We start from the raw sequence: 57,671 nt of genomic DNA on the forward strand, positions 1-57,671 counted from the left end.
TTATTTTCATATATTTTTAAGAACCCATGCCAGTGATCTTCTAGTATTATTTTTATTTTACCTTTTTTCATATGTAAAAACCTCTAATTTATAATTAATAAATTTAACATATTTAAAGGCTGAATGCTAGATAACATATAACTTTCAGCCATCGAAAATTTTATACTTTCCTGTACTTTAAAAAAAGACTGCCATATGGCAGTCTCTTATATATTTTCACTAAGATTATTACTTAATTCATTTTTACTTACATTTCTCCAGAATACAACAGCACTTAATAATATTCCTAAGCATATTACTGCATATATCCAGAATAAACTATTGCCTATACTTCCCAATAGTATTATTGCTGATCCGCATAAAGCAAGAATTGGATTTATAATACCTCTAATTATACTTTTAATTTCTTTTTTAATACCAAGCTGTAATACCTTAACATATAGTAAAGCATATAATACATAGCTCATGGTAATTGAAATTTCTGATATATCAGAATTAGGAAGTAATCCTGTTTTTGTAGTAAAATAATGTACTGCAAGCCAACTTACACTTATTATAAAACTTACTACTGTAGAATTAATTGGCATTTTAGTCTTTTCGTCAACATTAGCAAATATTTCTGATTTAGGAAACATATTTCTTATGGCTAATGAATATGGTAATCTTATTATTCCCATTATTAAGCCATTAACTGTTCCTATTATAGATATTATTACAAATACTAAAACAATTTTTGAACCCCACATACCAAATAAATTATTAGCTGCTAAATCAACATGTGCATCGCCAAGACTCATTATTGTTTCAGGTCCTACATAAATACTTATACCTACAAAATATAATAAATAAACAATAAGTATAGAAATTGGTGCAATAATTAAAGCTTTTGGTAAATTCCTTTTAGAATCTCTTACTTCATGTCCAATTGTAGTAGAAACAATCCAACCATCAAATGAAAATGCTATTGGTGCAATAGCTGCAATCCATCCTGTAGATTTTACTGCACTACTTAATTCAACTGATGTTATTGATGATGGCTCACCTAAAATAATACCTGCAATTGCAATTAAAATTAAAGGTATTAATTTTATTATTGTAGATGCATTTTGGAAAAGCCCACCTAACTTTGATGAAAGCCCATTTAATATATAAATCATTACTATTACTATTAATCCAATTAGTATCTGAAGTTCTAATGAACCATTAATTCCAAATAATAAACATATGTAAATCCCAGCAACATAAGCTACTACAGCTATTAATGTTGGAAAATATAAAAATGTTTGGAACCATCCAAAAGCACAAGCAATTGATTTATTATATGATTGCTCTGCATATGCTATTAATCCTCCTGCTTCTGAGTTTCTTGCTGCTAATTCTGAAATAGTTAAACTTCCAAATATTATTGCTATTGCTGCTATACAAAAAACTAATACCCCTAATGCTATACTTCCATTGGTAGCTACAAGGATATTATCACTTTTAAAGAATATTCCTGAACCTATTACAACCCCAATAATCATTGCAATGGTCGTAAATAGGCCATAACCTGTTTTTTTCATATTGTTCCCCCTTTAATTTTCATTTGTTAATATTTTAGAATAATTTTTTATAATATAACATATTTATACCTACTTAGTAAATATAAATTATAAAAAATTATTCTACTTAAACATTTTATTTCCTGATTTTGCAAATTCCTGTAAATATATATAGCATTTTATATCAAATTTTACATCTTTTATTAGAAGTTCTTGTGCTTCTTTTTGTGATAATAAAATTGGTTCAATATCTTCGTCTTCTTCCATATATGCTTTACTTATGGTACCTCCACAAGTACAAAAAACTGAAGTAACAGATTCGTCAGTCATACCAGGTGATAAAAATAATTGTCCTTTAACTGTATTTTTTAGGATTTCTATAACATCTAGCCCTGTTTCTTCTTTTAACTCTCTTGTTATTGCTGTTTGAGGACTTTCTCCTTTATCTATAAGCCCTGCTGGCATTTCATATATGTAAGAGTTTATTGGCACTCTAAATTGTCTAATAACTACTATTTTTTCTTCTTCTTTATGAAAAGGTACTATTAAAACTGCATCATCTTGTAATTCTTTATTATTCAAATAAACCCCTTCTAGATTTTCCTTTTCTTTTCTTGAAGCTATTATCCAGTTTTTTATATTGCCACCTTTGTTACTATATTCAGCATTATATAGATTTAAAAATTTTGTTTCTGCTAATGTAGTAAGTTTATTAATTTTACTCATATATATTTCTCTCCTTTATATAGCTTACTAAAATAATTTTACCTTATTATACCTTATAAAATCTATATAGAAAGAAAAAAATATAGTATAAAATTACTATATTTTTTTCTTTATCAACTTATAATTTTTTCAAAACATTCTTTTCTTATATCTTTGCATGCTTTAAAACCTGTTTTTGTTGTTTCTTTATCTTCATCATATAATGATAGCTTTCCTAAAGTATCACCTTTATGTATATCCCCAAGAAGAGCAAATACTTCAATTTCAATTTTTTCATTTTCTTTAAATCCATAAGCAAAATCATTTTCCTCTAAGACTGATGCAAGTTTTATCATCCCCATTGATTCAACTAAATTTTTAGTATAATCATTTTTAAAGATATATTTGCTACATACATGATTGTATATTTTTTCAGTTTGATTCCATCTGTCAGCACAATTCAATACTACTATTATTATGTCTTTACCTTCGTGATTTACAGAGGTTACTAAACATTTACCAGCTTGACCTGTATAACCTGTTTTTACTCCATTCGCATTTGGAATCTTCCACAAAATCTTATTGATATTTTGATAATCTCTGGTAAAACCATAAGTTTCTTTTGTGATAGTCTTTGATCCACAAATTTCTCTAAATAATTCATTTTTCATAGCTTTGGATGCTAGTATAGCTAAATCATAAGCAGAAGAATAATGTTTTTGGCTATCAAGCCCATGAGGACTTTCATAGTTAGAACACATTATTCCAAGACTATTGGCAAAATCATTCATTATCTTCGAAAACCCTTCGATAGATCCTCCTATATCTTCAGCAATAGCAATAGCAGCATCATTACCTGATTTAAACATAAGACCAAAGATAAGTTCTTTCATCTTTATATTTTCACCTTCTGAATATCCTACTTTAGATCCTCTTATACTAGCTGCATTCTTACTTATGACAACTTCTCTATCTAAATCACCATAATTAATAGCAATTAAAGCAGTCATTATTTTGGTAGTACTTGCCATAGGAACAATCTCAAAAGCATTTTGTGCAAATAAAATTTGATTTGTTTCACCATCAATGGCAATAGCACATCTTGCATCTACCTTTAGATTGTCTATTAAATATCTGTTACCTTCAAAGTTATTAGCTTTTTCCATATTAACCACATCATCTTCTAAGTCATCTTCTTCAATATTTAACGAATATACAGGACTCATTAATAAATCAAAGGAAAATATAGTAAAAAACAAAATGCAATATATAACTTTGGTTAATTTCATAAAATCACCCTCTAGTAAAATCCATTTATGACAATAGTTTTTTCAAAAAAGATATTTTTACTCATCTTTTTTGAAAAAATATTAAGTATAATTTTTCTTATAAAGGAAATAATATAAAACAATGTTAGGAGTAGGTGCTATGATTGTTTTATTAATTGTATTTTTGCTTTTATTCTTGATTTTTATGCCAATTCCTTTAAAGATATCTATAAAATATTTAGAAGATTTTTATGAAATAAAATTTTATAAAATAAATTTGCTTTCTTCTGATGGCGGAGTAATATATAAATTCATCAAGGATGATAAGGTAAAAAAGTATGATTCTAGTGATAATGCAAAAGAAGAATCAAAAGAAAAGTATCGTGAAAAGTTGAGATATAAAAAATTATCTATAAAACTATTATTTAAGAATCTATCTAATAATAGTTATAAGCCATATCTTAACATTAGTAGCAATATTGATTTTTCTGTTAATGATGCTGCAGGGACAGCTATAGTTTATGGACTTTTAAATTCATTAAACCCAATTATCTTTAAATTATTATCATCCTTTTTTAAAATAAAGAACTTTAATAATAAATTTAACCCAATTTTTAAAGATAAGTACATTATCAATATATCAATTATGTGTATATTAACTATAAATATTGCAAAAATTATATATATGTTATTTTTAATAAAAAAAAGTAATATACCTATTCGAGGAGGTGTCCTATAAAGGGGAAATAATATGGCCAATAAGCATGAATTAGAAAATTTAATGAGAAGTACTATGGAAAATTTACGGGATATGATTGATGTGAATACCGTTGTAGGAGATGTAGTTGAATTACAAGATGGAGGATGTATCATTCCAATATCAAAAGTAACCTTAGGATTTGCTTCTGGTGGAAGTGAATTTGGTGAAAAGGAATTGACTACAGAAGAAAGTGAATATCCATTTGGAGGTGGATCTGGTGCAGGAGTAAGTGTAAAACCAGTGGCATTTTTAGTTATTAAAGATGATTTCGTTAGACTTTTAAATGTAGATCATGATTCCACTATGGATAAATTAGTTGATTATATACCCCAAATTTTTGATTTCATTAAGACCTTTAATAAAGATTCCACAAAAGAAAATAAAAAATAATGAAAGGAAGATTATATATTCTTCCTTTCATTATTCTTCAATTTCTTCTAATGCTGAACTTAATAACTCTAAAGAATTATTTTCATCGCTATCTTCATATAAGTCAAGAGAAGGCAATTCATTCAATGATTGTAAACCAAATTGTCTTAAAAATTCATCTGTCGTTCCATATAATATAGGTCTTCCTGGAACTTCAAGTCTTCCAACATCCTTTATCAAATCACGCTCTAATAATCTTTGTAATGCAGATTCTGATTTTACACCTCTGATTTCATCAATATCAACACGAGTTATAGGTTGCTTATATGCCACAATTGCTAAACTTTCTATAGAAGCTTGTGATAATGATTGTCTCTTATTCTTTTTAAGCATCTTTTGTATGAATTCTGAATTTTCTGGCTTAGTAACAAATTGATATGAATCATCTATATTAATAAGCTTTATCCCCCTACTTTCAGCTTTAAACTCTTCAGTAATCTCATTTAAAATTTCCCTTGTAGTCTTTCTATCCAGCTCAAGGTTGGTATAAATATCTTTTATATTTAGTGGCTCTCCAGCTACAAAAAGCATTGCTTCAATAGCAGATTTTATTTTGTTTTTTCTTGAAGTTTCTGCAAATTCGTATTGATTAATGTCTATATTGCTCATGTTCTACTCTCCTTTTCATTAGTATTTCTTTAAAATTACCTTCTTGATAAGCAATAATAACTCTTAACTTAATTAATTCAAGTAATGCTAAGAATGTTACAACAATCTCTAACTTTGATTCACTTTCTTTAATAATAGTTCTAAACTCAATAATATTTGTATTGTTAAATCTATCTAACAACTCCTTCATTTTATCTTCTACCTTATACTTATCAGTATATATCTTTCTCTGTACCAAATTGATATTGTTTTGTTTATTATGGTATGTTTCTAAAATATTATTATATATATTATATAAATCAATTAGTGTTAAATTCTTAAATATATCATCATTAGACTTAGGTGATTTTTCATCTTCAATAATTTCTGGCTTTTTACTATATATTTCCCCAGAGTTTATATGTCTTTCTTTAAAGAAGTTTGACACTGCCTTTATTTGCTTATATTCAATTAGCCTTAGCTTAAGCTTATTTTCAATATCCTCTTCATTTTCATCTTCAACTTTAACTTTTGGCAATAAACTTTTAGACTTTATTTCAATTAAAGTTGCAGCAATTACGATAAATTCAGAAGTTATTTCTAAATCCATTTCCTTCATTTCATCTAAATAACGTAAATATTGATTAGTAATTTTATATATCTCAATATTATATATATCCATTTTATTTTTCCTTATAAGATGTAATAATAAATCAAATGGACCTTCAAAATCAGCCACTTTAATTTTTGGAAGTTCCATACAAATCCACCCTTCACTTATTTTAGTTCAATTTTAATAATAGCAAGCTAAAGTAAAAATAACAAGCAGACATTAGTGTTCTTTCAAAAATCTATCATTGGGCTCAGAACATTTTTCATAACAAGCTACTTTAAGTTTTAGTCCATCATCATTAATTACTTTTCCATATACTATTATCCAAGTATCTTCATTTATAGTTTCATCCATATTTATAAGAGGAATCTTAATAATCCTTGAATCATATTGACAGCACGTAAGCATTTCTCTAGCTAAATATAGTTGGGCTGGATTTTCTTTATCTTGATATATAAATCCTTTAAAATAAAGCATATCTCCTTCATAATTATCAATATTTTCTGTAATAAATAAAATATCATTGAAACTATCACTTATAACTTCATCTTTATCATCAGCATAAGCAAAATACAAAAGAAAAATTATTACAAAGAATATTAAAGGGAAAAATTTATTAGTAATATAAATCCTACTTGGAATTGTGAAAATTTTAGGAAACTGACAAATAGAAAACAGAACCAAAATTATAACTGAAATTTTAAAAAATATAAGCATATGTCCATTAATAAAATTTTGTATTTCATCACTTTCTATTAAGACAATCATTAATAAATCTAAAATTACTAGCAGCATAAACAAAATTAATTCATCATAATTTATTCTTTTCATAATTCCTCCTATAAACTTATAAAGGAAAGACAGATAGAAAATGCTGTAACTACCAGCAATATTGTAATAATTAATATAGTTGCAAATTTCCTTTTAAATAAGCCTAATGTCAATATGGCATTCTTTAAATCCATCATTGGCCCTAGTATCATAAAGGCACTAACTGCTGGAATTCCAAAATTATTTAGAAATTTACTGCCAACAAAAGCATCCGCTTCTGAGCATAGGGATAATAAAAAAGATATATCTAACATTATTATCACCGCTAGTATATTGTTAAAAGTATAGTCATTTAAAATTTCTTCGTTTATAATACTGCCAAAGATACTTGAAATAAATGCTCCAAGTATTACATATACGCTTATGTTTAAAAATTCATTTGAAGCCTGACATACTATTGTAATGAGCTTATCTAATTTTGATATATAATACTTTTTATTGCTACTGCAGCAGGTACAAGATAAATCAAGATATCCATCAGATATAATACTTTCTATAGTAGAATCTTTAAAAATATATGTTATTAACATTCCAACAATAATGGAGCATAATATGCCTCCTACAACTCTTATTAATACAATGGTAAGGTTAGCTTCAAATGCATAATATGTTGATGTAATAACAAATGGATTTACTATTGGTACTGAAAGCATGAAGGTTATTGTAATTCCAATAGGAACACCTTTCTTTATAAGACTTCTAGCAACTGGTACTATAGCACATTCACACATTGGAAAAACCAATCCTATAAAAGCAGCCACAAGAAAAGCTAATCCTCTTCTTCTAGGAACAATCCTTTTTATAATATCTTCTGAAATATAAAACTGTATAATTGTTGAAATAATAGCTCCTATAACTATAAATGGAAGTGATTCAATAACAACACCTAAAAAGCTCCAGCACCAATGTCTAAATAAAATCATTAATTCACCATCTCTTACTAATTAATTAAACCTTTTACGAAAATTCATCTTAATCTTCCTATACTTATTATTTAAAAACAGATTTGATTTTCTCAATTCATTAAGTATAGCACTATTATCATCACTAAATAATATATGACCACTATAGTTTATGGAAGAAATAATATGGTATATTTCATCTATTTCTTTATTAGTTATTTCTTTACAATTATTTATCAATATTAAATTGCTATTTTCTATATATGGTATAAATAACTCCGATAAGTTCTTAAAATAATATAAAAATGTCCTTCCATTAATAATATAATATACACATTTTAATCTACAATACTTATTAAGAGTCTCTGCATATGTCTTATAAAACTCTTCCATAGTATAAGTTCCATTATACTCAATTATAATTTTGTAAGGTTTATACTGACAAATAGCTACCTTAATCTTTGAGGCTATCAAAGATATATCATCGTTAAAATAAATAACTTTATATTCTTTTGAGTTTTCTTCTATCTTGCTATGTCCATCTTCTGTTAAAATTATAAATGTATCTTCATCCTTTATCTTTGTTAATTCATTTAATGCATTTATAAAGGCTGTTTTACCAGCCTCTATAAAGCCACATACTATTTCTAAATCAGCTCTCATTATCATACCTCATTTAAAGAAATACTCTAATTCTTTCTTATTTATATTCACTCCTATAAAGGAGATTATGTTTTCCTCATTATAATCTATCTTTTCAATATTATATTCATTTAAGGAAAAATCAAACTGTCCATATTGTCCATTTAAAAGTTGTACTATCCCTTTAGCTCTAAGAATAGTTCCAAAATTTTTACTTGAAGCAATAAATTTAAACTTACTGCTCAATTCATCAGGTGATATTTTTCTATTTAGCTTTAATGTGAAGCTTTGAAAAGATTCATTTACTTTTTTAGTAGATACCTTTCCAATACCTGATTTGATATTTTTTAAGGCAATTTTACTCATAGGAAAATTTTGAAGCATATAGGTACTATTGATTTTATCTTTTAAATTAGTCTTATCCCAAATGCAATCTAAAATCTCTGCATTAGAATTAATCTTTATTATTTCATTCTTAACATGATTAACTGTATTTTTATCAGCTAATTGTATCCTACTTAATACAATTAGCTGCGCATATTTAATTTGATCTATATAGAACCTTCTGAAATTATTCATATACATATCAAACTTTAAACAATCAACTATTGTAATAACATTATTAATACTACATAGTGCTTTTAAATCTTCATCCTTAAAGGTTTTAATTATTTCACTCAGCTTAGCTATTCCTGTAGGCTCAATAATTATACACTCAAATTCATAATTTTTATTTAACTCCATAAGAGCTTCTTTAAAATAACCTGTAATTTCACAACAAATGCATCCAGCAGTAATTTCTTTAATAACAGCCTTAGACTTCTTTAATATTGAGCTATCTATATTAACTTCACCAAATTCATTTTCAATAATAACAATTTTATCTTCATAGAAATCATCATTTATTAACTTTTTAATAAAACGAGTTTTTCCTGCTCCTAAAAATCCAGAAATAATATCAACTTTTTTTATCACAGTATTCCATCCATATAAATTAATCAATTCACTCATAAATAATTTTATGAACTACAAATATAAATTATGAATTTTCATTAAATAAAAAAGTCTTAAGGAAGAGGATTCCTAAAGACTTTTTTATTGACTTTATATTATCTTAGCTACTAAATTATTTTCTTGTTCATATACAGTTACGATATAAGAAACAGCAAACCCTGAAATATGACCTCTAATGTATAACTTAACTCCATCATCATCAAAACCTAGAAATTGTGCATACATGAAATTAAAATATAGAGGAGTATCTTCATAAACACCATATTGGTCAACTTTAAGGCTATGTAAATCCTTTTCTATTTGTGCTCTATCATTATCAGTCAGAGGAATTACTTCACCATTTTCATTGCTGGAAACTAGGAAATCATATACATCTTCACTTCCCAGTAAGTGCTGTGATACTAAATCTATTGCAAAATCTATTTCTTTATATTCATTTTTTACATAATTGCTACTATTAACTATTTCATCATTGACATTAAAACCTTCATATCCCTTATTTCCAAAGTAAGTATTACCAAGGGCATTAAATTCAGTATATGCTTCTTCCACCACTCCACTACCATTTTCCTCGGTAGCACCTGTATTTTCATCTATAGTAACATCTATTCTATCTGTGGATTTATCGCTATTTTGATCGTTATTAGATGTATTTTTATAGCATCCTGTAAAAAGCATCGAAGCTAATACTATGTATGATATATACTTTAATCTTCTATTCATCCCATCACCTCCAATTAGATTATATCATAATAAATATTGTATAATATATCTCTTTTGTTAATGATTAAGATAAATTTCATAAAAAGAGTATCTTAAGATACCCTTCATTATGTACTATATTCCTTCCTTAAATAAGTTCTTTAAATTATATTTTATATTTTCAAAGAAGTTTGCTTTTTCAACATCTCTATCGCAATACAGCTCAACTTCCCCTATTTTTTTATCACCTACAAGAACTTCACAAATACCAATAATTTCTCCTTCTTTATAAGAATCTTTTTCAGAATTTTCAGAATTTAATGTAATTTTATTTTCAGGCTCTCCAGTAGTACCCTTTTCAAGTACTATAGTCAAGTCATTCTTTGCTTTTGCTATGAAATATCTATCAGTATTTTTACCTAAAAAGATTTTTTCTACATCTTCATCTTTTGAAAAGATTTTTTTGCCTTCATATTTTGAAAATCCATAGTTCATAAGCATACTAGCATCACGATTTCTCACTTTATATGTTGGAGCACCCATTATTACTGCTAACATTCTTACACCATCTCTTACAGCTGTAGCAGATATACAATACTTAGCTTCTTCTGTATAGCCAGTTTTTAGTCCATCACATCCATCAAAAAATCTTACAAGTTTATTATGATTTACCAGTTCTATGGGACTTTTTCTTCCTTCAGATATGGTTTCCATATATGTACCTGTATATTTTAAAATTGAAGGATGTTTTAATAATTCTAAAGACATTATTGAAATATCTTTAGCCGTTGTGTAATGACCTTCTTCTGGCAACCCATTGCAATTTTTAAAATTCGTATTTACCATACCTAATTCTTTTGCTCTTTTATTCATAATGGAGACAAAATTATCTACGCTTCCACCTAAATATTCAGCCATAGCAACTGCTGCATCGTTTCCAGAAGCAATTGCAATTCCCTTAAGTATTTCTTCTACAGTTCTAACTTCTCCAGTATCTAATAGCATTGTACTTCCACCCATATTTTTAGCGTTTTCACTACAAACTATCTTATCACTTAATGTAATGCTTCCATTATCAACTGCTTCAATAGCTAAAAGCATTGTCATTATTTTAGTAACAGATGCTGGTGCAAATTTTTCTTCAGAATTTTTTTCATAAAGTACAGTACCGCTAACAGGCTCTACTAATAAGGCTGATTTTGCATCAACATTCATTCCCTCCTCATAAGTAATAGAAGATAATATGCTATACTCTTCACCAATATCTACTGACTCACCTATACTTGCATATACAAATGTATTAAATGATAATAAAGTTAAAATAGCAAGAGATATTGTCTTAATTAGCGTGTTTTTCATCTTTCTTCCTCCTCTCAAGCTTAGTGTTACCAAAAGAAAAAAAAATATAATAGAAAGAACTACTTCTCTCTATCATATTTTTTAAATTTAACTTATTACATTATATATTAAAGGAATATTATCATTAAACTCTGCGCTTATCATAATATTTTCTTTTATCTTCATTTCAATTTTATTATTATCTTCTTTATTACTATGGATATAAGCTATAACATCACCTTTATTTACTTTATCTCCACGTTTTTTGTTTAAAACTATCCCTACTGTTAAATCTATAATACTATCCTTAGTAGCTCTTCCAGCTCCTAGCTCCATAGCTATTAGTCCCATTGCTTCAGTATTAATTTTAGTAATATATCCATCATTTTCTGCTGTTACAGGAATTATGTACTTTGCTACAAGGAATAACTCTGGATTATCTATTGGTGATACATCACCACCTTGAGCCTTGATAAACTCTTTAAGCTTCTCAAGCCCTTTTCCGTTTGATATATTTTCCTTTAAAAGTGCTTTACCTTCTTCAAGACTTGAAACTTTTTCTGCACAAAGAAGCATATTTCCACCTAAAGTAAGTGTTAATTCTAGTAGATCTTTAGGTCCATTGCCTTTTAATAGCTCAATAGCTTCTTTCACTTCAAGAATATTACCAATGGCAAAACCAAGAGGCTGATCCATATCTGAAATAACTGCCACAGTTTTTCTTCCAACTTCTTTCCCTATACTAACCATTTCACTTGCTAACTCTTCTGCTGCTTTTGCTGTTTTCATAAAAGCACCATCACCAACTTTAACATCTAGTACGATTGCATCTGCCCCTGAAGCAAGTTTCTTACTCATGATACTTGAAGCAATAAGAGCTGTATTATCAACAGTAGCTGTTACATCTCTAAGAGCATAAAGTTTTTTGTCAGCTGGTACAAGGTTACCACTTTGTCCCATAATTGCAATATTAATATTATTGACATTATTTATAAATTGCTCTTCCGTCAATTCAACAGAAAAACCATTAAAACTTTCTAACTTATCAATAGTTCCACCTGTATGGCCTAGACCTCTTCCAGACATTTTTGCTACAGGTATTCCAAGAGATGCCACTAGCGGAGTTAAGCATATTGATGTCTTGTCTCCTACTCCCCCTGTGGAATGCTTATCAACCTTAATTCCTTTAATCTTAGATAAGTCAATTACATCTCCAGAATTAACCATTGACATTGTCAAATTAGCTGTCTCACTTTTAGACATTTCATTGAAAAAAAGTGTCATTAACAAAGCAGAAACCTGATAATCAGGTATTTCCCCTTTTGTAAACCCATTAACAAAAAAATCTATTTCTTCTTTAGATAATTCATAACCTTTTCTCTTTTTCATTATAATGTCATACATTCTCATATTACTTTTCCTCCTTATATGTTACCCATTCTGCAATAATCTTTATCTAAATTAGCATTTGCTAACCATTTTTTATTATACATGCTTTCACCATGTAATACTACAAATTATACCACTTTAATAGAAGAATATTCACCTTTTTTATAATATCTATGCTCTAGGATGTGAATTCTTATATACCACATTAATTTTATCATTATTAATAATTTCATAATATGTGTCCATATAAGTTAACACTTGATTGCCCAGAAGTTTTTGTACAGCTCTCACATTTGCACCATTTTGTAATAGATGTACAGCAAAAGAATGCCTAAATGTATTTAAATTTACATCTTTTTTTATTCCTGCTTTATGAGAATATTCCTTAACTATTCTCCAAACACCTTGCCTTGTTAATTTGTTTCCATTTAAATTAACAAATAAATTATGAACACCTGCTGCTGCAATCATATCTCTTATGGATAGGTATTCCTTAAGTGCAGCTTCAGCACTTCTGCCAATAGGAATAAGTCTTTCATAATTTTTATTATCATGACATCTGACATATGATAGTTCTAAATTAATATCTTCTACTTGTAAAGAGATTATTTCAGACACCTTCATACCAGTTGCATACATAAGTTCCAGTAAGGCATTATCTCTAATCCCTTTATTACAATCTTTATCTACTATTTTTATTATTTTATCTACTTCTTCCACAGTAAGAATCTCTGGAAGTTTTTTAGTAGTATCTGTGCTTTTATAATATATCTTAGGGATATCACGTATTATCTTATGCTCTTTAAGATAGTTATAGAAGCTTCTTAAGCTTATTACTATCCTGCTAATTGACCGTTCAGACTTTCCTTCTTGTAATAAATATTGTATATACCCAAGTACAGTTAGATTATCTGTTTCATCAAGGTAAATATCCTTTGTATTCAAGTATTTTATATATAAATTTACATCTGTTACATATGCATAAACAGTATTTTCACTTTTGTGACTATTTAATAAATATTCTTTATATTCATTTACTATTTCTTTCATAACTCTCCCCATTTCACCTTTAATTATTATTTGGTCTCATAAATTTCTTGGAATTCAGAAATTTATCAAGTAATTTTACTAACAATAAATTTCATTAAATTTGGACATATATAGCTTTCAATAAACACACCAGTTATAAATATACATACCAAAACCCCTATTTTAAAAATTAATTCCTTCTTTACTATTGTATTTATTGTCCCTTTATTAAAGAACTTATATCGCAGTTTTGTAGCGGAAAATTCAATAGAAATTATACTTAATGCAATAAAACTTGGAATATAAAAAATATTTTGTGGTAAAATTGATACTATTGCCAACCAGATTCCTTTACCATTAAAAGTTGTTAATAAAAAAGTAAATGTATAGCCTAATGTAAATCCCTTTATTAAATCAATTAGCAAGATAAATGGTATACCAAATACGGTAAATCCTAATATAATTATTATTACGACTGTAATTGATATTTTAATCAATATATTCAAGAATAATTTAGTACTTTCTACTTGGCTCACCAGTATGCTTTCTGTAAAAGATGAAAAATAATTAGACAGATCTGTTGAATCATTAATATTCATATATTTAACCATAAAAGCTCCTAATGCTATGCCAACACAAAAGAAAATTAAAACCATAAAATAATATATCCTATTTTCTCTATAGCTATTATTCAACTTATCAATAACATTCATTTTAAACCTCCAGTTTTTTCTTTCCATATATACTATGAGGTAATATATGAAGTTATTCATAATTAAATATATGTAAATACCATTTTATTATTTAATTATTAATTTATATGCTTTTTCAAAAACATCTATATCTACATTATATTTTTTCTTTAGTATCCCTATAATAGTTTTTACATCTGATAGTTCCTTTTCAATATCATCTTTACGTTTTTGACCTCTTCCTAACCTATCACTTATAAACAATAGAATCATATCGTTTAGCTCCACATCTTTAATCATTTCTTCTGTATTTTCATAAGGTAAACTTTTCAATATGTACAAATGATGCATATGATATTTGACTAAATTAACTATTTTTTCTCGTTCTATATTATTAATATCGTATTGAACTAATATATCATTAACTATTTTTTCGCCAATTTTATCATGATTGTATGATGTATAGTTTCCTTTGATATTCTTTTTTGTTGCTACCTTTTTTCCAACATCATGTAAAAGCGAAGCTAACATAAATTCTTTTTTACTATTTGCCAGGCTACGTATCTGTGCAGCTTTATCTACCACAAGCATTACATGATTATATACATTTCCTTCTGGATGATATTTAGGTGATTGTTCTACAGTTTTAAGTTCATTAATTATTTGCAATGCTGTTCCCCATAAATCATCTTCTATTGATTTTACATATGTTGATGGCTTTATATCTGTTAATAAATGGTCAGTTATCTTTTCTAATAATTCTTTTTTCATATAATTATCCTTTCTTTACAAAAAAATATATATTATATAGTCTATACTTTTATATATTAAAATATAAATCACTTCATAGTTAGGATTATTTTAATAATTTAATAAAATATATCCTATTTCCACAGTGACAAAACAGCATTTCATTTAATTTTAATGGTTTTATTTTGATAAATTAATAATTTATGTTCAAACATCAATACTTGTATTTTGTGACATAAATAAAACTTCTCTTTTAGCTTTTAAAATTTTAGCCAAAAAAACACCTCCTAACAGTTTGAAAATTATCCAACTGATAGAAAGTGTCTATCTACTTGATTTAATATTTATTTGTTGGTATCAAATACACTTTGTTGCTATAAACAAAATAGATTTGATTTTTTCATATTATTTGTTCAACAGCCATTTTATTGACTTTCTTATATATTTAAGATACTTTATTTTTAAGTCTTAGCTTATCAGCAATGATAGCTATGAATTCACTATTTGTAGGCTTGCCCTTATCTGTGTGAATAGTGTATCCAAATAGTTTATTTATTGCATCTATTTGTCCTCTTCCCCAAGCTACTTCTATAGCATGTCTAATTGCTCTCTCTACTCTTGAAGCTGTTGTATTGTACTTCTTAGCTATTGATGGATATAATTCTTTTGTTACAGCTGATAACAATTCCATATCATTAACAACCATTGTTATAGCTTCTCTTAAATACATATACCCTTTGATATGTGCTGGCACACCTATCTCATGAATTATGTTTGTAATTTCTGTTTCTAAATCTACAGGTCCTTTTTGAACTGGAGTTTCTACTGCAGTTACCGCCACAGGTCTTCTTACCGGCTCAGAAGGAACATTATCATTGAACATATCTCTAATTCTCTTTGTGAATATATCCATGTCGAATGGTTTTACAACATAGTAATCTGCTCCTAATGTAATTGCTCTTTGAGTAATCATATCTTGACCTACTGCTGATAAAATTACAATTCTAGGAAATTTTTCAAGATTCATTGATTGTAATCTTTCTAGAACCCCTAATCCATCTAAATGAGGCATAATTATATCAAGAATAACTAAATCAGGTTGTTTTTGCTCAATTAATGTTAGAGCCTCTTTTCCATCCTTTGCTATACCTGTAACAACTATATCTCTTTGATTTAGTAAATAATCATTTAATATACTGCAAAACTCTTTATTATCATCTGCAATTAAAACTGAAATTTTATTTCCTTCCATATTTCTCTCCCTTTCTACCTATTTTTAATTTCATTGGTAAAATTATTCATTAGATAATTTTAAACTTTAAAACTGAATATTAATTGTTTTTCTACTTTTTAATTTAATTGAGTATATTATACCATAAAAAAAATAAATATAACAGTTTTTTTACATTTTTTTGAAATATTTTTGTTATTTTATTGAAGAAAGGCTGCTAAAACTAATAGCAGCCTTTTCTACTTATTTAATTACTCCTGCATCTTGTAACATCCATTCAATATATATCCCATATCCTACATCAGGTTTATTTATTAAAACGTGAGTTACAGCTCCTATAATTTTACCATTTTGTATTATAGGACTACCACTCATCCCTTGAACAATACCACCTGTTTTTTCTAATAATACTGGATCCACAATTTTAATAATCATGCTCTTTGATCCTGGTTCATCTTGAGGAAGTAATTTTAATATCTCAATATCATACGCTTTGGCTCCATCATCTTCTACAGTAGTAATTATTTGTGCATGACCTTCCTTTATTTCATCTCGATAAGCTACGGTCATTGCTTTATTAAAATTAGGATTTATTAATTCTGTTAATCCATCACCATATATTCCTGAACTAGTATTTTTTTCTATAGTACCTATAGATTCATTTTCGTTGATAAATAATCCTTTTATTTCCCCAGGATTTCCTCTTTCCCCTTTTTTAATACTTAAAATTGAAGATCTAAGGAGTGTACCACTTTTAATATTAAATGACACATTAGTATCTCCATCAGTAATTGGATGACCTAAAGCTCCAAAAGTTTTGCTATCTTTATCATAAAAAGTCAATGTTCCTATACCAGCTGTAGAATCTCTTACCCATAAACCAATTTTATATTCATTATCTTCCTTTATTAAAGGAACTTTTTTTGTTATTTCAGAGTTTCCTCTTAGTATTTTTACAGTAAGCTCATCATTTCTACAGCTTTTAACCTTACTTATTAAATCAGAACATGTTTCAATATTTTCTCCATTTACCTCTTCTATAATATCTCCAAGCTCTATACCTGCTATTTTCCCAGGACTTTCACTTAATCCATCATAGGTTGATATATCTGAATAACCTACTACTAAAGCACCTTTATTATTTATCTTAACGCCTATACTTATTCCACCAGGATAAACTTCAATATTTTTTCTCTTTTCTTTATGCAAAGTTGTTAATTCTTTAGAATTTATTAAGCTAGTGTAACAATCAATAGAATCTGCATTTTGTACATCATTCATTACATATGAAGTTGTATCTTTCATTCGGTTTTTTATAGATAATTCATCAGCTTGTGAATTATTATAGACTCCAATTAAAACCAGAATGAAGATTGGAGCAGTTATTATGCTAAAATTTTTTATAAGCTTTTTTATCATTTTATCTCCTCCTTTGCTTCTGATTTTAATTTTCCCTGTAGCTATTTTTATATGCTATAGTAACGTTGTTATAAAAGTCAAAAATTATATAAGCTAAAAATTTTATATAAAAAAATAAAACCATGGAGAAATTCCATGATTTTATTTTTTGCAGTAAATTAGTGTATTATGTATTAAATAAATTCATTTTTTATTTCATTTTTCTTAATATTAGCTAATTTAACCATCTCTCTTGAATTATCGATGGCAACATCGCTTAAGTTATCTCCACCAATCATTTTTGCAATTTCGCAAACCTTGTCTTGCTCATTAAGCATTCTAATCTGAGTAAATGTTTTACCATTTTCAACTTTTTTTGAAACAAAATAATGATTATCTGATAATGCTGCAATTTGTGGTAAATGTGTAATACATAGAACTTGATGTTTTACTGATACTTGGTACATTTTTTCACCTACACGCTTTCCAATGGCACCACTTATTCCAGTATCAATTTCATCAAATATTAACGTTGGGATTTTATCTTTATCAACAAAAACACATTTTAAAGCAAGCATTATTCTTGATAATTCACCACCAGATAATACTTTTTCCAACGGTTTTAATGGTTCACCAGGATTTGCCGAAATTAGAAATTGAACATCATCATATCCTCTATTATTGGCAATTTCACTTAAATTTACATCTATTTTTATAATAGCTTTTTCTAGTCCTACGTATGATAATTCTTCTTTAATTCTTACTTCTAAGTCTTTAGCTGACATGCATCTAAATTCATGTAATTTTACTCCTATTTCGCTCATATCTTTCTCAATAACACTTAATTCTTTTTTTAAATTTAGTATTATTTCCTCTGAATTAATAAATTCATCATATTGATTTTTAAGCTTTTCTAAAAATTTAAGTATTTCATCAATTGAATCACCATATTTTTTCTTATATAAACTAATTTCATATATTCTTTCATTTATTGCTGCTAATTCATTTTCATCATAATATATTTCATTAGCTATATCTCTAATATCTCTTGTTGATTCTTCAAGTAAATAATACGCTTCTTCCACTTGAACTCTTTTATCTTTTATCTTTTCTAAATGCATTTCTGAATGTGAAAATTCTGAAATAACTTTAGATAATAATTCTAAAACAGAATTTCCTTGTGGATTATTATTTAAATAATTATATGAATTTATAAGGCTAGAAGATATCTTTTCAGCATTTGCTAAAATATTATATTGTTCTCGCAAATCTTCTTCTTCACCTGGCTTAAGCTTTGCTTTTTCAATATCATCTATTTGGAACTTTATATAATCAAGAATCTTTTCCCTATCGTCATTACCTTTCAATTCATTGATTTTATCTTCTATCTGCGAATGTCTATTTTTAACTATTTCAAATTGCTCTAATAAAGGACTTATATTTTCAGAGTTATACTCATCTAAATATAATATATGTGTTCCTTTACTTAATAAAGATTGATTTTGATGTTGACCATGAATATCTAAAAGCTTTTCTCTTATTCTTTTTAACTGTGATAAGACAATAGTTTTTCCATTTACTTTAATTATACTTTTTCCTGAAATAGTTGTTTCTCTTGATACAACTAATAATTCATCATTTTCTATATTTAAATCATTTAATAACGTATATATTTCATTATTTTCCATATCAAATATAGCTTCTACATAAGTTTTATCTTCGCCATACCTAATAAGCTCTTTAGAAAACTTTCCACCTAATACATAGTCTATAGTATCTATTAAAATCGATTTACCAGCACCAGTTTCTCCAGATAAAATATTGAATCCAGCTCCAAACTCAACAGATAATTCTTGGATTAAAGCAAAATTCTTTATATTTAAAACAACAAGCATTATAACCCACCTTTTAAATTTATAAAATTATTTTTCTAATTTTTGTTATTAACTCTAAAGCTTTTTCTTCAGTTCTTATTAATATAAATATTGTATTATCACCAGCTATTGTTCCAGCAATGTCTGCTGAATATAAGCTATCTATAGCTTCAGCAGCAGCAGAAGCAGCACCAGTTAGTGTTTTTACTACTACAAACTTATCAACCTTTTCCACTGATATAGCTGAATTAGCAAGTATACTATAAAGCTTATCATTTAGGTTTCTTTCTTCCTTAGTTGGAGCCACATATCTATATTTACCTGACATGCTTTGTACTTTTAAGAGCTTTAATATCTTTATATCTCTTGAAATAGTAGCTTGAGTAACTTCAAAACCACTTGCCTTTAACTCTTCCGCTAACTCTTCTTGTGTTTCTATTTCTTTTTCATTAATTATCTCTAAAATTCTATTATGTCTCTTTGATTTCATCTACTCACCTTCTTCTTTCTCTGAGTTATATAGTATTTTTTTTCTTAAAACATTAAAATAATCATAATCATCAAGAAGGATTATTTCTGCATAATGTTCAGATTTCGTAATAGTTATTATTTCATCATCTTCCTTTTTAATGACTTTTTGTCCATCAACAGTAAGATATATCTCTTCGTTGTTATTATCAACCTTGATTTCTATCACAGAGCTGCTATTTAATACTATAGGCTGCATTGCCTTTGTATGTGGACAGATAGGTGTTATTGTTACAACATCAACATCTGGATAGATAAATGGTCCTCCTGCTGAAAAAGAATATGCTGTAGAGCCAGTTGGTGTAGCAATAATAAGTCCATCACCCTTAAACGATATATAAAGTTTTTTATCAATGTATATATCAAATTTAATTATTCTTGATAAAGTTCCTCTTGCTATTACCACATCATTTAAAGCCCTTAATACATTAGATTTTTCTCCATTATTACATTGCAATAGTATCCTCTTCTGTTTACTATATAAGCCTTTTTTTATCTTTTTTAAAGAACTCTCAAGTTCTCCGTATTCTACACTGGACAGGAATCCTAAATTACCAATATTCACTCCTAAAATAGGAATATCTTTATACCCATTTATATCTCGCGCTACACTAAGTATAGTACCATCTCCACCTAAAACAATTACAAGATCAATATCATCATCTATTTCATTAGATGCAAGTTCATAACTATTTAAAACTTTAATTTTAACGCCCTCAAATTCATGTGATACCTTTGATATAACATTATATAATATAAGTCCGTCTTTATCTTTAGAAGGATTTAAAGCTATTAAAACATGCTTCATAACCTCACCCCTAATAATTTATAATACACCTAAAGCCAGCTATATTAAAGCTGGCTATGTGAATCTTCAATAATTTGATCTATAACATCAAATTTAAAATCAGTTTCTCTTTCTTTGTTCTTAGTGAAATAAACTAGGTATTCTCTATTACCTTCTGGCCCCTTAATTGGTGAGAAGCTTAGTCCAAGCACTGTCAGTTCATTATCTATTAAGAAATTAACTATATTTGTAACAACTTCCTTATGAACAGATTTATCTCTTACAACACCCTTCTTACCTACTTTATCTTTTCCTGCTTCGAATTGAGGCTTAATTAATGCAACTACACATCCATCATCCTTTAATAATTCTTTTACAGCTGGCATAATAGTTCTCAGAGATATAAAAGATACATCTATTGATGCAAAGTCAAGTTTTTCACCTATATCTTCTGGTGTTACATATCTTATATTAGTTCTCTCCATACAAACTACTCTTTCATCAGTTCTTAGTTTCCAAGCAAATTGCCCATAACCAACATCCACTGAAAATACTTTTTTTGCATGATTTTGTAGCATACAATCTGTAAACCCACCTGTTGAAGCACCTATATCCATACATACAGCATCAGTTAAATCAATGTTAAATTCCTTCATTGCTTTTTCAAGCTTAAATCCACCACGGCTTACATAAGGCATCTTTTCTCCTCTGTAAACTATGTCAGCTTCAACACTTACCTTTTCTCCAACTTTATCTACTTTCTGTCCATCTACATAAACTAAGCCAGCCATAATACTTGTTTTTGCTCTTTCTCTTGAAGTGCATATACCTTTTTCAACTAAAAGTACATCTAATCTTTCCTTTTTAACTGCCATTGGTTTCTCCTTTTTTATTTAATCATTGTAATAACAGTATTCTTTATTGCGACTGAATCTAATCCATATTCTGAGTAAAGCAAATCAACTTTTCCATGGGGAATAAACTCATCTTTATATGATAGAGATTTAAATTTGCCTTTAAAACCTAAATTATATAATGATTCTATAACATAGCTTCCAAATCCTCCATTGCCAACATTATCTTCAACTGTAATGATATCATAATTATTTTCAACTAATTCTTTCAACATTTCTAAATCTAAAGGCTTTATAAATGAAGCTGAAATAATTGTAGGATTAATTCCTTCTTTAATAAGTCCTTCATTGGCAATCATTGCATATTGTACCATTTTACCTACAGAAATTATAGCTACTTTATCACCATCTATAATCTTTTCCCATTTCCCATATTTTATTTCACTTAGTGGAGTTAATTTATGATAAAAATCCCCTTCTCTTGGATATCTAATTGCTATAGGCCTATTTTCTTTTAGAGCCCACTTCATCATCACTGATAGTTCTTCTACTTGCTTAGGAGCAAGTACCGTCATATTTGGTATTAAAGATAGATATGATAAATCAAAAACTCCCTGATGTGTTTCTCCATCATCACCAACAATCCCTGCTCTATCTACTGCAAAAATTACTGGTAGGTTTTGAATACAAACATCATGTATAATCTGATCAAAAGCTCTTTGCAAGAATGTTGAATATACTGCAAATATTGGTCTTAAACCAGCACTGGCCATACCTGCGGATAAAGTAGTTGCATGTTCTTCAGCTATTCCCACATCAAAAAATCTATTAGGATAAAGTTTAGCAAATTCATTAAGGCCAGTTCCATCTGGCATTGCAGCTGTTAAACATACTAACTTTTCATTTTTTTCTGCTTCTGCAACTACAAAATTCCCAAAAGCTTTTGAGTATTTTATTTCAGGGTTATCATTATTTTTTTCTGTATTATCATTTATACCAGATACTCCATGGTATTTATTAGGATTTTCCTCAGCAAGTTCATATCCCTTACCTTTTTTTGTTATCACATGAATAAGCACTGGTCCATCTATTTGTTTAGCACGTGTTAATACCTCATTCATTAACTCAATATCATGTCCATCAATTGGACCTATATATTTTAGTCCCATTTCTTCAAACATCTTTGATGGAACAACTAGATTTTTAATACTATCTTTAATTTTATGAATTGAGTTGGCAACACTTTTACCAACTACTGAAGTATTAAGCGTTTGATTTATTTCATTCTTTATTTTATTATAATTAGGAGCAACTCTAAGCATATTTAAATGATTAGATAATGCCCCAACATTCTTACTGATTGACATTTGATTATCGTTTAAAATAATAATCATCTTGCTTTTATTAAAGCCTAAATCATTTATGGCTTCTAAGGCCATTCCACCTGTAAGTGCTCCATCTCCAATTACTGCTACAACATTGTAATCTTCCTTTAATATATCTCTTGCTCTTGCTATCCCTAAAGCTGCTGATATAGATGTACTACTATGACCTGTTCCAAAGGCATCGTATTCACTTTCACTTATCTTAGGAAATCCACTAATTCCTTTATATTTTCTTAGTGTACTAAATTGATTTTTTCTACCTGATAACATTTTATGTACATAGCTCTGATGACCAACATCCCATACAATCTTATCTTTCTCTAAATTAAAATTTTTATATAAACTTAATGTTAACTCAACTACTCCAAGGTTTGATGATAAATGTCCTCCAGTTTTAAGAACATTATCTATTAAGAATTCTCTTATTTCATTTGAAAGTATTGTTAATTCTTTATTACTAAACTTATGGACATCAATTGGTGAACTAATCTTGTCTAATAACTTTGACATAAATATCCTTCCTTTGTTAAAAATCTCTTTCCAAAAGCTCTATAGTTAACTTTTTTAAGATATCTGTGTTAACTGAAATCTTCTCTAAAATAGCAATACATTCATCTGTTAAATTTTCACACATTACCTTGCATTCTTCCAATCCATACATAGTAATGAAATTAGATTTATTTCCATCAGCTAAAGTATTCTTGCCTAATTTGTTCACATCACCAGTTACATCAAGTATATCATCTTTAATTTGAAAAGCTAATCCTAAATTCAGCCCAAATTTATTTAATAATTCTATTTCACTTTTGTCTACTTCTGCTAAAATTGCACCTGCTACTATAGAAGCTCTAATAAGCTCTCCAGTTTTCTTTAGATGCATATAATTTAATTCCTCTTTAGAAATTTTTTTTCCTTCGTTTATGATATCTACGACTTGACCACCTATCATTCCATCTGCACCAGCAGCATAGGCAATTTCTCTTGCAGCAACAAGTGCATCTTTTCCATTTTTTATCGAGAAATCCATAAGTAAAATCATCGCTTCGTTTAATAAGGCATCTCCTGCTAACACTGCAATATTTTCTCCATATACCTTATGATTAGTTGGTTTCCCTCTTCTTAAGTCATCATTATCCATACAAGGCAAATCATCATGTATGAGTGAATAAGTATGAATCATTTCAATAGCCGCTGCCATATCAATTATTTCCTTATCTTTACCTTTATACATATTGTATACCAGCATAAATAATATAGGGCGTATCCTTTTTCCACCAACATTTAAGCTATAGTTAGCAGCATCATATATTAATGAATTATATGATCCTTTATTTTTAAAGTAATTACTTAGATAATTATCAACTAATTCTTTCAATTGTTTAATTTTCATGATCATTTACCCTATCTGAAGCTTCTTTTAGTGTTATAAATTTACCCTCTAAATTAGCTAGAGTCTTATATAACTTATTAACTAATTTGCTTCCCTTTTCATATTCTTTCATAGCATCTTCAAGACCTAAATCATTGTTTTCTAAAGTCTCAATAGTGGATTCTAATAAATTTAGCATTTCATTATAATTTTCTTTTTTTGCCAAAGCATTCTCCTCCTCTACAATAATTTTAAATTCCCCTTAATAATTCCATCACTTAAGTTTATTTTAACATTCATATCTTTATTAAAATCTTTTATTTCTTTTAGTATATTTCCATTTTCATCTTCTATTATAGCATAACCCTTAGATAAAATATTTAAAGGACTATGAGCTTGTAATACGTTATTTAGTGAAATTAACTTTTGTTTTTCAAGAGCAATTTTCTTATTAAGCAAACTATCTAGTTTTTCTTTTACTTTTTCTACTTCTAAATAACTATTTACAACCTTATTCATTGGTGAATTTAAACTTAATATTCTAGAAAAATTATTAATCTTAGATTTTTCATCATTAAATCTTTCAATCATATACTTATTTAAGTAGTTTTCATATTCACTAATAGTAAAATAAATCTCACTATCTAAAGGTACAGCTAATTCTCCAGCTTGAGAAGGAGTAGAAGCTCTAAGATCCGCTACAAAATCAGCTATTGTATAATCTACTTCATGACCTACAGCTGAAATAATAGGAATTTCAGAATGAAAAATTTCCTCTGCTAGAGCTTCCTCATTAAAATTCCATAATTCTTCAATAGAACCTCCACCTCTACCAACAATTATTAAATCAACGTTCTTCTTATTATTAAAATACCTAATTCCATCTATAATACTCTTAAAAGCACCTTTTCCTTGGACTTGTGCTGGATATAAGAAGAGATCAACAAATCTATTTCTTCTTCTAATAACGTTTTTTATATCTTCAATTGCTGCACCAGTTGATGATGTGACAATTCCTATGGCTACAGGTTCTTTTGGAATTGGCTTTTTGTTCGCTAAATCAAAATATCCTTGGAGTTCTAACTTTTTCTTTAATTGTTCATATCTTATGTATAAATCTCCAAGACCTTCCTTTTCAATTTCATTGCAATATATTTGAAAAGTTCCATTTGCTTCATAAGCTGATACTTTACCTCTTACAATGACATTCATACCATCTTCTAAATTAAATGCCAATTCATATGCTTTATTCTTAAACATAATACAGTTTATTTTACCACTATCATCTTTTAGAGAAAAATATATATGTCCTGATGAATGATATTTTAAATTAGAAATCTCCCCTTTTACAGAGAGATTATTTAATATAAAGTCATTATCTAATATTTTTTTTATATAACTATTCAATTCTGATACAGATAATGTTTTAATTTTCATAATTATTTCAATGCCTCACAAACATTTTTCATTAAAAGTGTAGTTGTTAATGATCCTACTCCACCTGGCACTTTTGTCATATAAGATACTTTTCCTATAACATCATCAATTAAAACATCACCAGTTATTTTACCATTTAAAGAAGATGTACCAACATCTATAACAATTGCTTCTTCTTTTACATATGAAGAATCGATGTAATTTGGAATGCCAATAGCTAAAATAAGTATATCTGCTCTTTGACATACACTTTGAAGATCCTTAGTCTTAGAATGACAAACAGTAACTGTACAGTTTCTTTCTAGCATTAAAACAGCTACAGGCTTACCTACAATATTGCTACGTCCAACAACAACTACTTCTTTTCCTTGAAGATTAATATTTAAGCTATCTAAGATTGTTACCACAGAATTAGGAGTACATGGTATGAATTTCTTGTGACCTGCATATAATTTACCTTGATTGATATAAGTTAAACAGTCTATATCCTTATCTGGTGATATGTATGAGATTACCTTTTTCTCATCAATATGTTTTGGTAATGGTAATTGAAGTATAATTCCATGAATTTTCTCATTATTATTTAATGATATTATCTCATTAATTAAATTTTCTTCAGTAGTAGATTCTTTTAATAATATTTTTTCAAACAATATGCCTAAAGAATTAGCCACTTTTTCTTGACTATTAATGTAAAAAATAGATCCACCATCTTCACCTACAACAATTGATGCTATCTTAGGTATAATTTCTCCATTATTTGCTCTTTGAGAAACAAATTCAGCAATTTGCCCTTTTATGCTCTTAGCTAAATCTATAACGTTTATTATTTCTCCCATTCTCTATAACTCCCCAACAACTTATATTTATTTTATATTCTTAAATGCTTTATCTAAAGCTCCATTAACAAATGATACACTCTTATCATCTGAATACTTTTTAGTAAGCTCAATTGCTTCGTTTATAGCAACTACCTCTGGAACATCATCAATATAAAGCATTTCTGCAATTGCTAATCTTACGATTATTAAATTAACTTTAGAAACTCTCTCTATAGTCCAGTTAATTAATGAATTTTTTATTATTTCATCAATTTCTTCTTTGTAATCTGTAACAGATTTCATAACTTCTTTTATATATTCTAAATCTATAGTCTTTAAATCCATTTCGTAGTTTTCAATAAAGCTTTCTATAGTTTGTTCATAGGAATTCTTGCTTATTTCCATACTGAATAATAATTCCATTGCTATTTCTCTTGATCTTTTTCTTTTCATATTTCCTCCTAAGTATCCTCTAAACATCATATATTAGTTTTATTATAAACTTTCATCATATTAATTAAACATATGTATATTACAATATTATTAACATTATGTCTATTAAAAGTTATTATCTTTCTCTCCTGCAATGAGAAACCCTCTGAATTTCAGAGGGCTATCAATTAAACTTCTTTTTCTAAGTTTTGTTCCTTTTTAGGAACATATATGTTTTGAACATTTACATTAACTGCTTCAACATTTAACCCTGTCATAGCTTCAACGGTCTTCTTAACATTTTCTTGAACTAAACTTATCACTTCGGGAATATTTATTCCATACTCAACAGCAACAGTTAATTCAATAGTTGCAGCATCTTCACCTAAGGTTACTTTTACGCTCTTTCCTGTTGTAGTCTTCTTACCTTTTAGAATTTGAGATATATTATTGCCAACTCCTGTTGGAATTTCAACTATTCCTTGTATCTCTTCAGCAGCTATACTGGCTATAACACTTACAACTTCATCAGATATTCTAACTACGCCTAAAGTAGATTCGTCCTTAATATTTTCCATACTTCACCCTCCTCAAGGTATACAGTTTAGCACACCTCATTTATCATAGGTACATTATAACAAAATACATTAATTATGACAACGTATTATTTCTTTGCTAGTATTGTAATATCAGTTAATGTAGTTATATCTTCCACAGATTTTTGAATTAAACCTGATTCTTCTTTAGTTAAATCCGCATCAACCTTCACATAAACTTTTACCTTATTATTATCTATCATACATATTGCATCTTCATATCCTTGATTTTTAATATCCTGTTCTACACTGCTTTCTTGAGCTTTTATATTAGTTTTATCTATTAACTTTTGATTTGCTATGTCTTTTTGCTCTTGAGAAGTAGTTTCATCATTTTTAATAGATTCTAGATTTTCAACATAAAGGGAATCCTCTTGATCTTTAGCTGCTCTCATATTATAAAAATAATCTTGTGTGCTCAATGTTTCCTTATCCTCATCTGTTGTTTTATCATCATTTTGCTGCAATACCGCACCCAAATCTCCTGGATCATTAAATCCATCCTTATTAAGCTTAGATGCTAGTACACCTACACAAACAATTAAAGCCATCAGTGTAAAAATAATTGCAAATTGTCTTTTTGTCATATATACTCCTCCCATATACTTTCTAACAAATTATATGCTAATTTGTTGATGGATATACATTAACCTTGTCTAAACCTATATCATATAATTTTGAAACTGCTAGCTGTATTTCGTATTTAACTTTACTACTTGTGGCACCTTCAGCAGTGATGATAACACCTGTTACCGCTGGATTATATGTCTTAGTTATAAATGGATTACTACTGCTACCATTGGAACTCATTACCACTGTATCTCCCTGACTCTCCTGTTCTGTTGTTCTTGTACCACCATTTCCATCATCTTCTACTGTTTTTGAAATCTGATTAGAACTATCTACTGCTGGCACTTTAACTTCACCACTTTCAAAACGAATCATAACAGATACCTTACCTACACCTTCAATCTTGCTTAAAATCTCCTCTAGCTCTTCTTTTTGTGCCTGCTCATAACTTAAACTTACATTACTTTCAGTACTTAAAGCTGCATCTACTTCTGATGCTCCATTAGTATTACTACCATCATTGCCATTATTGTTATTTGAAAAGTTCACCTTATTGAAACTAGTCAAAACTAACCATATAAACAAAACAACTAGCAAAAATATTAATGCATTAATAAAGCCTTTATTTTTGCTTAAAGATTTCAAGTTATCGCTTAATTTTTTATTATCCATCCAATCACCTACCTAATTAACTCACAGTATAAATTTCTATTTTATCCTCTGAAATACCAAGCATATTTGAAACATAACTTAATATTTTTTGTTCATCATCACTGTACGCCTGGCTATTAGTCTTATTGTCATTAGATATTTCAACCTTTTCTATCTTTTCTACCTCCTGAATTTTATTGGTGGAAATACTAATTTTAGCATGACTTATGTCATAACTAAAATTGTTTAAATCTATATTGCAATCTATATCGCATACAAACTTATAATCTGGAAATTTCTCTGCTAACTCAGTGGCAGAATTTTTATTTAAATTTTCTATAAAAACATCTTCCACTTCATTTGATGCTGCAACATCGGAGCTTGTTTCAGTATCTGTGCTTAAAATACCCTCATATTCTTTAATAGTAGATACAATCTTATCTTCGCCTTCCGTAAAAAAATCTATTATGGGGTTTAACATTACTACTATTAAAATCAAACCTAAAACAAATTTAATATACTTTTTCATTGAATTGTTTGGAGATATTAATTCAATTGCAGAAAATAAAATTATTATAGTTACTAATGTTTCAATAAAGCTTTTAATATATTCCATAGCTATCCCCCAATTACAAATTTACCTGCTGAAACCATCATGGCAATTAATACAAAAAACATTAAACTTACACATAGTACGCTGGATAATATTAAAACTAAAGAATCCCCAGCGGAAAAAACTGCTTTTGTAATTCGCTTATCTGCTATAGGTTCTAATAATGATGACGAAATTTTCAAAATTATTGATGATAAAAATATCTTTATGATTGGATATATTATTATAAGTATTAATACAATAAGCCCCACTGATCCTATAGCATTTTTTATTATTAAGGAGTATCCAGCTACAGAAGTAATTGCATCAGAAAAAGTTTTACCTACAATAGGTATGAAATTATCAATTGTGAATTTAGCTGTTTTAAGTGTTACGGCATCAATAGTTGATGCTGTAATTCCTCTCACAGTCAAAAGTCCTATATAAACTGTCAAAATCAATCCTTGAATCCATAATACTGCACTTTTCACCAAGCTGCATAAGTTAGAGATTTTAGGCTCCGTTGAAATGTTATTAGTGAATTGTAAAACAAATGTAATCAATATTAACGGTAAAATTATATTTAAATATATCTTAGGTATAATTATTGTTGTTCCTAAGACTATAGGATCCATTGTTGCTGATTCTGTAAAACCTCCTGCCACACCTAACATAACTACCAATATAGGAAGTAATTTAGACATAAAACCGCTTATTTCCGTTATTATATCTTTAGCCAAGTCTAAGGAAATTATAAAAGTTCTTGTAAGAACAATTATCATTAATGCATAACAGGCATAAAATGCAATTTCCGATATGCTATCCGATGAAAAAGCACTTTGAAGGTTTTTAATAAGAGAGCATATTATTCCAATTACTACAATAGTTATGCACATAGATAATACTGTTTTTACTTCCTTAAATAATAGGCTAATAACAGCATCACAGATTTTACTAAAGCTTAAATTGCCCTTTCCTGTAGTTATATAATTTTTTATATAAGATACTGGGTCCAAATCATTAATTAATTCAAAATCACTCTTCATAGTGCTTATATAATCATATAGTCCCTCCAAATCACCATTTATTTCATCATTAGATATTACATTATAATTATTATCTTCGGCATAAGCTAATTGACTGTTATAAGAAAAAAAGAACAACCCTATCAATAATAAAATAATTGATGAATATTTTAAGCATTTATTCATTTTCATTAAATCACCTATAATATCTGAAGAATTGAATCAAGTACCGCCATCAATATTGGTATAGCTAATACTAAAATCATTATTTTAGCTGAAAACTCAACCTTAGAAGCTAAACTTCCAGCCCCTGCATCTTTACATATTTCACTACAAAATGAAGCAAGATATGCAATTGCTAGTATTTTCAAAATAATTTCTATATAAACGATATCTATATTTGCTTTCGCTGCAATTGAATTTATAAAGGATACAATTTGTCCTAGTTGTGTGATCATATATAGCAAAATTATTATACTGGCTGCTAAAATAATCAATACAGCAATATCTGATTTCTTTTCTTTCACAAATATATATAAAAATAATGCTATTAAAGCTATAGATATTATTCTAATTATCTCCATTTATCTCACCTACATCGTAAACATTGCTCTTACTGTATCAAATAATGTGGATACCATTCCTATTATGGTAATTAAAATAATCACTATACCTGCCAAATTAGCCAGTACAGCAATATCATTTTTACCATTAGCCTTTAATAGCTGCTCAATTACTATAAGCAATATGCCCATTGCACCAATTTTAAATAATACGCCTACATCAAATACCATTTAACTTCCCCCTTTTATATGAAAAATATTACTATTAATGCTCCTGCGCATACCCCTAAAGTCCTATACATCTTTATATTAACTTTGGCTTCCTTTAAAGCTTCTTGATAATTAAGTTTTACTTGTTCTGAAGTCAGTTTAAATATTTTCTCTTGTCCAAATACCCCTGTTTCACCTAGTGTTCTAAAGAAATCTGATACTATCCCATAATCTTCTTTTTTAAAACTTAAATCATTTTCATACTTACCATAAATATTATTAAAAATATCAAAAACGCTATTTGCTTTTCCTTCCTCTAAAGTAGATGCAATTTCCTTAAACATTGAAGATAATTCACCAGTTATTTTTTTACTTACATCATACAAAGCCTCAATCAGTGGAGTGTTATTATAAATTACGTCGTTATTCATAAGTATTATTGCTTTTTGAAATTCTTTGAGGTTAATACTTCTCTTCTTGTAACTTTCCCCAATAATAAATCCAATATATGAGCATATTAAAAAGATACATATTAAAACTAAATATCTAAACACTTAATTTGCCCTCCTTCTTGTATCTTATAGACTTTTTCTAAGGTTCCAGGCCCATTTTTAGAACTTAAAACAACAATCCTTTCAAGTATATTATCATTAATAAGCTCTTTTAAACTTTTCCTACGACTAACATCATCCAAATCAATACCATGCACTGTCAATATCATATTTACTCCAGAGTTAAAGGCCATGCTTAAAGCCTCTACCTCATTCATGGTACCTATTTCATCACAGATAATTACTTCTGGTGATAAGCTCCTTATAGCCATTATTATTCCATTTGTTTTTAAGCAATTATCTAAAACATCACTTCTAATACCTACATTCATTTGAGGAATTCCATTATAGCAACCTGCTATCTCACTTCGTTCATCGATAATTGCTACTTTTTTACCTTTGAGATTTATTCGCGAAAATCCATTTGATATATTTTTTGCTATATCTCTTAAAATTGTAGTTTTGCCACATTTGGGCGGCGATACAATAAGTGTATTATATACTTTATTAAAGTTAGATATATAAGGCATTATCTTATTAGATGATCCAATTATCTCCTTACATATTCTAATATTAATAGATGATATATTTCTTAAAATCTTAACTCGTCCGTTTTCCATTACACATTGTCCAGCTAAACCAATTCTATGTCCACCTCTAAAAGTAATGTATCCTTGCTTCATTTCCTCTTCAAAGGCATATAAGGAGTAACTAGATATCTTAGTTATGATATATTTAAGTTCATCTTTTGAAACTATATAATCAAGTACCAATTCCTCATTGGTGATATTTATGATTACTGGCTTATTAACTTTTATCCTTATTTCTTGAATTTTCTTAGTGTCAACTTTGCCTTCTATTATTTCTATGATTTTTTTCGGTAAAACCTGTAATACCTCGATGCAATTGTCCACTCACTTCACTTCCTTCCATCACTAAACTTAGTCATGTAATTACTATTTCACATATTAAATTAATATTCATTTCAATATATATTTATGTAAATTATTCCGTAAAAAAAGAAGCGATAAATTTTAATTATCACTTCTTCTTGTATATTTTTCTATTTTGCATTTTTATTGCAGAAAGGACACGGAATTGAAGAGTTGTTTTCTATTGCTTTTCTTTCAACAAATAACGGCTTACCACAGTTATGACAGTGTATTTCTTCATATTCATCTTCTAGATTTTCTAAATCATCAAATGAAACTTCCTCAAATAACTCTTCTCTCATATCTGTTAAATCATCACCTATGTATTCCATATTTTCTTCAATAGCTTCCTGCTTTACTATTATTTCCTCAACTTTTAATGCCATATCATTTACGACACCACTTATTGCAGATAAAATATTTTTATATTTTTCATCATCTATGTCATTAATAACTTGTCTTAAATCATTAATTTCATCAAAAATTTTCTTCATTTTTACACATCCTTCTGAAAAATAATTACATTAATAATTATACCCGTATTTCCTAGTTAAAAACAATTTACTAAAAAATTAAAATAATATGAAATATTAAAATAAAAAGCTAAGTTATATAACTTAGCTTTTTATAACTAAACTCTTTCCATATATTCGCCAGTTCTAGTATCTACTCTTATAGTATCTCCTTCATTTACGAACATTGGAACGTTAACTTGTGCTCCAGTTTCTAATGTTGCTGGCTTCATAGCATTTGTAGCTGTATTACCCTTAACACTTGGATCACATTGTGTAATTAATAATTCAACAAAATTTGGTGCTTCAACTGAGAATGCTTCACCTTTGTAGAATTTAATAATTGCAAACATGTTTTCTTTTAAGAATTTTATAGCTTCTTCAACTTTTTCATAGTTTAAAGGAATTTGTTCAAATGTTTCTTGATCCATGAAATAATATAATTCCCCATCAGAATATAAGTATTGCATTTCTTTTCTTTCTATTACTGCTTCTTGAAGTTTAGCTGTTGGGTTGAAAGTTGTATCTGTAACACCTCCAGATATAACATTTCTTAACTTAGTTCTAACAAATGCAGCTCCTTTTCCTGGTTTAACATGTAAGAAATCGATAACTGTGAAAACTTGTCCTTCATGCTCAAAAGTAGTACCTTTTCTTAAATCACCTGCTGATATCATATATTTCCCTCCAAAATAACTTGAATTCATAGTTATTATGACCTTTAAAATAAATTAATAGTCATAACGTTTTTCGTTGTTTTATGATACAACAAAAACATTCTATCAAAATTACTAAAGAAATGCAATTATTTCGGTAATAAGAGTAAAAAAAACTCTATTTTCTCCTATTTAAATACAATTTAACTGCAAAATAGCCTTTATTACCATCAATATTATATTCATTTATTGTATATTTTTCCATATTGTTTAATTTATTTAATGAATTTAAAATTTCTTCTTTATTGCCATCTAATATAATCTTCACTTTCCAGCTATCACCGCTATCATTTATATCACTTATAATACCATTCTCCAAAGCTTTTAATTCATCATTAATAGTTGAAAATTTAACGTCTTCATTTTTTGTTTCAGATATGTTAGTTAATTGAGTCGTTTCCTTATTAGCTGTTAAAGTATTCTGTAGGAAAAATATAAGTTGGATTATAGTAAAAATAACTGTTATCACCATTAAAATTAATTCTTTTATTTCTTTTTTCATTTTTAATCATCCTTAACAATATTGGCTTTATAAATTGAATTTTCTTGCGTAATTTTAATTATTCCGTATCCTTTATTTTCAACCTCACATAATATATCCTTATTAAGTACACTCACTATGCCTTTATTCTCTTTAACCTCTATTGAATCAATACCTAGAGATGCTACCTCAAGCCATTTTGATATATCCTCTATTAATTTTTCATTTTCATTATAATATGTTATATTAACAATCTTCTCATCATTAGTTTCCTTTAAAACATTTCTAAAATTTACCGGTAACATATAAAAGTTTAATATTACTAACATCCAAATAGCTTTCTTATTATTTTTTTTATTCTTACTTATCTTTTCATCTACATAGCGAGGTGGTAAAAAACCTTTATATTTTATAAATTTTTTCACTAATATTCCTCCCTATAGATTTAATACTTATTTTATAACTCTTCTTAATGTCATCCACAAGAAAATCTTCTAATTCTTTATCAAGAATAATTTCTATATCTTTAGCAAATTTCAGTATTTCATTATTCAAAACATTTTTATCATTTGTTAATATATTTGAATAAGTAATGCACCCTTTTTCAGAAATAATTGCGTAAATATTTTTATGTATCTTTGTAATCACCAAAACTTTTGATTTTCTATACAAAGCAATCTTCAAAATATTTCTTATGTAGAATTGTATTGGTATAACCTTAACAATTGTTTTATCATTAGCAATCTTGTTTATATATTTTCCTTCATTTAATGAATATAAATATAAGATCTTTTTTCTTTTATTATAATAATAGTCTGTTAGAATATTTTCATTATTAACTTCATTATTCATCATAATATTATCTAAAAATACTGTTACATTATTATCTTCCAATTTGTACTGAGAAATAAACATTTCATTTTCAGCTATAATTATCTTTAGGTTTTTATAAATTTCATTAATATTATTAAAAAATTCATCTATAGTATACTTTTTACCTTCATATAAAAAATACTGCTTAAATAAAATTAATTTTTTACTAATCATTATTTTGCTCCTAATACATTAAATTATATGCTTTATAATAATCAGGAATAATTATTATCTCCTCTTCTAAGTTAATAGCTTTTAATTTTTTATATAGTTTATTTTTATTTTCACTTTTAATAAGAAATATCTTCCCTTTAGTAATATTAAAGCTAAAATCATCATTAGTATACCTATATTCCAATTCTTTAATTAATTCATCATTTTTTATTTTATCCTTTAATTCTTGATTTTTATTAATTTCTTCTTTTACAACATCAATAAATTCAAGCTCACTTTCATCCATATATAGCAAATCGTTATTTATTGTATAAAGTGAACTTTTTTCTATATCCCATATAGTTCCTTTTATATACATATTTAAAATTAAAATACATACTGCTACTATTATCATTGTTTCAACTAGAATAAATCCTTCTTTTTCTGTTTTCTTTATATACATCTAATCCTACTTTCCCCTAATTCCGTAATTATTTCAAAGTATATTAAAGATTTTTTTGTATACACATTAAATTCTTTAACATTATTTAATATTACATTTTTTCCGCTACTTATCCCCTTAGAATCATGATTAATAGTTGATACCATAAGCTTATTACTACTAAAAAAAATTTTTCTAATTTTATAATAATCTTTTTCAAAATCAAGATCATATTTAATGATAATTTGATTATTTTCAGCTTTTATATCGCTTACTTCATAACCATTTATTATATTATCTAAATTTAACATAGCATTATCAAAATTATCTTCCAAAATGCTTTCTTTAGAATTGCTACAATAATCATTTATAACCTCACTATTAACCTTTATAATTATCAATAATAAACTCATTGAAATTCCTAATGAAATTATTACTTCCAATAAAGTAAAACCTTCATGTCTATTTGTAATACTCATCCATCAACCTATCCTTTACAAAACTTCGTTTACTTTCTACAGTATTTCCATAACAGACTTCTCTTAAACAGATATTAATTTTAATTCTGTCCTTATCAATATTATCAATAAGAATTACAATATCATCTCCTTTCTGAATCATTTCTAATCCTTCTGTTGTTAAGCATTTTAAAATATTATCCTTTGATAAAGAAATTACATTACTATTTGCTAAATTTTTTATTTCTTCAATACTTAAGTTATATTTAAGCTCCTCTTCTACTGCATAGGTAATTCTAGTAAATTCATCTTCCTTATTTTTTATCTCATGCCATTTATCTTTGCTTACAATAACTTGACAAATACCTAAAATCAATATAATAATCATTGCACTAGATAACATATTTTCAATTATAAGGCTTCCTTTTTTTCTTATCATAGTTATTCTCCATAATATACATTTATAGTATCAACACCAACAGATATGGTTATTTTATAAAAATTATTATAGCTATCACATATATAAATACTTCCAGAAGATAAAACTCCTTCATTAGAGCAATTTATACTATAGTTAGTAATAAAATTAAAACCTTTAGGTAATTTTAGTTTTTTAGAGAATTTTTTGCTAGGATCTACAAATTCTGCATAACCCTTATTTCTACAATTAATTATTACCGATGAGTTATTTTTATTACAATAAAATTTACTATAGCTTAAAAAATCACACATATTACTTACAGCTGTATGTGCCTTTATATTATTAATGGTAGCGTCTAAAATCTTCTTACCTCTAAATGACAATGAAAATACAACGATAATTATTGATATACTTATAAGTAATTCTAATAAAGTAAACGCCTTCTTATAATGAAACTTCATATTAATTCTCCAAATACAGGCAGTATAAAAACCACAATAAATATACATACAAATACACCAATAAATACAATAATTAATGGTTGTATCATGGATATCTTTTTATTTAAATCTTCTTGAATATTATTGAATAAAAATTTTTCAATTTGTATAAGTCTTAAATCTAAAGACCCACTTTCTTCTCCAAGTTTTATATGTGCTAAGGTATATTTAGAAAAGATTTTTGTTTGAGCCATAGAATCACTTAATCCATTGCCAGATATAACCTTATTCTTTATCTCTCTGACTACCGTATTATTATTTCCTAATAATTGTATTTCACTACAAAACTCTAATCCTTTAATTAAATTTACTCCACTCTTTATCACCACTGCTAAAAGCATAATGTTTATGTACTCCACAAATCTTTTATATATAGGAATTAAACAAAGAATCTTCAAAAATTTCTCTTTTAAAAACACTTTACAAATTATATATGGACATACCACTCCCCATAAGAAAAAATAAACACAACTTAAAGTTTTATTGTGATAAATAAAAGTTTTTAGATTAATGATAAAATTAAAACTTTTTGGCACATCTTTGCCTAAAGAAATATATACCTCTTTAAAGTTAGGTATAATTGCTATACTTAAAAAAATAATAACTGCTAAGGAGCTTATAAAGATTATTAAAGGATAAGATAACGCATTAATTAAAAATTTCTTAATAAAAGCCATCTTGCCATAAAACATACTTAACCCATTTAGTACTTCTGATATATTTCCTGTCTTTTCACCAACACCTACCATTTCCACAAAGAAATTAGGAAATAACTCTCCTTGACTTTTAAAGGCATCCTCTAAAGAAATACCACTTTTAATTCTTCCTTTTATTTTAAATAATGCTCGTTTATATTTGTCTCCTATATCCAAATCAGCCAATAACTCAAAAATATATACAAAAGGAAGACCATCACCATATAGCTTAGCTATATTATCGGCAATTACTGATAAGCTATTCCAATTAGCCTTCCGTTTTGAAACTTCCTTCATAATCAAACTCTAGCTCCTCTCTATCAATAAATTCCATATAATCAAGCCTAGAAATTTTACCATTTATCAATAAATTATTTAAATTATCTACCATTTGGATATTGGTTAATATGGTATTATCATCATAAATTTTAACCAGTTTTTTCTTTACATCCTTGGTGATTTCATTAATAGATATTATTAACGCTCTCCCTAAATAACCAGTGAAATTACATTTTTCACAACCAATTCCCCTTTTATATATTTTTGCTCTGCTACCTGTATAAGTTATAATTTCTTCCTCTTTACAGGAATCACATAGCATCTTAATAAGTCTTTGAGATATTATTCCCACAAGAGATTCTCTAATTAAATAACTCTTTATACCCATTTCCTCCAATCTTAAGTATACCTCTCTTGGTTCTGTTGAATGAATTGTTGTATATACTTTATGACCAGTAAGAGCTGCTCTTACAGCCATAACAGCAGTTTCTTCATCTCTTACCTCTCCAACCATTATCACATCTGGATCCTGACGCATTATACTTCTAAGCCCATTTGCAAAACTTACTCCTTCCTTGCTATTAACCATCATTTGATTAACTCCATTTATTATTACTTCTACCGGATCTTCAAGTGTTACAACATTAACTTCACTTTTATTAACATAATTTAATATTGTATATAATGTAGTAGATTTACCACTACCAGTTGGTAATAAATTTTAATATAACTAAAAATATCTTTATTAATATTATTTTAATGATATAGTTATATATGAAGTATTTCTCTATAATAATTTTGAAAACACAAAAAAGCAGGTAGTTAAATAATTTAATACCTGCTTTTTTCATATATTAATAGTTCTTTATAATTAACTCGGCATATTCTCCACGTGCTGATAGAGATCTAGAAACTGAATAATTTACTTTTACTTCTTCAATATTAAAATCCTTATACAATTCTCTAATAAAATCATGATCATTTATTGTTAATATAAACTTTCCTTTTAATTGTTTTAATTTATCTCTTAATAAGATATGTTCTTTTTCCCCAAATTCATTACCATATCCTGATGTTTGAAAGTATGGAGGATCTGCAAAAAATAATGTTTCCTCTCTATCATATTTTTCTATTATTTTTTCAAAAGATAAATTTTCAACATATGTATTACTTAATCTTTCTTTTATTTTATATAAGTAATCTGTTAAAAATATTTTTTGATTTGGAACTTTACTAGTTGCATATCCAAAATTATTGCCCTTGGATGCAAAGCTATTATTTATTAAATATAAAAACCTAATAGCTCTATGTATTTCTGTTAAGTGTTCTAATGTATAATTTTTATATTCTTCGAATATATCTCTACCCGTAAATTCATACTCTAATAATCTTTCTATTTCTGGACCATGATATTTTATCATTTTAAATAAATTAATTAATTCTTTATCTATATCATTTATAACTTCTACCTTTGACTTATCTTTACCAAAGTAAACCCAGCCTGCTCCAAAGAACAGTTCAACATAACATTTATGTTCTGGCATTATTTCAATTATATGTTTTCTTAACTGTGACTTGCCGCCCATCCACGATATTGGTGGTTTTAACATAATTATCACCTCAAGTATAATTATACAGAACACATGTTCTGTTATCAAGAATTATTTTTAAAAGATAAAAAATGCAGGTAACAATTAAAAACTTACCTGCATTTATATAAAGTCATTAAAAATTAATATCCGTTAAATCATTTTTATTTGACATATAATCAATTGTATTATCATATTTAATAATATCATACGCTGATTTTTTTAGTATATCTATAATTATATTAAACTTTCTATCATCTACATCCACATCATAAACAAAAATAGTATTATATATATCTGATAACTCTTTAGCTGTATACGCCCATGCTTTTGCAGAACTCACTAATCTATCTAATTTTTTATTTTCAAATTCAAAAAATTTAAATGCAAAATTATCAATAATATAATCATATTGAATAGATTCTTGATGTTCACCCATTATTTTTTTTACGGAATATGGTATTTCATTTGATTTCATAAGAGTTTTCATATATTTAATTTGTTGATCTTTCTTAGGTCTATCTTTTTGATCGTAATCATATCTTAGAAAAATTTTTTTATTAAATTCAACAAAAGAATCAAAGTTATCTGTATGCTCTTCATAAATTTTAGAAAATCTCATTTCATTACGAAACTTTTTTGTATATTCCGAAATGTTAAAATGTAGTGTTTCCTTAAATAATGAATCTTTTACTTCATCCTTAATTCCATTTAATAATATCTTAAATAATATCATATTAATTTCATCATCAAAGTTTTTCAATCTGCTCCATTTAGATATTGTTTCTAATCTTCTTTCATCAGTATCTAAGTTGTGAAATAATATTCCAATATTGATACTTTCATTAGTTACTAATTTATATTTTAATACGGAAAATAACACTTTCACTGTTAAATACCTCCTGAATATTTTGTATAATTTATTATCATATCAACCATATAATCTATATTTCTTAATCTATATAAAATATATTCCTTTAGTTTTAATATATCCTCATCCTTATATCTCCATACTTTTGGAATTTCATTAATTATATCATCTAACAAATTTCCATTAATTATATTTTTAAATCTATCAGCAGCTTTTCTTAATGCCGTTTCATTTAATATATTAAAATGATGAAAATACTTATATACTTCTTTATAATTTAGTTCTAAGATAATTTTATCTTTATAATCCTCATTATCAATTGATTCTTGAAGGTTTTTACTATTCCAATTAAAAACATGAGAATGATCTATTATATACATTTTAAAACTATTAAGATTGTTACTATAATCAATCAGCAAATTTCCTTCATGCCTATCTGCATTATAAATTAAATGATCAAATAAAATAATATCATTAATTTCCTCCTTATTAATTATATTATTAATAATTGGCATAGAATTAATCAAAGCATTAGCATTATGTACTTTTTCACTATAAAATGCTATTCCCTCAATGCTTTCATCATAATCAATGCAATCAATAACATCTTCTATATCTATTGTATTATCTATTAAGCATATTCCACCATTGGGTATAGTTAATCCTAAACTTTGTGCAAGCCTTAAAGAAATATATTCATTTATTAATACTTTATTTGCCCATCTACTCCCAAATGTTTTTACATATACATATTTACTACCAATTTTAGCTTCAAAAGGGTCTGTAGCTGCTTCAATTCTTTCTATAAGTTTATCAACTTTCTCCATTAAATCTCTCCCGTAATATTTGCATTTTATAATTAACTTAGATATAATGGATTTAATTATAAAAATACAATTTCATTAGAAAGCACTACTGATTGGTCGTCAAAGTGCTTTCTTTCATTTTATAGCCTATACATATATGTTGCAACACCTTCGACAATTTCTCTTATCCTTCAATTATATTTAATTAACTTTATTTGATATTTGTTAATTTAATTATATATTATATAAATACACTTTACAATTTTTACATTTAATATTTTAAAGGCTAAGAACTACATCCTTAACTATTCCCTACTTCTACTTACTTAATATTTCTTTTCTATTTCTTAATATCTCTTCAAATTCTTCTATATCTTCAATAGTTACTCTGTTTTTTAAGAAACTTCTAGCTCTAGATCTATCACTAAGATATTTTGCTCTTTCTTTATTTTTTTCTTGCCATTTTTTATTAGCTTCAGTTTGTGCATTTACTTTTTCACTCATATAAACAACTCCTTACTTAGAATACAGTTTTAAATATTATTATTCCTAAGGCAAAGATTAATCCTAATAGCCTTATTATTTGAAAAATTAAACTTATTATTTCTTTTGCTAAACTACCTTTAATTTTCATATTGCATTTAAAAGGATAAAATGATATTTTATTAGTAGGGAGTAAACCTCCCTATTTGTTAAAGTAAGCTTTCTAGTACCATTTTGATGACTGCTACTAGAGTGCCTATTTCTAAGATGAGTTCAGTTAGTGCCGTAATCACTTTCTTGAACTCTTTTATTTTATCCTCCATTCCCTCACCTCCTAAGTATATTATACTACGCATAGTATAAATGGTCAATAGTTTTACATAAAAAAATAAGGCTAAAATAAGATTTTCTCTAACTTTAGCCTTTAATTTTATATAAAAATATATTATAATTTTATTTAGATATTTTTATGTTTAAATGGAAGCAGAAGAATTTTATTTCAAGTTTAAATTCTTTAAAAGACTTATATGGTGTGAACATATAAGTCTTTTTTATATGTAAAAAGCTAGGTACTTTCACATACCTAGCTTTAATTTCTAAATACAATTTAAATATTGTTCTCCTGCTCTGCTTCTACTTGCTACATATCTTCTTACTCCAGAAGTACTTACATAACTTATATAGTAATATTTATTTGTTACATAAACACTATCGTAATTTATTTCTTCTCCTTTATAATATACTGCAACTGGCTCGTTATTTTCTGTACTAGGTACATTTCTTACATTTAATTCATCAACTATAACTGTAGCTACACCTGTTTCTGCATAACTTCTTTCTAATACTTCAGATTCACTATTGGATTTACTATAAATACTATTACCACTATCATCAAATACACTATATCCTTTGTTTTGATCTGCACATTTCTTAGCATTATTTAAATCACTAAATGCCCCCTTTTGACTTGTAGCATCACTCCATGATTTTCTTACTCTATATATTTGCTTTGCTGAAGTAGAATTATTTTGATCTCCTTGTATTGTTCCATTATATGCTTCTTTAACCATATTCATAAATCTATCCCACCCTGAATCTAAAGTTCTATGAGGACAATATTTACCACTATGCTTTTGATGTGTATAAACTCTATCAAATCCCCATCCAAATTCTTTTAATAATTTAGCTACTATTATAGCTGCATTCTTTTCAGATTTAATAAATCTATCTCCACCACTTTTACTATAACAAATTTCTATAGCTATTGTTTTTCTATTTCCAAATCCATTACCTCCATCTCCTGCGTGCCAAGCATTTCTATTAAAATCTATTAATTGAATTGCTTCAACATCATCTACTGCAATATGGAAAGATACTTCATTATTATTTGACTTCATATAACTTGCTTCATTTCTAGCTGATGCATCATTTGCAGTATTATGTACTGTTATACCTTCTGGTACCATACCATATGGGCATTTACACTCATATTTATTTTCATTTACCACTTCTTTTTTTATTTCCACTTTTAATTCCTTCTTTCATTAATTATTTTTTATAAAATTAAAAGGACACACTATTGTGCATCCTTCTTTATATCTTCAATATTAATATTATCTAATTTATCATTGTAAACTTTTAGTCCTTTACTAAGCCACATAGGTACTTTTGCACCACATTCAATTAAATTTTCTATTATACTAGATAGCTCTTTTAATATCATTACTACAAGTATTACATAAACTATAAAATGTGATATTGGAACTAATTTTGCAATAATAATGCATATCAATAAAAACATTAATTCAGCCATGCTCCCAAACATACCATCTCTTAAACTTCTACTTTTAAATTTACCCCTTTTCCAAGACTTAAATGATCCTGTTGCAATGTCAAACGCAACTAATACTGAAAATATAATATATATTGCTTCTAATGTAACTTGCTCTTTTATTTGTAAAATTAAATCTAAATCCATTTTTCATCCCTTCTTTCATTAAATAAAAAGAGACTAGAATTTCCTCTAATCTCTTTATTGGTTGACAAAATCATATTAAATTCCTAAAAAATTAAACTTTTTATTGATTTAACGAACAATATAAATCAATTGCGAATTATTTATTCATCAAGCAATGATAAATAAAAGTTGGTATTACTTCATCAGCTATCATTTTGTAACCAACCCAACTTGGGTGCAGCCATTCTTTAACCACTTTTCTAGTTTCGTCTGAATTATCATATACTTTTTCATAAACATATTCATATGCATATTTACTATCAAATCTTAAACATGAAGGGATATAGTAAGCATTGTTAATTTGTGATAATGCTAACTCTAATTTTGAATTATAATCAAATATATCTTTTCTATAATAGTAAAAATTAGTAAATTCATTATCTTCAGATAATGTTACAAGTCCGTCAACTATTACTTTGCAATTTGGATACGAAGCGTGTATATAATTCACTAATTCAACTATCCTACTGACTATTTCATTATTCCCTTGTTCTCCAACTAAATTATCTGTCAACTTATCATTAACACCTAAATGTATATAAACATAATCTAAACCATTTACATTTACAACATTATCACAGTAGTATTTAAAATCAACTTTTCTAGTTGTAGGATTCCAAAATGGGTTATTTGGAAACTCGGGTCTTAAAAGTGAAGGGTCGTTTATAAAGTCATATGCTCTATAACCACCATGCCCTTCATATCTATTACCACTATTTGTATTTGTGTCAGTATATTGTCCTACATAATTTATATTAGTAACACCTAATTCTTTTAATTTATTTACAATTACATCAACTATCCCACCAGATTGAATGAAACTATCCCCTAAAATCATAAAATTTTTAACACTATTATGGTTTATATCTTTTATATTCGCAACTTTTATATTTAACCTTTTTTCACTTATTACTTTTGTTAAATTATCATTATATAATGAAAAATCTATATAACTATCGCTAGTTATTCCTTTATATTTAAAATAATCTTTAAAGTGATGTTTGTACCAAAAACCACTCGATTTAAGGTATGGATATTCACTTTTTAATTCATCATCTATAAAAGATGAATAAGGAATTTTTAATTCTTCACCATTTAATATATAATAATTAGATGGTAATGATAAAGAAGCTACTATAGTTTCTAAATTTGCTAATCTACTTTCATGTACTTTAATTTTACTAACTTGGTAGCCATCATATAATCTAAAAAAATCTTTAAGTGATGTATCACTAAGCTCAGTTCCCTTCGTTAATAAAATTCTATATTTACTATTTGTGTTATCGAAAGTTGCTTCTTTATCATAATAAACTCCTAGTTTTGTGATTGTGTCATCGTCATTGTATTTTACAAGTGTAAACCCAACATTTGATGATTCTGCTGTATTTACTATAGTTAATATTTTAGAAGATAAAGAGAATTCATTACTTACTAAACTGTATTTGTTATTTAAATTTTCATTACCATTTGCATGTACACTACCTATTTTAAATGTTAAATTTAAATGCGTAGCCATTTCTAACTCATTAATTACATTTGATACATTATTATTAACATTCTTAAACTGTTGTCTAATAGCTTCACCAGAAGAGTCATATTGTATACCATCTGCACCAATCCTTATATCAATAAGTTCAGCGTCACCGGTTGTACTCCCATCTGGTAAAGCAATTATATTATCTATTCTTTTTCTTTCAACTTCTAATTCATTTTTATTCGCCTTAGTATCCAATTGTTCGTCAACGCCATCTAATCTTTTACCTAAAGTTTCAAATCCATTTCTAGCTGCTGCAACTTCTGCATTGCTATTTCCAGCATTAATTATTAGATCATCGAAAGTTCTCTCAAGTTTTTCTTGATTTTTAGAAGTACTTTCAGTTTCTTGATTTATTTTATTTAATCCATCATGTATGGATTGTCTTACATCCTTACCAAATATAGCGTTTTTTATTTTATCTAAGTGTTCTTGTATACTTGCCATTTTATTCCTCCTTACAATTGAATGCCTGATATATGAATATTAATACCAGCACCTTTAGCCTTAAATGAATTAATAATTAAAGGACTATTCAATATCTTTGTTTCTTTAGTTGAAAGCCTAAATAAAAAAGTAACACCATCAATGTTAAGTGTTACCTCTTTTTCTGTAGCATTAGAGTTATGTAATAGAATTGTTTTAACTATAGCTCCAGCTGAATTGGTATATAAACTTTCTTCAGTATCAGTTAATGTTTTAGCTGCTATTCTTTTTTCTTGCATCCTTTTATACCTCCATTGCTATTCTTCTAGTTAATTTATCAAGTTTAGTATTAATTGCCACTAAAGTATTTGCAATAACATTTATAGCATCAACATTGGCTTGCACTACTTCACTTAAGTTTCCTAGATTTTGATTAGCTACATTTAATACTTCTACTGTATTATTAAGTTCTGTAGAAACTGAATTTAATACATTAACAGTTGTTTGTACTGTAGATTTAACATTTTTAACTTCTTTAGCTGTATTAATTGTGTCTAGTTGATAATCTTTTATATCTTCAAATTTATCACCTACTGTAAAGCTTGAGCTTTGAGGAGAGTTAATATCTAAAGTTTTCTCTATAATTCTTAATTCTTCATCTATTCCCATAACTGGATTAACAACTCTATGAGCATTTCCTATGTTAAAAGAATCAATATCTAGCCCAATAATAGATAAATCTAAAGTATCAATTTTATGCTTTTTCTTTATTCTATTATTCTCTTTAAGATATGCTTTCCCTTTAGATAATAAATTTTCTACTATAGTTACATTATCAAATGAAACTGAATCAGCTATTATTCCAAACTCTTCTATAGCTTCAACATCATCAATATAATTTAATCCATTATTTATAGATTATATAGTTAATCTTGCTTCGCTATCCTCTAACTTTTCCCCTAAAGGAATTAACCTTGTAATTATTTCGCTTGGATCTCGTTCTTGCTCTAAAGTAATTAAATTTTTACTTAATACAATTTCAGTTTCTTTTAATTCTCCAATTGCTTGGACATAATCTAAGTATCTTCTGTCATCTTCGTATCTTACTCTTAACTCTCCACCAAGCCTATCAATCAATTTTTCTTTTATAGTATCAAAAGTCTTATCATAACCTAAATATCTGTATAAGCTATCATTATTATCAATTACATCTACAACCCCAACTGTAAACTGTTTATCTTCTGAAACTTGGGAGTTATGATTATTGATTATTAATTCTAGGAATCCTCGAACTGAAATATTATGATACTCTCCATATGTTTGAATAGAATCCATTAAGTAACCTAGTTCACTTTCGCACACAACATTTTTACTGAATAAGCCTGATGAACTCATCTTAGGTGTTGAAAGAAGAACTCTACCTTTGAATTCAATTATGTTTGCTTTAGTGTTTTTAACTTCTACTAATGTCTTTAAATTTTGAATATAGTTAAATCCACTATTATTAGGTAATATAGAGAAATTAAAGCTATCTATAGTATTTATGCCAAATTTACATTGTCCTGTTATGCGAGGTGCTTCATTACTTGTACTTACCGCATTAATAATTATTTCATCATCATTATTTATTAATTTAACTTCATACACCTAAAGCACCTCCTTACACCATTTAAATTCAATCGTGCCAGTTCCTTTTAGAGTTAATGTATTTATTCCTTTATCAAGTTTAAAAGCCCATGCTTTAGATTCTCCTTGTTTAAATTTATAAACAGAATTACCTTTAGTGACTTCAATATTATTGCTACATATAACAGTTGGATTTATTCCAATAGCTCCATTATTATATAATGTTATATCTTTAGTTCCATTGACTTCAAATATTGTGTCTTGCACCATATCTAATTCAAAGTTGAAATCATCCCAAATATCATGACCATCTTGAAAATCTGATATTTTAAATGGATATGCAATGAAATTAGCTGTTAATTGAGCATAATTGTAATAACTTTCATCATATTCTATTCCTGTGCATTCTGCTAAAAAATAAAATCCAGGAATTTGATCATCATATAAAGGTTCTTGTAAACCTTCATTCAACCAATTAATTATTTTAATTTTCAACATATTTAATTTAATTTTATCCATTTTAGGTAAGCTAAACGTATAACTTAATTCTCTCTCGTCATATGATTGTTCTCCATATAATAAAGAAAAATCATAAGAACCATTCATGAAAGGAATGGTTTCTTTAATTTTTCTTTTTGTTGGATTGCTTATAGTTCTAGAGAGTATCTTTATACCAAAGTCACCATAACTATGTTTATTATTTTTAATTATTCCTAACATTTATACGAGTACTCCTCTTTTACTTAAACTCAATCTATTCCCTCCAACAATGTCGGTATAAGGTGCAATTGTTTCAGCTACAACTTTACCATCTAGTACAGTTTGTAATATGAAAGTACCACCATTAGAAAGTATATTTTCTGTTTCTTTATTTGGTGTAACCTGTGAACCACGAGGCATAGATACTAATTCAGGCCCTTGTTCCCCTACTATAGCAAGTCCACCTTGGAAATAGTCGGTACCCTTAGCCAACATTGGAATTTCAGAGATATTAAACCCTTTACCTCCTAAACCAGGTACAAAATCGGGAACTTTAATTTTATTTATACCTCTTATGAACATATTAATTGAACTTATTATTGCATTGATTCCGCCTTTAACAAAACTTGTTATACCTTGCCATACTCCAGATACTATATTACTAATACCTTGCCAGCATTTTTCCCAGTTGCCTGTAAGTAATCCAGTAAGCGTTTGAAAGATACCTTGTAATACTTGTGATGCTCCTTTAACAACTCCAGTTACAGTATCCCATACATTTTTAATTTTACTAACTATTAAATCACCGAAATTATTCCATATAAATTTAATAGCAGTAGTTACAGCAGTGAATATTTCTTTTACTATAGCAAATCCAGCTGAAACTACAGTAGATATCTTTTCTAATGCGATAGATATTACGCTTAAAATAAAATCCCATGCAACAGAAATAGTTTCTTTTAGTCCTGCTAATATAGGCTGTAATGTATCCCATACATACTGCCATGCAGTTACAATTGCACTCCAGATATTATTTAATATAGGAACTATAGTTGTTAATATAAAATTCCATGCTTCAACTATGAATGTTTTTATCCCATCTATATAAGGTTGTAACATTGTTGTTATATCAACCCAGCATTGAACTATTACAGTTTTTAAGTATTCTAATATAGGTGCCATGAATTCAACTATTGCATTCCATGTATTAATAAAGAAATTTTTAAAATCTTCATTTGTATTCCATAAGTATATAAACCCTGCAACTAATGCTGCTATTCCAGCTATAACAGCTATAATAACTCCTCCTGGACCAAACACAGCAGTCATTACTGCTCCAATTCCTTTAGTTCCAGCCATTACGCCTTTCATTGCTGCAGCTACACCTTTCCCCCAACCGGCAATTTTAGAACCAGTAGTAATTAACTTACCTATAACTAATAACAATGGCCCAATTGAAGCTGCTATTGCTCCAATAATCAAAATTAACTTTCTTGTTTCTTCATCTAAATTAGCAAACTTTTGAACAACATTTGTAATCTTTTCTACAGCTTTCATTAACATAGGTATTAATACTTCACCAAATGATATTGCAACTCCTTCAAGTGCTGATTTTAATTGTGTTAACTTTCCATTTAAATTATCCTGCATTGTATCTGCCATTGTTTTAGCTGTTCCATCACAATTATATATAGCTTGTGTTAATTTATCATAATCTGAATCACTAGCATTTATAATTGATAACATTCCAGCTAACGCTTCTTTACCAAACAAAGTAGAAGCAGCGGCCCCTTGAGTAACTTCATCTAACCCACCCATTTTTTCTCTCAACATATCCATTACTTCTTTTAATGACTTCATTGAGCCATCAGCATTAGTTAATGATAAACTATACTCTTCCATTACTGAAGCCATTGAAGATGTTGGTGATAACATATTTGTTAGTGCAGTTTTTAAAGAAGTCCCTGATTGGCTTCCTTTAATACCTGCATTTGCCATTAGGGAAAGTGCTATAGAAGTATCTTCTGCAGAATATCCCATCGAACCACATAAAGGAGCTACATATTTAAATGATTCTCCTAGCATAGATACATTTGTATTAGCATTTGATGATGCTGAAGCTAATATGTCAGCAAATCTTCCACTATCTGAAGCAGACATTCCAAAAGCAGTTAAGGCATCTGTGCAAATATCACTTACTGTAGCCAACTCCTCACCTGAAGCAGCTGCAAGATTCATAATACCACTTATACCATCTAACATATCTTCTGTTTTCCATCCAGCCATGGCCATGTATTGAAATGCTTCAGCTGATTCAGATGCACTATATTTAGTAGTTGCCCCCATCTCTTTAGCTTTTTCAGTCAATCTTTCTAAATCATCACCAGTTGCGCCACTTATAGCTGCAACTTTGCTAATGCTTTCCTGAAAATTCGCACTAACACTAACTGCTGCAGTCCCTAAGCCAAGTAAAGTGGTAGTTATACCGAGTGTAAGTGTCTTTCCTATAGAGGTTATTTCCTTACCAGCAGATTTCATAAACTTCTGTGCATTTTGCATTTCCTTTTGCAATTCGGAAAAGTCGGCTCCTGCTCTTACTAAGAGATTTCTAATTATCGCCAATAACTTCACCTCCCATCATTGCATTTAATCTTTTAACTGCCTCTAACATTTCTTTAGGTGTTTGCTTTTTCTTTTCTTTAAGTAAATCTTTAAGTTTGGGGATCTTCTTCATTCTTGATAATGCTGCAGTATAGTATGCTTGCACTATCAATTCTTTTGAACGTTCCTTTTCCTTGTCTTCAAATACCTCTATTGATACAAATAATTCATAAGGTGTCATGTTCCAAAAATCTTTCAATGGAATTCCTATTCTAATAGCAATCTTCATACAGTTTTCTATAGAAAACTCTTGAGTAGAGCTACTGCTATCTACTTTTTTTCTTGAACCCCAAAAGCATCTTGCATTATTTGAGGTATTAATTCTATTGCCCCTTTAATTCCTAGATGTTCATCTAGTAATTCTGTTGTTTTCTCTAATGTTAATGAGTTATCTTCATGTTTTAACCCAGCATAAAATATAACTGGAACAATTTCCTCAACCTCTAAATCTTCACTTTCAAAATCAATTTTTGTTAAGCTATTTCCAGTAATATTTTTAAATTCTTGCATAGCTTTAAAACCTAATACAATATTCCTTGCTTTATCTAGTTTAACTGTTGTAAAAATCATATTTATACCTCCTTAAATAAAAAGACTAGCAATTATGCTAGTCTTAAGAAATTGTAAGTGATGGTTTACCACTTACTTTTATAGCTGCTTCAAATGGAATATTATCTTCAAGTGGAGCAGATGTTGTTATTGATGTTACAACTCCAGCAAATTCCCATTTTGCGCCTAATGATTCAGGGAACTGAATTTCAAATTTTGATAATTCTCCCGATTCAAATAGATCATATAATTCTTTTTGTCCTTTTTCTTCTGTTGGATTGAAGAAACCTGTTAAAGATACTTCACCAGCATCTTTTAAACCTTGCATAAACTCTCTGTATCCATCTTTGGAATCAAGAGTTGTAACTTCAATAGTATCAGCTGATAATTCCATTCCTCCTATTTCAGTTAATTCTGCAACAGCTTTTTTAACATCATCTTTTACAATATTAAATTTAGTACCTATACCTTTAGTTGCCATTATTATTCCTCCTTATAGTTAACAGTTAATAGTAAACTGCTTTTATATGCGTTAGGTTGATAAATATATTCTTGTCCTAACTCTTCTAAATCTAAGTTTTCTATTCTAGGACCAGTTTCGCCTAGCCTTTTAAATAGTAACCCTGTTAATTTCCTTTTTAATAATTCACTTATTAAATCAAGATTACTGTAATCATCAGCAATTAAAACTAATTCATATGTTGATTCAATGTCATTAATTATTCCTGATAAATCCTTTGATAGTTTACTTCTACTTTTTCTGTAAACTAAAAATGGTGGCCTAACACCTTCAGGAGCTATAACAGGATAAACTTTATTATTAAGCTCTTTTATTTTTTTTAATTTTAATCTTAATGCTTTATCAAAAGTCATATTACTACCTCTTACAATTTATCAATTTCATCAGTAAGTGTATTAATGATTACTTTTTCAATTCTATTTTTATTATCTGTTACTGAATTATATAATGTTTTAAAACCAGGTGAATAACCACCGCTTTTAGTTTTAAATCCATATTCAACACTTGCTGGATAATATGCCCTTTTACCATTCTTCGAAATTTTAACAAACACATCATTATAGTTAGGATCTGGCCATAAATCATAAACCTTTTTGGCTTTTATCTTAGTTTTTTCTGCTTTTTCTTTAATAGCTTTTCTAAGATATCCTGTTTGGTCTACCCAGCGACCATTTTTAGCATCTTGCTTTGCTATTTGTATACCTTTTTTAGCAGCTCTATTAACACATTTTTGAGGTAATTCACCTACTTTTTTTATCATTTCAATAGCTTCATCAAGCCCTTCTATTGTAATGTGGCTCATCACATTAACTCCCTACACATTAATTGTAAAAAAGAATTTCTTTCATATTCATTTATAACAGATATAATATAGAAAATTCTTTCATTGTACAAAATCCGCATATCTGATGTAATTCCTTTTCTGTATCTTAATCTGATTTTATGTGTTAAATCACTATTTATAGTTTCCGCTTGATAATATTCTTTTCCTGATATGGGATTTATATTAGCCCAAGTAGTAAATGAATTGCTCCATTCTTCTGTTTCTAAATCTTGAATTTGAAAAGTAATTCTATGTCTTAGTTGACCTGGATTCATTTTCATTCCTCCCTTAACTAAAATTGCTTAATTTATCTAATATTGTAGTTACTATAATATCTTTTTTTGTGTTATTAGAAATAAATGTCCCTCTATTATCATACATATCCTGTATTAATTTAAGCTGTACTAAATCAGCTAATTTAATAGCTTTTTCATTGTTTTTATAACCTTCTCCTACACATGATTCAATATATATATCACTAACTTCTATTAAATCTGATAAGTAATCATTATCTTCATCAAAATCAATTCTTAAATGCTGCTTAACCTTATCTAAAGTCATATAATCACCCTTTCTATAAAAATTAAGGAAAGGGAAATTAATCCCTTACCTATTAAGCTAATTCTATTTTCTTTATTGATCTCTTTGAGCCTTTAATAACATCAATTCTTTCTAAAACTCTTAATTTAATAGTGTCATCATTAAATCCAGCTTCAACACTTCTTGCCACTGTAACACCTTTTCTGACTATGAATTTAACAGCTTCTTTCATGTTTAAAGAGAAGAATATTTTCTTATTTTCTTCAGATGATTCAAGTAATTCGTTATCAAAAGTTGCTATTTCTTTTCCATTAAAGTATTCTTTATCACCAATAGTTGTAATAAGGTTTAAGTTTCTGCCTTGCTTATCTTTCATATTCTTTAAATGTGCATATCCTTCCACGTTGCATAGTGTGATTAAACCTTTCTTTACAGCTGGCACAGCTTTAGCCATTACATCTTCTAATGCAGTATAATCAGTCGCTTCAACTTCTTCAGCGTTAGTGTTTATAACATCTAATATCTTTTTATTTTCTTTAGCTACTGCAATTTCTGTAAAATTAGTTTTAGCAATATCTTCTATTTCAACTTCTGCATCCTCAACTAATTCAGAAGATAATGTTTGAATTAAACCAACTTTAGCACATTTATAAGGTAATTCAGTAGTTACTAAAGTACCATCTACTATATTACTACCTTCTGTAATATCAGATAAATTATTTTGATCATAATCAACAACCGGTATAGAACCTTCATTTTTTGTAACCTTTTTAACATCACAATATTCTTTTAATGATCCATAGCCTTTTTTGATTTCTTCTAATTCATTAATGAATTGCTTTGGTAATACTGCAGCATTATCGCTAGTTTTAACTGCTGCTCTTTCTTCTTTTGATAATTCTTTGCGCATTATACTTTTTGTTATTGCTCTCATTTCATTTACTGGCATATCTTCTTTACCTCTTCTTTCAGTATCTTTTTGCTTTTCTAAATCTCTTTGTTCTTGTTCTTCAAGTTCTTCAGCTAATTCAATTTTTCTTTGAATTTCTCTTACTTCTTTTGTAACCTCTTCAGCCTTTGCTAAATCAGTATTTAATAATCCTCTAGCTTCTTGTTTCTTTTCTGCTAATAATTGTCTTAATTCTTTAATTTTCATTTAAATTTCCTCCAATTTAACGCAAATTAAAAGACTTAAATTAAATCTAACTCTAATTTAAGTCTTTGCTTTCTTAATTCATTGTTTTTTTCATTTTCTAAATCCTCTTTAGCCCTCTTATAACTTGTACAACTTGTACTTTCATATGCTGGGTTAGTTACAATAGATACATCAAATATTTCTTTAATCTTATTAATTGTTCTTAAATCATATCCTCTTTTTCCATTATCCCAATCCCATGTTTGGGCTTCGTTATCGCTCCAATCTAAAGCAAATGCAAAGCTACACTTATCTATCAATCCAACACTCATATTAGTTATTAAATCTCTAGAATATGAAGTATCTGTTGGCACTGCATCAAAGAATAATCCTTTTTCATCTACAGTTAAGGTTAATGCTCCAATGCCCTCAAATTTATTATTTCTAGCAAGTGGCTTATCCATATCATGATTAATATTTAATACCACATTATCCATAATACAGTTATCTAAGGCACCTTTCCTTATTATTTCCCTAAAGCATCCTAAATCTTCACTTAAACTATCAAATGTTAGTGCATATCCTTGTAGATGTGTTTGTTTTTCTTCGCCTTCTCCAATACTTCTAACTTCAAAAGTAGTATTTACTTTAATTATCTCCTTCTTCACTTTCATCACCTCCTTTCACAGTATCTTTTTGCCATGTAGCATTTCCTGCAATAAGATTTTCAAGTGTAATTTGTCCAGCTGGTAAGGTAACAACATCTCCACCTTCTACAAGTGGTACTCCTAGTATTCTTTTACAATCATTAATTGTATAAATACCATCTTTTACATATCTATCTAATATAATACTTTGCTTTTCTGGACTGGTTCTAAGCATTGCATTAACATTAAATCTTATCTTGTATCCTTTTTTTCTATCCCTTTCAGTTAGAAGTTTCCAATCCATCTCCTGCTCTAATGCAGTTATAAATGGAATAATTGCATTACTTAAAAAAGCAATATTTTCTTCTTCACTTAATGAACCTTTCTCTATAAGTGAATAAGGAACACCAACTGCACTTGTTATATCTTTTTTGCCAATTACTTTCAATTCTGCAAACTGACTATCTGCTAATGATAAATTTAAAGGGCTTATATTAAATCCTGCTGGGACTGTAAAAACTCTTCCTTTAGCACTATATAGCCTGTTGAATTTTTCCTGTACCTTTTTTAATTCTTTATCATCTTTTATATCAGATGTTAATTGAACTACTGCTTTATTAGTTAATCCATTAGAGAATAAATCTGCCTGATACTTTTGAGCTTTTACATTAGTTTCAATACTATCTTTTATATAAGATTTAGTTGCTTTGAATTTGATTCCATCAATAGAATTATCTCTTAAAATAATAATATCTTTATCAAAACAACTGCCACTTACATCTCCACATGTAAAATCTACTAAAACTTTATTTGTTTTGTTGGATTTAATAAGCCCAGCATTATCAACTATAAACTGATTAATTCTAACTGGATAAAGTGCTTTAACTAATCCTTTGTCATTATAATCAATATATAGCCCTGCTGCTCCATAGTGTTTAGTCATCATTATTAATGCTTTTATAGTTTCAAATGCATTCATATTTTCATTTGGTCTTAATCTTAATAATTCATAAAGATAAAAGTCTTCAGCATCTATATCTCCTTTTTCTGTTTTTACTTTTGTTACTATTGGCAGTTTAGCAATATTATCAGCATAAAGATTAATGCATTTTGAGTATGCACTATCATTATTTCCAATATCACTATCTTCTCCTTTAATCCAAGCAGTCCAGTCAAATGGATTTTCACCTACTGCACTTCTCTTTTCAAAGATTTTTTCAAACATATTATCACCTCCTATCTATATCTAGCTATTATTATTGCTATCCCAAACAATACAAAGGATAGCAAGTATAATCCAATATAGATATTAAGGGATATTGTTGTGCTAATAAGTATAGTTAATGCTATAAATATTAATATATCTACTAAGTTTTTATTAACCCATTTCTTCATAACCTACCCCCAATCCATTGCATCTAATGCAGCAACTGCATCATAATCTTCGCTTGGTAATACAAACTCTGTAAATGCAAATATTAAAACTGCAACCATATCTATTCTTTGTTTATTTTTATCCTCTTTTGCTAACATTTCATCATCAGATTTACCTTTGTTGGTAATTGCATTTTTCATATTCCAATCTAATAATTCATTTTTCTCATATCTTACTTCATCATCATAGATTTTCTTTCTAAATTCTTTAGTTGCTGGACTTAAATTTGTATATGTCTGCTTTAGTAAAATTACATCATAATCTTCAGCTAACCTTTCCATCATTTCTTTTGCATTCATAGGATCTGTTACTATAGCTTTAATATTGCACTCATATTCAGTTTCAATATTTCTTATGTATTCCTCAACTTTTGTATAATTTACAGTCATTCCTTCATGTAAATCACAGTAATTTTTCTTTGCATAATCCCTATAATTAATATTTTCTCTTCTATCAGCTAAACTCATTTCTGGAAGGAAACCATGAGATTTACAATATACTATTCCATCTTCAACATACATTATAGATACTGCAGTTAAATCTGTTGTTACTGATAAATCTACTCCAATAACAACATCTTTACCTTTAAAGTCAACTTTATCAACTCTACATTTCTTCCAGTAGTCAATATTTATATATTTATTAATTTCGTTACTTTCTAAGAAAATATTAAAATTCTTTGTGAAAAGTTCTTCCTGCTCACTTATTTTTATTTTTGCCGTTTCTCTATCCTGTCTTATTTCATCATAATTTTCTTCAACTCTTAAAGGATTTGCTTTATATAGTCCTTCTTCAGTCCATACTTCCTCTTTTGAACAGTAATAAAGCAGACAGAAAAGCCTTTTATTTTCTATAGTCCCTTCAAGTACAGCTCTATCATATTCCAATTCCTCTGGCATAATAGAATTACTTTCGGCATAAGCTGTAGTAATTTTAAACATTATAGGATTTAATACTGATAACTGTCCTTTTCTCATAGCTTGAATATTCTTGTTATCAG

The 57,671-nt window shown here is 27.7% G+C and carries 71 protein-coding genes and 2 pseudogenes (1 of these 73 running past the window's edge); 2 read left to right on the forward strand and 71 right to left on the reverse strand.

The window, feature by feature from the left end; all coding sequences use genetic code 11:
* Positions 1 to 206: 206 nt before the first annotated feature.
* The 3 genes and pseudogenes from H8R92_RS06825 to H8R92_RS06835 all read right to left on the reverse strand — a co-directional run.
* Positions 207 to 1,562 (reverse strand): APC family permease, encoded by a 1,356-nt coding sequence (locus H8R92_RS06825; RefSeq protein WP_186835056.1) that lies wholly within the window; start codon positions 1,560 to 1,562, stop codon positions 207 to 209.
* Between the two features lie 102 nt (positions 1,563 to 1,664).
* A complete protein-coding gene (locus tag H8R92_RS06830; protein WP_186835120.1) occupies positions 1,665 to 2,273 on the reverse strand; it encodes an NUDIX hydrolase in 609 nt (202 codons plus the stop codon).
* Positions 2,274 to 2,614: 341 nt separating this feature from the next.
* Positions 2,615 to 3,412: pseudogene (locus H8R92_RS06835) on the reverse strand (D-alanyl-D-alanine carboxypeptidase family protein); the annotation flags it as partial.
* Between the two features lie 262 nt (positions 3,413 to 3,674).
* Here H8R92_RS06835 and H8R92_RS06840 point away from each other — a divergent pair.
* Positions 3,675 to 4,253 carry a DUF2953 domain-containing protein gene (locus tag H8R92_RS06840; RefSeq protein ID WP_186835058.1) on the forward strand — a complete coding sequence of 193 codons (579 nt, stop codon included), beginning with the start codon at positions 3,675 to 3,677 and terminating at the stop codon, positions 4,251 to 4,253.
* A gap of 12 nt (positions 4,254 to 4,265) precedes the next feature.
* Entirely contained in the window at positions 4,266 to 4,664 is a 399-nt protein-coding gene (ytfJ, locus tag H8R92_RS06845) for a GerW family sporulation protein (protein WP_186835059.1), read from the forward strand.
* 30 nt (positions 4,665 to 4,694) lie between these two features.
* Here the strand turns inward: ytfJ and scpB are convergent, their stop codons facing one another.
* The 68 genes and pseudogenes from scpB to H8R92_RS07185 form a co-directional block, all read right to left on the reverse strand.
* Positions 4,695 to 5,312 (reverse strand): SMC-Scp complex subunit ScpB, encoded by a 618-nt coding sequence (scpB, locus tag H8R92_RS06850; protein ID WP_186835060.1) that lies wholly within the window; start codon positions 5,310 to 5,312, stop codon positions 4,695 to 4,697.
* A complete protein-coding gene (locus H8R92_RS06855) occupies positions 5,293 to 6,051 on the reverse strand; it encodes a segregation/condensation protein A (RefSeq protein ID WP_186835061.1) in 759 nt (252 codons plus the stop codon). Before H8R92_RS06855 ends, scpB begins: the two co-directional genes overlap by 20 nt.
* Positions 6,052 to 6,123: 72 nt before the next feature.
* The gene (locus tag H8R92_RS06860) at positions 6,124 to 6,735 is read right to left on the reverse strand and encodes a TIGR03943 family putative permease subunit (protein WP_022212587.1); all 612 of its coding nucleotides are present in this window, start codon (positions 6,733 to 6,735) and stop codon (positions 6,124 to 6,126) included.
* 8 nt (positions 6,736 to 6,743) lie between these two features.
* Positions 6,744 to 7,658 (reverse strand): permease, encoded by a 915-nt coding sequence (locus H8R92_RS06865; RefSeq protein ID WP_022212588.1) that lies wholly within the window; start codon positions 7,656 to 7,658, stop codon positions 6,744 to 6,746.
* 21 nt (positions 7,659 to 7,679) lie between these two features.
* The gene (locus H8R92_RS06870; protein ID WP_186835062.1) at positions 7,680 to 8,300 is read right to left on the reverse strand and encodes a P-loop NTPase family protein; all 621 of its coding nucleotides are present in this window, start codon (positions 8,298 to 8,300) and stop codon (positions 7,680 to 7,682) included.
* A gap of 9 nt (positions 8,301 to 8,309) precedes the next feature.
* Positions 8,310 to 9,254 (reverse strand): CobW family GTP-binding protein, encoded by a 945-nt coding sequence (locus H8R92_RS06875; RefSeq protein WP_186835063.1) that lies wholly within the window; start codon positions 9,252 to 9,254, stop codon positions 8,310 to 8,312.
* A 129-nt stretch (positions 9,255 to 9,383) separates the two neighbouring features.
* The gene (locus tag H8R92_RS06880) at positions 9,384 to 10,016 is read right to left on the reverse strand and encodes a hypothetical protein (protein WP_022212591.1); all 633 of its coding nucleotides are present in this window, start codon (positions 10,014 to 10,016) and stop codon (positions 9,384 to 9,386) included.
* Between the two features lie 114 nt (positions 10,017 to 10,130).
* The gene (locus tag H8R92_RS06885; protein ID WP_022212592.1) at positions 10,131 to 11,354 is read right to left on the reverse strand and encodes a D-alanyl-D-alanine carboxypeptidase family protein; all 1,224 of its coding nucleotides are present in this window, start codon (positions 11,352 to 11,354) and stop codon (positions 10,131 to 10,133) included.
* A gap of 87 nt (positions 11,355 to 11,441) precedes the next feature.
* A complete protein-coding gene (locus H8R92_RS06890) occupies positions 11,442 to 12,743 on the reverse strand; it encodes a pyrimidine-nucleoside phosphorylase (protein ID WP_186835064.1) in 1,302 nt (433 codons plus the stop codon).
* Between the two features lie 150 nt (positions 12,744 to 12,893).
* Positions 12,894 to 13,772 (reverse strand): tyrosine-type recombinase/integrase, encoded by an 879-nt coding sequence (locus tag H8R92_RS06895; protein WP_022212594.1) that lies wholly within the window; start codon positions 13,770 to 13,772, stop codon positions 12,894 to 12,896.
* Positions 13,773 to 13,837: 65 nt separating this feature from the next.
* A complete protein-coding gene (spoIIM, locus tag H8R92_RS06900) occupies positions 13,838 to 14,464 on the reverse strand; it encodes a stage II sporulation protein M (RefSeq protein ID WP_022212595.1) in 627 nt (208 codons plus the stop codon).
* Positions 14,465 to 14,551: 87 nt separating this feature from the next.
* Positions 14,552 to 15,214 (reverse strand): HD domain-containing protein, encoded by a 663-nt coding sequence (locus H8R92_RS06905; RefSeq protein ID WP_022212596.1) that lies wholly within the window; start codon positions 15,212 to 15,214, stop codon positions 14,552 to 14,554.
* A gap of 424 nt (positions 15,215 to 15,638) precedes the next feature.
* Positions 15,639 to 16,445 carry a sporulation transcription factor Spo0A gene (gene spo0A, locus H8R92_RS06910; protein WP_022212597.1) on the reverse strand — a complete coding sequence of 269 codons (807 nt, stop codon included), beginning with the start codon at positions 16,443 to 16,445 and terminating at the stop codon, positions 15,639 to 15,641.
* 222 nt (positions 16,446 to 16,667) lie between these two features.
* Complete coding sequence (spoIVB, locus tag H8R92_RS06915) at positions 16,668 to 17,843, reverse strand: SpoIVB peptidase (RefSeq protein ID WP_022212598.1); 1,176 nt, start codon at positions 17,841 to 17,843, stop codon at positions 16,668 to 16,670.
* A gap of 173 nt (positions 17,844 to 18,016) precedes the next feature.
* Positions 18,017 to 19,717, reverse strand: a complete 1,701-nt coding sequence (recN, locus tag H8R92_RS06920) for a DNA repair protein RecN (protein ID WP_022212599.1) — start codon at positions 19,715 to 19,717, stop codon at positions 18,017 to 18,019.
* Positions 19,718 to 19,736: 19 nt separating this feature from the next.
* Positions 19,737 to 20,186, reverse strand: coding sequence for an arginine repressor (locus H8R92_RS06925; protein ID WP_022212600.1), 450 nt, complete (start codon positions 20,184 to 20,186; stop codon positions 19,737 to 19,739).
* Positions 20,187 to 21,032 carry an NAD(+)/NADH kinase gene (locus H8R92_RS06930; RefSeq protein WP_022212601.1) on the reverse strand — a complete coding sequence of 282 codons (846 nt, stop codon included), beginning with the start codon at positions 21,030 to 21,032 and terminating at the stop codon, positions 20,187 to 20,189.
* A gap of 44 nt (positions 21,033 to 21,076) precedes the next feature.
* On the reverse strand, positions 21,077 to 21,886 hold the full coding sequence (locus H8R92_RS06935; RefSeq protein WP_022212602.1) for a TlyA family RNA methyltransferase: 810 nt from the start codon (positions 21,884 to 21,886) through the stop codon (positions 21,077 to 21,079).
* A gap of 14 nt (positions 21,887 to 21,900) precedes the next feature.
* The gene (gene dxs / locus H8R92_RS06940) at positions 21,901 to 23,760 is read right to left on the reverse strand and encodes a 1-deoxy-D-xylulose-5-phosphate synthase (RefSeq protein ID WP_022212603.1); all 1,860 of its coding nucleotides are present in this window, start codon (positions 23,758 to 23,760) and stop codon (positions 21,901 to 21,903) included.
* Between the two features lie 16 nt (positions 23,761 to 23,776).
* Entirely contained in the window at positions 23,777 to 24,640 is an 864-nt protein-coding gene (locus H8R92_RS06945) for a polyprenyl synthetase family protein (RefSeq protein ID WP_022212604.1), read from the reverse strand.
* Entirely contained in the window at positions 24,630 to 24,845 is a 216-nt protein-coding gene (gene xseB / locus H8R92_RS06950; RefSeq protein ID WP_022212605.1) for an exodeoxyribonuclease VII small subunit, read from the reverse strand. The genes H8R92_RS06945 and xseB overlap by 11 nt, the downstream gene beginning before the upstream one ends.
* Positions 24,846 to 24,859: 14 nt before the next feature.
* The gene (gene xseA / locus H8R92_RS06955; RefSeq protein ID WP_022212606.1) at positions 24,860 to 26,056 is read right to left on the reverse strand and encodes an exodeoxyribonuclease VII large subunit; all 1,197 of its coding nucleotides are present in this window, start codon (positions 26,054 to 26,056) and stop codon (positions 24,860 to 24,862) included.
* A gap of 2 nt (positions 26,057 to 26,058) precedes the next feature.
* A complete protein-coding gene (locus H8R92_RS06960) occupies positions 26,059 to 26,895 on the reverse strand; it encodes a tetrahydrofolate dehydrogenase/cyclohydrolase catalytic domain-containing protein (protein ID WP_022212607.1) in 837 nt (278 codons plus the stop codon).
* Positions 26,896 to 26,922: 27 nt separating this feature from the next.
* Positions 26,923 to 27,330 (reverse strand): transcription antitermination factor NusB, encoded by a 408-nt coding sequence (gene nusB / locus H8R92_RS06965; RefSeq protein ID WP_022212608.1) that lies wholly within the window; start codon positions 27,328 to 27,330, stop codon positions 26,923 to 26,925.
* 167 nt (positions 27,331 to 27,497) lie between these two features.
* Complete coding sequence (locus H8R92_RS06970) at positions 27,498 to 27,887, reverse strand: Asp23/Gls24 family envelope stress response protein (protein WP_022212609.1); 390 nt, start codon at positions 27,885 to 27,887, stop codon at positions 27,498 to 27,500.
* 86 nt (positions 27,888 to 27,973) lie between these two features.
* Positions 27,974 to 28,492, reverse strand: coding sequence for a SpoIIIAH-like family protein (locus H8R92_RS06975; protein ID WP_022212610.1), 519 nt, complete (start codon positions 28,490 to 28,492; stop codon positions 27,974 to 27,976).
* A 37-nt stretch (positions 28,493 to 28,529) separates the two neighbouring features.
* Complete coding sequence (gene spoIIIAG / locus H8R92_RS06980) at positions 28,530 to 29,147, reverse strand: stage III sporulation protein AG (RefSeq protein WP_022212611.1); 618 nt, start codon at positions 29,145 to 29,147, stop codon at positions 28,530 to 28,532.
* 16 nt (positions 29,148 to 29,163) lie between these two features.
* Positions 29,164 to 29,742, reverse strand: coding sequence for a stage III sporulation protein AF (spoIIIAF, locus tag H8R92_RS06985; RefSeq protein ID WP_022212612.1), 579 nt, complete (start codon positions 29,740 to 29,742; stop codon positions 29,164 to 29,166).
* A 2-nt stretch (positions 29,743 to 29,744) separates the two neighbouring features.
* Positions 29,745 to 30,935, reverse strand: a complete 1,191-nt coding sequence (spoIIIAE, locus tag H8R92_RS06990; protein WP_022212613.1) for a stage III sporulation protein AE — start codon at positions 30,933 to 30,935, stop codon at positions 29,745 to 29,747.
* A gap of 8 nt (positions 30,936 to 30,943) precedes the next feature.
* Positions 30,944 to 31,327, reverse strand: a complete 384-nt coding sequence (gene spoIIIAD, locus H8R92_RS06995; protein ID WP_022212614.1) for a stage III sporulation protein AD — start codon at positions 31,325 to 31,327, stop codon at positions 30,944 to 30,946.
* Between the two features lie 9 nt (positions 31,328 to 31,336).
* Complete coding sequence (gene spoIIIAC / locus H8R92_RS07000) at positions 31,337 to 31,537, reverse strand: stage III sporulation protein AC (protein ID WP_022167935.1); 201 nt, start codon at positions 31,535 to 31,537, stop codon at positions 31,337 to 31,339.
* Between the two features lie 14 nt (positions 31,538 to 31,551).
* The gene (gene spoIIIAB / locus H8R92_RS07005) at positions 31,552 to 32,070 is read right to left on the reverse strand and encodes a stage III sporulation protein SpoIIIAB (RefSeq protein ID WP_022212615.1); all 519 of its coding nucleotides are present in this window, start codon (positions 32,068 to 32,070) and stop codon (positions 31,552 to 31,554) included.
* A complete protein-coding gene (gene spoIIIAA, locus H8R92_RS07010) occupies positions 32,055 to 32,981 on the reverse strand; it encodes a stage III sporulation protein AA (protein ID WP_022212616.1) in 927 nt (308 codons plus the stop codon). The genes spoIIIAB and spoIIIAA overlap by 16 nt, the downstream gene beginning before the upstream one ends.
* A 149-nt stretch (positions 32,982 to 33,130) precedes the next feature.
* Positions 33,131 to 33,493: a CD1247 N-terminal domain-containing protein gene (locus tag H8R92_RS07015; protein ID WP_022212617.1), complete on the reverse strand. Its 363-nt coding sequence runs from the start codon at positions 33,491 to 33,493 to the stop codon at positions 33,131 to 33,133.
* 137 nt (positions 33,494 to 33,630) lie between these two features.
* A complete protein-coding gene (gene efp, locus H8R92_RS07020; RefSeq protein ID WP_022212618.1) occupies positions 33,631 to 34,188 on the reverse strand; it encodes an elongation factor P in 558 nt (185 codons plus the stop codon).
* A gap of 157 nt (positions 34,189 to 34,345) precedes the next feature.
* Positions 34,346 to 34,729 (reverse strand): hypothetical protein, encoded by a 384-nt coding sequence (locus H8R92_RS07025; protein ID WP_022212619.1) that lies wholly within the window; start codon positions 34,727 to 34,729, stop codon positions 34,346 to 34,348.
* Between the two features lie 2 nt (positions 34,730 to 34,731).
* Positions 34,732 to 35,133, reverse strand: a complete 402-nt coding sequence (locus H8R92_RS07030) for a hypothetical protein (RefSeq protein WP_022212620.1) — start codon at positions 35,131 to 35,133, stop codon at positions 34,732 to 34,734.
* Positions 35,111 to 35,755, reverse strand: coding sequence for a hypothetical protein (locus H8R92_RS07035; RefSeq protein ID WP_022212621.1), 645 nt, complete (start codon positions 35,753 to 35,755; stop codon positions 35,111 to 35,113). The genes H8R92_RS07030 and H8R92_RS07035 overlap by 23 nt, the downstream gene beginning before the upstream one ends.
* 10 nt (positions 35,756 to 35,765) lie before the next feature.
* A complete protein-coding gene (locus H8R92_RS07040) occupies positions 35,766 to 36,197 on the reverse strand; it encodes a hypothetical protein (protein WP_022212622.1) in 432 nt (143 codons plus the stop codon).
* A complete protein-coding gene (locus tag H8R92_RS07045) occupies positions 36,188 to 36,655 on the reverse strand; it encodes a prepilin-type N-terminal cleavage/methylation domain-containing protein (RefSeq protein WP_022212623.1) in 468 nt (155 codons plus the stop codon). Before H8R92_RS07045 ends, H8R92_RS07040 begins: the two co-directional genes overlap by 10 nt.
* The gene (locus tag H8R92_RS07050; protein WP_022212624.1) at positions 36,639 to 37,073 is read right to left on the reverse strand and encodes a hypothetical protein; all 435 of its coding nucleotides are present in this window, start codon (positions 37,071 to 37,073) and stop codon (positions 36,639 to 36,641) included. Before H8R92_RS07050 ends, H8R92_RS07045 begins: the two co-directional genes overlap by 17 nt.
* 2 nt (positions 37,074 to 37,075) lie before the next feature.
* Positions 37,076 to 37,516 (reverse strand): prepilin-type N-terminal cleavage/methylation domain-containing protein, encoded by a 441-nt coding sequence (locus H8R92_RS07055; protein ID WP_022212625.1) that lies wholly within the window; start codon positions 37,514 to 37,516, stop codon positions 37,076 to 37,078.
* Complete coding sequence (locus H8R92_RS07060) at positions 37,513 to 38,547, reverse strand: type II secretion system F family protein (RefSeq protein ID WP_186835065.1); 1,035 nt, start codon at positions 38,545 to 38,547, stop codon at positions 37,513 to 37,515. Before H8R92_RS07060 ends, H8R92_RS07055 begins: the two co-directional genes overlap by 4 nt.
* Positions 38,519 to 39,229, reverse strand: a pseudogene (locus H8R92_RS07065) (GspE/PulE family protein); the annotation flags it as partial. The pseudogene H8R92_RS07065 and the gene H8R92_RS07060, both read right to left, overlap by 29 nt.
* A gap of 154 nt (positions 39,230 to 39,383) precedes the next feature.
* Positions 39,384 to 40,139, reverse strand: a complete 756-nt coding sequence (locus H8R92_RS07070) for a DNA adenine methylase (RefSeq protein WP_186835066.1) — start codon at positions 40,137 to 40,139, stop codon at positions 39,384 to 39,386.
* Positions 40,140 to 40,254: 115 nt separating this feature from the next.
* The gene (locus tag H8R92_RS07075) at positions 40,255 to 41,007 is read right to left on the reverse strand and encodes a DUF3037 domain-containing protein (RefSeq protein ID WP_186835067.1); all 753 of its coding nucleotides are present in this window, start codon (positions 41,005 to 41,007) and stop codon (positions 40,255 to 40,257) included.
* Positions 41,008 to 41,009: 2 nt separating this feature from the next.
* Complete coding sequence (locus H8R92_RS07080) at positions 41,010 to 41,816, reverse strand: HipA family kinase (RefSeq protein ID WP_186835068.1); 807 nt, start codon at positions 41,814 to 41,816, stop codon at positions 41,010 to 41,012.
* 297 nt (positions 41,817 to 42,113) lie between these two features.
* On the reverse strand, positions 42,114 to 42,299 hold the full coding sequence (locus H8R92_RS07085) for a hypothetical protein (RefSeq protein ID WP_186835069.1): 186 nt from the start codon (positions 42,297 to 42,299) through the stop codon (positions 42,114 to 42,116).
* Positions 42,300 to 42,874: 575 nt separating this feature from the next.
* Complete coding sequence (locus tag H8R92_RS07090) at positions 42,875 to 43,804, reverse strand: N-acetylmuramoyl-L-alanine amidase (RefSeq protein WP_186835070.1); 930 nt, start codon at positions 43,802 to 43,804, stop codon at positions 42,875 to 42,877.
* A 50-nt stretch (positions 43,805 to 43,854) separates the two neighbouring features.
* Positions 43,855 to 44,256 (reverse strand): phage holin family protein, encoded by a 402-nt coding sequence (locus H8R92_RS07095; RefSeq protein ID WP_186835071.1) that lies wholly within the window; start codon positions 44,254 to 44,256, stop codon positions 43,855 to 43,857.
* Between the two features lie 136 nt (positions 44,257 to 44,392).
* Positions 44,393 to 46,276: an SGNH/GDSL hydrolase family protein gene (locus H8R92_RS07100; protein ID WP_186835072.1), complete on the reverse strand. Its 1,884-nt coding sequence runs from the start codon at positions 46,274 to 46,276 to the stop codon at positions 44,393 to 44,395.
* An 11-nt stretch (positions 46,277 to 46,287) separates the two neighbouring features.
* Entirely contained in the window at positions 46,288 to 46,554 is a 267-nt protein-coding gene (locus tag H8R92_RS07105; protein ID WP_186835073.1) for a hypothetical protein, read from the reverse strand.
* Positions 46,555 to 46,558: 4 nt separating this feature from the next.
* On the reverse strand, positions 46,559 to 47,170 hold the full coding sequence (locus tag H8R92_RS13595; protein WP_186835122.1) for a phage tail protein: 612 nt from the start codon (positions 47,168 to 47,170) through the stop codon (positions 46,559 to 46,561).
* 3 nt (positions 47,171 to 47,173) lie between these two features.
* Positions 47,174 to 47,902, reverse strand: a complete 729-nt coding sequence (locus tag H8R92_RS13600) for a phage tail family protein (RefSeq protein ID WP_186835074.1) — start codon at positions 47,900 to 47,902, stop codon at positions 47,174 to 47,176.
* The gene (locus tag H8R92_RS07120; protein ID WP_186835075.1) at positions 47,903 to 48,601 is read right to left on the reverse strand and encodes a phage tail domain-containing protein; all 699 of its coding nucleotides are present in this window, start codon (positions 48,599 to 48,601) and stop codon (positions 47,903 to 47,905) included.
* On the reverse strand, positions 48,602 to 50,983 hold the full coding sequence (locus tag H8R92_RS07125) for a phage tail tape measure protein (RefSeq protein WP_186835076.1): 2,382 nt from the start codon (positions 50,981 to 50,983) through the stop codon (positions 48,602 to 48,604).
* Complete coding sequence (locus H8R92_RS07130; RefSeq protein WP_186835077.1) at positions 50,970 to 51,251, reverse strand: hypothetical protein; 282 nt, start codon at positions 51,249 to 51,251, stop codon at positions 50,970 to 50,972. Before H8R92_RS07130 ends, H8R92_RS07125 begins: the two co-directional genes overlap by 14 nt.
* 41 nt (positions 51,252 to 51,292) lie before the next feature.
* Complete coding sequence (locus tag H8R92_RS07135; RefSeq protein WP_186835078.1) at positions 51,293 to 51,592, reverse strand: hypothetical protein; 300 nt, start codon at positions 51,590 to 51,592, stop codon at positions 51,293 to 51,295.
* Positions 51,593 to 51,635: 43 nt separating this feature from the next.
* Entirely contained in the window at positions 51,636 to 52,052 is a 417-nt protein-coding gene (locus H8R92_RS07140) for a phage tail tube protein (protein ID WP_186835079.1), read from the reverse strand.
* Positions 52,053 to 52,054: 2 nt separating this feature from the next.
* Positions 52,055 to 52,444: a hypothetical protein gene (locus H8R92_RS07145; protein ID WP_186835080.1), complete on the reverse strand. Its 390-nt coding sequence runs from the start codon at positions 52,442 to 52,444 to the stop codon at positions 52,055 to 52,057.
* Positions 52,445 to 52,455: 11 nt separating this feature from the next.
* Positions 52,456 to 52,893 (reverse strand): HK97 gp10 family phage protein, encoded by a 438-nt coding sequence (locus H8R92_RS07150; RefSeq protein WP_186835081.1) that lies wholly within the window; start codon positions 52,891 to 52,893, stop codon positions 52,456 to 52,458.
* Complete coding sequence (locus H8R92_RS07155; RefSeq protein WP_186835082.1) at positions 52,893 to 53,189, reverse strand: phage head closure protein; 297 nt, start codon at positions 53,187 to 53,189, stop codon at positions 52,893 to 52,895. The genes H8R92_RS07150 and H8R92_RS07155 overlap by 1 nt, the downstream gene beginning before the upstream one ends.
* A gap of 13 nt (positions 53,190 to 53,202) precedes the next feature.
* The gene (locus tag H8R92_RS07160; RefSeq protein ID WP_186835083.1) at positions 53,203 to 53,475 is read right to left on the reverse strand and encodes a head-tail connector protein; all 273 of its coding nucleotides are present in this window, start codon (positions 53,473 to 53,475) and stop codon (positions 53,203 to 53,205) included.
* Between the two features lie 52 nt (positions 53,476 to 53,527).
* On the reverse strand, positions 53,528 to 54,610 hold the full coding sequence (locus H8R92_RS07165; RefSeq protein WP_186835084.1) for a phage major capsid protein: 1,083 nt from the start codon (positions 54,608 to 54,610) through the stop codon (positions 53,528 to 53,530).
* A gap of 35 nt (positions 54,611 to 54,645) precedes the next feature.
* The gene (locus H8R92_RS07170) at positions 54,646 to 55,263 is read right to left on the reverse strand and encodes an HK97 family phage prohead protease (RefSeq protein WP_207722813.1); all 618 of its coding nucleotides are present in this window, start codon (positions 55,261 to 55,263) and stop codon (positions 54,646 to 54,648) included.
* The gene (locus H8R92_RS07175) at positions 55,238 to 56,461 is read right to left on the reverse strand and encodes a phage portal protein (RefSeq protein ID WP_186835086.1); all 1,224 of its coding nucleotides are present in this window, start codon (positions 56,459 to 56,461) and stop codon (positions 55,238 to 55,240) included. The genes H8R92_RS07170 and H8R92_RS07175 overlap by 26 nt, the downstream gene beginning before the upstream one ends.
* Positions 56,462 to 56,472: 11 nt before the next feature.
* The gene (locus H8R92_RS07180; protein WP_186835087.1) at positions 56,473 to 56,631 is read right to left on the reverse strand and encodes a hypothetical protein; all 159 of its coding nucleotides are present in this window, start codon (positions 56,629 to 56,631) and stop codon (positions 56,473 to 56,475) included.
* Positions 56,632 to 56,634: 3 nt separating this feature from the next.
* Positions 56,635 to 57,671, reverse strand: the 3' portion of a protein-coding gene (locus H8R92_RS07185; RefSeq protein WP_186835088.1) for a terminase large subunit. Its footprint extends 646 nt past the window's final position; 1,037 of the gene's 1,683 nt are visible here — the last part of the coding sequence; its start codon lies off the right edge, out of view — the gene reads right to left on this strand; its stop codon occupies positions 56,635 to 56,637.

Source organism: Clostridium lentum (assembly GCF_014287815.1).
Taxonomy (GTDB): Bacteria; Bacillota; Clostridia; order Clostridiales; family Clostridiaceae; genus Clostridium; species Clostridium lentum.

Coding starts and splice junctions, on each gene's coding strand:
- H8R92_RS06925 (WP_022212600.1), bottom strand. CDS start 20,186: ATGAAATCAAAGAGACATAATAGAATTTTAGAGATAATTAATGAAAAA.
- H8R92_RS07155 (WP_186835082.1), bottom strand. CDS start 53,189: ATGAATCCAGGTCAACTAAGACATAGAATTACTTTTCAAATTCAAGAT.
- spoIVB (WP_022212598.1), bottom strand. CDS start 17,843: ATGATAAAAAAGCTTATAAAAAATTTTAGCATAATAACTGCTCCAATC.
- H8R92_RS06895 (WP_022212594.1), bottom strand. CDS start 13,772: ATGAAAGAAATAGTAAATGAATATAAAGAATATTTATTAAATAGTCAC.
- H8R92_RS07035 (WP_022212621.1), bottom strand. CDS start 35,755: ATGATTAGTAAAAAATTAATTTTATTTAAGCAGTATTTTTTATATGAA.
- H8R92_RS06885 (WP_022212592.1), bottom strand. CDS start 11,354: ATGAAAAACACGCTAATTAAGACAATATCTCTTGCTATTTTAACTTTA.
- recN (WP_022212599.1), bottom strand. CDS start 19,717: ATGCTTGTTGTTTTAAATATAAAGAATTTTGCTTTAATCCAAGAATTA.
- H8R92_RS07070 (WP_186835066.1), bottom strand. CDS start 40,139: ATGTTAAAACCACCAATATCGTGGATGGGCGGCAAGTCACAGTTAAGA.
- H8R92_RS07175 (WP_186835086.1), bottom strand. CDS start 56,461: ATGTTTGAAAAAATCTTTGAAAAGAGAAGTGCAGTAGGTGAAAATCCA.
- H8R92_RS07055 (WP_022212625.1), bottom strand. CDS start 37,516: ATGAAGTTTCATTATAAGAAGGCGTTTACTTTATTAGAATTACTTATA.
- H8R92_RS06865 (WP_022212588.1), bottom strand. CDS start 7,658: ATGATTTTATTTAGACATTGGTGCTGGAGCTTTTTAGGTGTTGTTATT.
- H8R92_RS06960 (WP_022212607.1), bottom strand. CDS start 26,895: ATGGGAGAAATAATAAACGTTATAGATTTAGCTAAGAGCATAAAAGGG.
- H8R92_RS07085 (WP_186835069.1), bottom strand. CDS start 42,299: ATGAGTGAAAAAGTAAATGCACAAACTGAAGCTAATAAAAAATGGCAA.
- spoIIIAC (WP_022167935.1), bottom strand. CDS start 31,537: ATGGTATTTGATGTAGGCGTATTATTTAAAATTGGTGCAATGGGCATA.
- H8R92_RS07130 (WP_186835077.1), bottom strand. CDS start 51,251: ATGAAGATTGCTATTAGAATAGGAATTCCATTGAAAGATTTTTGGAAC.
- scpB (WP_186835060.1), bottom strand. CDS start 5,312: ATGAGCAATATAGACATTAATCAATACGAATTTGCAGAAACTTCAAGA.
- spo0A (WP_022212597.1), bottom strand. CDS start 16,445: ATGGAAGGAAATAAAATTTCAGTTTTAATTGCAGATGATAATAAAGAG.
- H8R92_RS06975 (WP_022212610.1), bottom strand. CDS start 28,492: ATGACAAAAAGACAATTTGCAATTATTTTTACACTGATGGCTTTAATT.
- H8R92_RS07015 (WP_022212617.1), bottom strand. CDS start 33,493: ATGAAGAAAATTTTTGATGAAATTAATGATTTAAGACAAGTTATTAAT.
- H8R92_RS07145 (WP_186835080.1), bottom strand. CDS start 52,444: ATGACTTTTGATAAAGCATTAAGATTAAAATTAAAAAAAATAAAAGAG.
- H8R92_RS07120 (WP_186835075.1), bottom strand. CDS start 48,601: ATGTTAGGAATAATTAAAAATAATAAACATAGTTATGGTGACTTTGGT.
- spoIIIAD (WP_022212614.1), bottom strand. CDS start 31,327: ATGGAGATAATTAGAATAATATCTATAGCTTTAATAGCATTATTTTTA.
- H8R92_RS06935 (WP_022212602.1), bottom strand. CDS start 21,886: ATGGCAGTTAAAAAGGAAAGATTAGATGTACTTTTAGTTGAAAAAGGT.
- H8R92_RS06970 (WP_022212609.1), bottom strand. CDS start 27,887: ATGGAAAATATTAAGGACGAATCTACTTTAGGCGTAGTTAGAATATCT.
- H8R92_RS07040 (WP_022212622.1), bottom strand. CDS start 36,197: ATGTATATAAAGAAAACAGAAAAAGAAGGATTTATTCTAGTTGAAACA.
- H8R92_RS07050 (WP_022212624.1), bottom strand. CDS start 37,073: ATGATAAGAAAAAAAGGAAGCCTTATAATTGAAAATATGTTATCTAGT.
- xseA (WP_022212606.1), bottom strand. CDS start 26,056: ATGAAAATTAAAACATTATCTGTATCAGAATTGAATAGTTATATAAAA.
- H8R92_RS06945 (WP_022212604.1), bottom strand. CDS start 24,640: ATGAAAATTAAACAATTGAAAGAATTAGTTGATAATTATCTAAGTAAT.
- H8R92_RS07045 (WP_022212623.1), bottom strand. CDS start 36,655: ATGAGTATTACAAATAGACATGAAGGTTTTACTTTATTGGAAGTAATA.
- H8R92_RS07100 (WP_186835072.1), bottom strand. CDS start 46,276: ATGGCAAGTATACAAGAACACTTAGATAAAATAAAAAACGCTATATTT.
- H8R92_RS07160 (WP_186835083.1), bottom strand. CDS start 53,475: ATGACTTTAGATAAGGTTAAGCAGCATTTAAGAATTGATTTTGATGAA.
- H8R92_RS07025 (WP_022212619.1), bottom strand. CDS start 34,729: ATGAAAAAAGAAATAAAAGAATTAATTTTAATGGTGATAACAGTTATT.
- ytfJ (WP_186835059.1), top strand. CDS start 4,266: ATGGCCAATAAGCATGAATTAGAAAATTTAATGAGAAGTACTATGGAA.
- spoIIIAE (WP_022212613.1), bottom strand. CDS start 30,935: ATGAAAATGAATAAATGCTTAAAATATTCATCAATTATTTTATTATTG.
- spoIIIAF (WP_022212612.1), bottom strand. CDS start 29,742: ATGGAATATATTAAAAGCTTTATTGAAACATTAGTAACTATAATAATT.
- H8R92_RS06905 (WP_022212596.1), bottom strand. CDS start 15,214: ATGAAAAAAGAATTATTAGAAAAGATAACTGACCATTTATTAACAGAT.
- H8R92_RS07165 (WP_186835084.1), bottom strand. CDS start 54,610: ATGAAAATTAAAGAATTAAGACAATTATTAGCAGAAAAGAAACAAGAA.
- H8R92_RS06930 (WP_022212601.1), bottom strand. CDS start 21,032: ATGAAGCATGTTTTAATAGCTTTAAATCCTTCTAAAGATAAAGACGGA.
- spoIIIAG (WP_022212611.1), bottom strand. CDS start 29,147: ATGGATAATAAAAAATTAAGCGATAACTTGAAATCTTTAAGCAAAAAT.
- H8R92_RS07060 (WP_186835065.1), bottom strand. CDS start 38,547: ATGAAGGAAGTTTCAAAACGGAAGGCTAATTGGAATAGCTTATCAGTA.
- H8R92_RS07170 (WP_207722813.1), bottom strand. CDS start 55,263: ATGAAAGTGAAGAAGGAGATAATTAAAGTAAATACTACTTTTGAAGTT.
- H8R92_RS06825 (WP_186835056.1), bottom strand. CDS start 1,562: ATGAAAAAAACAGGTTATGGCCTATTTACGACCATTGCAATGATTATT.
- dxs (WP_022212603.1), bottom strand. CDS start 23,760: ATGTCAAAGTTATTAGACAAGATTAGTTCACCAATTGATGTCCATAAG.
- H8R92_RS06840 (WP_186835058.1), top strand. CDS start 3,675: ATGATTGTTTTATTAATTGTATTTTTGCTTTTATTCTTGATTTTTATG.
- H8R92_RS07105 (WP_186835073.1), bottom strand. CDS start 46,554: ATGCAAGAAAAAAGAATAGCAGCTAAAACATTAACTGATACTGAAGAA.
- H8R92_RS07150 (WP_186835081.1), bottom strand. CDS start 52,893: ATGAGCCACATTACAATAGAAGGGCTTGATGAAGCTATTGAAATGATA.
- H8R92_RS06860 (WP_022212587.1), bottom strand. CDS start 6,735: ATGAAAAGAATAAATTATGATGAATTAATTTTGTTTATGCTGCTAGTA.
- efp (WP_022212618.1), bottom strand. CDS start 34,188: ATGATATCAGCAGGTGATTTAAGAAAAGGTACTACTTTTGAGCATGAA.
- H8R92_RS06870 (WP_186835062.1), bottom strand. CDS start 8,300: ATGAGAGCTGATTTAGAAATAGTATGTGGCTTTATAGAGGCTGGTAAA.
- H8R92_RS07180 (WP_186835087.1), bottom strand. CDS start 56,631: ATGAAGAAATGGGTTAATAAAAACTTAGTAGATATATTAATATTTATA.
- nusB (WP_022212608.1), bottom strand. CDS start 27,330: ATGAAAAGAAAAAGATCAAGAGAAATAGCAATGGAATTATTATTCAGT.
- H8R92_RS07135 (WP_186835078.1), bottom strand. CDS start 51,592: ATGATTTTTACAACAGTTAAACTAGATAAAGCAAGGAATATTGTATTA.
- H8R92_RS07095 (WP_186835071.1), bottom strand. CDS start 44,256: ATGGATTTAGATTTAATTTTACAAATAAAAGAGCAAGTTACATTAGAA.
- H8R92_RS06890 (WP_186835064.1), bottom strand. CDS start 12,743: ATGAGAATGTATGACATTATAATGAAAAAGAGAAAAGGTTATGAATTA.
- H8R92_RS07140 (WP_186835079.1), bottom strand. CDS start 52,052: ATGGCAACTAAAGGTATAGGTACTAAATTTAATATTGTAAAAGATGAT.
- spoIIM (WP_022212595.1), bottom strand. CDS start 14,464: ATGAATGTTATTGATAAGTTGAATAATAGCTATAGAGAAAATAGGATA.
- H8R92_RS06880 (WP_022212591.1), bottom strand. CDS start 10,016: ATGAATAGAAGATTAAAGTATATATCATACATAGTATTAGCTTCGATG.
- H8R92_RS06855 (WP_186835061.1), bottom strand. CDS start 6,051: ATGGAACTTCCAAAAATTAAAGTGGCTGATTTTGAAGGTCCATTTGAT.
- H8R92_RS07080 (WP_186835068.1), bottom strand. CDS start 41,816: ATGGAGAAAGTTGATAAACTTATAGAAAGAATTGAAGCAGCTACAGAC.